Origin of the sequence: Hymenobacter plasmatis (assembly GCF_020711255.1) — a bacterium.
Classification (GTDB): Bacteria; Bacteroidota; Bacteroidia; order Cytophagales; family Hymenobacteraceae; genus Hymenobacter.
This window is the reverse complement of sequence record NZ_JAJFAW010000015.1, coordinates 1-57,671: the sequence shown is the minus strand read 5'-3', so window position 1 is coordinate 57,671 and position 57,671 is coordinate 1. Positions and strand designations below refer to the sequence as shown.

The 57,671-nt window shown below is 55.7% G+C and carries 47 protein-coding genes, 1 tRNA gene and 2 pseudogenes (1 of these 50 running past the window's edge); 32 read left to right on the top strand and 18 right to left on the bottom strand.

Going from position 1 to position 57,671, the window contains the following annotated elements; genetic code table 11:
* The 4 genes from LJ738_RS12180 to LJ738_RS12165 form a co-directional block, all read right to left on the bottom strand.
* Positions 1-1,441 carry the 5' portion of a xanthine dehydrogenase molybdopterin binding subunit gene (locus LJ738_RS12180; RefSeq protein WP_227786584.1) on the bottom strand. 875 nt of this gene lie to the left of the window's left edge, so the window shows 1,441 of its 2,316 coding nt (coding positions 1-1,441); its start codon is at positions 1,439-1,441; its stop codon lies off the left edge, out of view.
* 147 nt (positions 1,442-1,588) lie between these two features.
* Positions 1,589-3,130, bottom strand: coding sequence for an FAD binding domain-containing protein (locus tag LJ738_RS12175; protein WP_227786583.1), 1,542 nt, complete (start codon positions 3,128-3,130; stop codon positions 1,589-1,591).
* Between the two features lie 244 nt (positions 3,131-3,374).
* On the bottom strand, positions 3,375-3,851 hold the full coding sequence (locus tag LJ738_RS12170) for a nucleoside deaminase (RefSeq protein ID WP_227786582.1): 477 nt from the start codon (positions 3,849-3,851) through the stop codon (positions 3,375-3,377).
* Between the two features lie 109 nt (positions 3,852-3,960).
* Positions 3,961-4,890: a hypothetical protein gene (locus LJ738_RS12165; RefSeq protein WP_227786581.1), complete on the bottom strand. Its 930-nt coding sequence runs from the start codon at positions 4,888-4,890 to the stop codon at positions 3,961-3,963.
* A 327-nt stretch (positions 4,891-5,217) separates the two neighbouring features.
* On the opposite strand from LJ738_RS12165, the gene LJ738_RS12160 reads away from it, so the two are divergent.
* From LJ738_RS12160 to LJ738_RS12145, 4 genes are all read left to right on the top strand, one after another.
* Positions 5,218-6,345, top strand: coding sequence for an MJ1255/VC2487 family glycosyltransferase (locus LJ738_RS12160; protein WP_227786580.1), 1,128 nt, complete (start codon positions 5,218-5,220; stop codon positions 6,343-6,345).
* Positions 6,345-8,405 (top strand): peptidylprolyl isomerase, encoded by a 2,061-nt coding sequence (locus tag LJ738_RS12155; protein WP_227786579.1) that lies wholly within the window; start codon positions 6,345-6,347, stop codon positions 8,403-8,405. Before LJ738_RS12160 ends, LJ738_RS12155 begins: the two co-directional genes overlap by 1 nt.
* 108 nt (positions 8,406-8,513) lie before the next feature.
* A complete protein-coding gene (locus LJ738_RS12150; protein ID WP_227786578.1) occupies positions 8,514-9,239 on the top strand; it encodes a hypothetical protein in 726 nt (241 codons plus the stop codon).
* A 42-nt stretch (positions 9,240-9,281) separates the two neighbouring features.
* Positions 9,282-10,097, top strand: a complete 816-nt coding sequence (locus LJ738_RS12145) for a mechanosensitive ion channel family protein (protein ID WP_227786577.1) — start codon at positions 9,282-9,284, stop codon at positions 10,095-10,097.
* A 77-nt stretch (positions 10,098-10,174) separates the two neighbouring features.
* Here LJ738_RS12145 and LJ738_RS12140 read toward each other — a convergent pair whose 3' ends face one another.
* A complete protein-coding gene (locus tag LJ738_RS12140; protein ID WP_227786576.1) occupies positions 10,175-11,155 on the bottom strand; it encodes an aldo/keto reductase in 981 nt (326 codons plus the stop codon).
* Between the two features lie 330 nt (positions 11,156-11,485).
* Positions 11,486-11,827 carry a cupin domain-containing protein gene (locus LJ738_RS12135; protein WP_068188133.1) on the bottom strand — a complete coding sequence of 114 codons (342 nt, stop codon included), beginning with the start codon at positions 11,825-11,827 and terminating at the stop codon, positions 11,486-11,488.
* Positions 11,828-12,005: 178 nt separating this feature from the next.
* Between LJ738_RS12135 and LJ738_RS12130 the strand changes: the two genes are divergently transcribed.
* Both LJ738_RS12130 and cysK read left to right on the top strand, forming a co-directional pair.
* On the top strand, positions 12,006-12,839 hold the full coding sequence (locus tag LJ738_RS12130; protein WP_227786575.1) for a serine O-acetyltransferase: 834 nt from the start codon (positions 12,006-12,008) through the stop codon (positions 12,837-12,839).
* A gap of 108 nt (positions 12,840-12,947) precedes the next feature.
* Entirely contained in the window at positions 12,948-13,871 is a 924-nt protein-coding gene (gene cysK, locus LJ738_RS12125) for a cysteine synthase A (protein WP_227786574.1), read from the top strand.
* 116 nt (positions 13,872-13,987) lie between these two features.
* Here the strand turns inward: cysK and LJ738_RS12120 are convergent.
* The 4 genes from LJ738_RS12120 to LJ738_RS12105 form a co-directional block, all read right to left on the bottom strand.
* Positions 13,988-14,061, bottom strand: a tRNA-Ala gene (locus LJ738_RS12120).
* A gap of 183 nt (positions 14,062-14,244) precedes the next feature.
* Complete coding sequence (locus tag LJ738_RS12115; RefSeq protein ID WP_227786573.1) at positions 14,245-17,715, bottom strand: TonB-dependent receptor; 3,471 nt, start codon at positions 17,713-17,715, stop codon at positions 14,245-14,247.
* 261 nt (positions 17,716-17,976) lie between these two features.
* A complete protein-coding gene (locus tag LJ738_RS12110) occupies positions 17,977-21,252 on the bottom strand; it encodes a TonB-dependent receptor (protein ID WP_227786572.1) in 3,276 nt (1,091 codons plus the stop codon).
* A gap of 145 nt (positions 21,253-21,397) precedes the next feature.
* A complete protein-coding gene (locus LJ738_RS12105; RefSeq protein WP_227786571.1) occupies positions 21,398-22,024 on the bottom strand; it encodes a C40 family peptidase in 627 nt (208 codons plus the stop codon).
* 53 nt (positions 22,025-22,077) lie between these two features.
* Here LJ738_RS12105 and LJ738_RS12100 point away from each other — a divergent pair, with 53 nt between their 5' ends.
* Positions 22,078-23,487 carry an FAD-binding oxidoreductase gene (locus LJ738_RS12100; protein WP_227786570.1) on the top strand — a complete coding sequence of 470 codons (1,410 nt, stop codon included), beginning with the start codon at positions 22,078-22,080 and terminating at the stop codon, positions 23,485-23,487.
* 191 nt (positions 23,488-23,678) lie between these two features.
* Here LJ738_RS12100 and LJ738_RS12095 read toward each other — a convergent pair whose 3' ends face one another.
* Together LJ738_RS12095 and LJ738_RS12090 are read right to left on the bottom strand one after the other, a co-directional pair.
* Complete coding sequence (locus LJ738_RS12095) at positions 23,679-25,343, bottom strand: amidase (protein WP_227786569.1); 1,665 nt, start codon at positions 25,341-25,343, stop codon at positions 23,679-23,681.
* 266 nt (positions 25,344-25,609) lie between these two features.
* Positions 25,610-26,104, bottom strand: a complete 495-nt coding sequence (locus tag LJ738_RS12090; protein WP_227786568.1) for an acyl-CoA-binding protein — start codon at positions 26,102-26,104, stop codon at positions 25,610-25,612.
* A gap of 195 nt (positions 26,105-26,299) precedes the next feature.
* On the opposite strand from LJ738_RS12090, the gene asnB reads away from it, so the two are divergent.
* From asnB to LJ738_RS21620, 5 genes are all read left to right on the top strand, one after another.
* Entirely contained in the window at positions 26,300-28,204 is a 1,905-nt protein-coding gene (gene asnB / locus LJ738_RS12085; protein ID WP_227786567.1) for an asparagine synthase (glutamine-hydrolyzing), read from the top strand.
* Positions 28,205-28,322: 118 nt separating this feature from the next.
* Positions 28,323-29,795 (top strand): glycosyltransferase family 39 protein, encoded by a 1,473-nt coding sequence (locus LJ738_RS12080; protein WP_227786566.1) that lies wholly within the window; start codon positions 28,323-28,325, stop codon positions 29,793-29,795.
* 145 nt (positions 29,796-29,940) lie between these two features.
* The gene (locus LJ738_RS12075) at positions 29,941-31,317 is read left to right on the top strand and encodes a UDP-glucose dehydrogenase family protein (protein ID WP_227786565.1); all 1,377 of its coding nucleotides are present in this window, start codon (positions 29,941-29,943) and stop codon (positions 31,315-31,317) included.
* 63 nt (positions 31,318-31,380) lie between these two features.
* Positions 31,381-32,328 carry a UDP-glucuronic acid decarboxylase family protein gene (locus LJ738_RS12070; RefSeq protein ID WP_227786564.1) on the top strand — a complete coding sequence of 316 codons (948 nt, stop codon included), beginning with the start codon at positions 31,381-31,383 and terminating at the stop codon, positions 32,326-32,328.
* Positions 32,329-33,027: 699 nt separating this feature from the next.
* Positions 33,028-33,222 (top strand): glycosyltransferase, encoded by a 195-nt coding sequence (locus tag LJ738_RS21620; protein WP_368045547.1) that lies wholly within the window; start codon positions 33,028-33,030, stop codon positions 33,220-33,222.
* Between the two features lie 493 nt (positions 33,223-33,715).
* Here the strand turns inward: LJ738_RS21620 and LJ738_RS12065 are convergent, their stop codons facing one another.
* The gene (locus LJ738_RS12065) at positions 33,716-34,240 is read right to left on the bottom strand and encodes a hypothetical protein (protein WP_227786563.1); all 525 of its coding nucleotides are present in this window, start codon (positions 34,238-34,240) and stop codon (positions 33,716-33,718) included.
* Between the two features lie 1,280 nt (positions 34,241-35,520).
* Between LJ738_RS12065 and LJ738_RS12060 the strand changes: the two genes are divergently transcribed.
* The 12 genes from LJ738_RS12060 to LJ738_RS12005 all read left to right on the top strand — a co-directional run bounded on the left by LJ738_RS12060 (position 35,521) and on the right by LJ738_RS12005 (position 47,732).
* Positions 35,521-36,483: an ABC transporter permease gene (locus LJ738_RS12060; protein ID WP_227786562.1), complete on the top strand. Its 963-nt coding sequence runs from the start codon at positions 35,521-35,523 to the stop codon at positions 36,481-36,483.
* A gap of 35 nt (positions 36,484-36,518) precedes the next feature.
* Complete coding sequence (locus LJ738_RS12055; protein ID WP_227786561.1) at positions 36,519-37,811, top strand: ABC transporter ATP-binding protein; 1,293 nt, start codon at positions 36,519-36,521, stop codon at positions 37,809-37,811.
* 13 nt (positions 37,812-37,824) lie between these two features.
* Positions 37,825-38,595, top strand: a complete 771-nt coding sequence (gene rfbF, locus LJ738_RS12050) for a glucose-1-phosphate cytidylyltransferase (protein WP_227786560.1) — start codon at positions 37,825-37,827, stop codon at positions 38,593-38,595.
* Between the two features lie 2 nt (positions 38,596-38,597).
* The gene (rfbG, locus tag LJ738_RS12045; protein ID WP_227786559.1) at positions 38,598-39,677 is read left to right on the top strand and encodes a CDP-glucose 4,6-dehydratase; all 1,080 of its coding nucleotides are present in this window, start codon (positions 38,598-38,600) and stop codon (positions 39,675-39,677) included.
* Entirely contained in the window at positions 39,667-40,200 is a 534-nt protein-coding gene (gene rfbC, locus LJ738_RS12040; RefSeq protein ID WP_227786558.1) for a dTDP-4-dehydrorhamnose 3,5-epimerase, read from the top strand. Before rfbG ends, rfbC begins: the two co-directional genes overlap by 11 nt.
* 5 nt (positions 40,201-40,205) lie before the next feature.
* Positions 40,206-41,084 (top strand): SDR family oxidoreductase, encoded by an 879-nt coding sequence (locus LJ738_RS12035; RefSeq protein WP_227786557.1) that lies wholly within the window; start codon positions 40,206-40,208, stop codon positions 41,082-41,084.
* Complete coding sequence (gene rfbH / locus LJ738_RS12030) at positions 41,077-42,384, top strand: lipopolysaccharide biosynthesis protein RfbH (RefSeq protein WP_227786556.1); 1,308 nt, start codon at positions 41,077-41,079, stop codon at positions 42,382-42,384. Before LJ738_RS12035 ends, rfbH begins: the two co-directional genes overlap by 8 nt.
* Positions 42,385-42,404: 20 nt before the next feature.
* A complete protein-coding gene (locus LJ738_RS12025; protein ID WP_227786555.1) occupies positions 42,405-43,340 on the top strand; it encodes a glycosyltransferase in 936 nt (311 codons plus the stop codon).
* 94 nt (positions 43,341-43,434) lie between these two features.
* Positions 43,435-44,589: a glycosyltransferase family 4 protein gene (locus LJ738_RS12020; RefSeq protein ID WP_227786554.1), complete on the top strand. Its 1,155-nt coding sequence runs from the start codon at positions 43,435-43,437 to the stop codon at positions 44,587-44,589.
* Between the two features lie 42 nt (positions 44,590-44,631).
* Positions 44,632-45,657, top strand: coding sequence for a glycosyltransferase family 2 protein (locus LJ738_RS12015; protein ID WP_227786553.1), 1,026 nt, complete (start codon positions 44,632-44,634; stop codon positions 45,655-45,657).
* A gap of 13 nt (positions 45,658-45,670) precedes the next feature.
* Positions 45,671-46,558, top strand: a complete 888-nt coding sequence (locus LJ738_RS12010) for a glycosyltransferase (RefSeq protein ID WP_227786552.1) — start codon at positions 45,671-45,673, stop codon at positions 46,556-46,558.
* 34 nt (positions 46,559-46,592) lie between these two features.
* On the top strand, positions 46,593-47,732 hold the full coding sequence (locus LJ738_RS12005) for a glycosyltransferase family 4 protein (protein WP_227786551.1): 1,140 nt from the start codon (positions 46,593-46,595) through the stop codon (positions 47,730-47,732).
* 151 nt (positions 47,733-47,883) lie between these two features.
* On the opposite strand, the gene LJ738_RS12000 is transcribed toward LJ738_RS12005, so the two are convergent.
* The 4 genes and pseudogenes from LJ738_RS12000 to LJ738_RS11985 form a co-directional block, all read right to left on the bottom strand.
* Positions 47,884-48,303, bottom strand: coding sequence for a DDE-type integrase/transposase/recombinase (locus tag LJ738_RS12000; RefSeq protein ID WP_227786646.1), 420 nt, complete (start codon positions 48,301-48,303; stop codon positions 47,884-47,886).
* A gap of 108 nt (positions 48,304-48,411) precedes the next feature.
* The gene (locus LJ738_RS11995; protein WP_302717382.1) at positions 48,412-48,888 is read right to left on the bottom strand and encodes a DDE-type integrase/transposase/recombinase; all 477 of its coding nucleotides are present in this window, start codon (positions 48,886-48,888) and stop codon (positions 48,412-48,414) included.
* A 19-nt stretch (positions 48,889-48,907) separates the two neighbouring features.
* Complete coding sequence (locus LJ738_RS11990; RefSeq protein ID WP_227786549.1) at positions 48,908-49,105, bottom strand: hypothetical protein; 198 nt, start codon at positions 49,103-49,105, stop codon at positions 48,908-48,910.
* A gap of 156 nt (positions 49,106-49,261) precedes the next feature.
* A pseudogene (locus LJ738_RS11985) lies at positions 49,262-49,516 on the bottom strand (transposase); the annotation flags it as partial.
* 246 nt (positions 49,517-49,762) lie between these two features.
* Here LJ738_RS11985 and LJ738_RS21305 point away from each other — a divergent pair.
* The 6 genes and pseudogenes from LJ738_RS21305 (at position 49,763) to LJ738_RS11960 (ending at position 54,245) form a co-directional block, all read left to right on the top strand.
* Complete coding sequence (locus LJ738_RS21305) at positions 49,763-50,065, top strand: DegT/DnrJ/EryC1/StrS family aminotransferase (RefSeq protein ID WP_262907667.1); 303 nt, start codon at positions 49,763-49,765, stop codon at positions 50,063-50,065.
* Positions 50,065-50,786 (top strand): annotated as a pseudogene (locus LJ738_RS21295) (DegT/DnrJ/EryC1/StrS family aminotransferase). The gene LJ738_RS21305 and the pseudogene LJ738_RS21295 overlap by 1 nt, the downstream one beginning before the upstream one ends.
* Positions 50,787-50,809: 23 nt before the next feature.
* Complete coding sequence (locus LJ738_RS11975; protein ID WP_227786547.1) at positions 50,810-51,217, top strand: sugar 3,4-ketoisomerase; 408 nt, start codon at positions 50,810-50,812, stop codon at positions 51,215-51,217.
* 203 nt (positions 51,218-51,420) lie between these two features.
* Positions 51,421-52,167, top strand: coding sequence for a GNAT family protein (locus LJ738_RS11970; protein ID WP_227786546.1), 747 nt, complete (start codon positions 51,421-51,423; stop codon positions 52,165-52,167).
* Between the two features lie 63 nt (positions 52,168-52,230).
* Positions 52,231-53,280, top strand: a complete 1,050-nt coding sequence (locus LJ738_RS11965) for a DegT/DnrJ/EryC1/StrS family aminotransferase (RefSeq protein WP_227786545.1) — start codon at positions 52,231-52,233, stop codon at positions 53,278-53,280.
* A gap of 38 nt (positions 53,281-53,318) precedes the next feature.
* The gene (locus LJ738_RS11960; RefSeq protein WP_227786544.1) at positions 53,319-54,245 is read left to right on the top strand and encodes a glycosyltransferase family 2 protein; all 927 of its coding nucleotides are present in this window, start codon (positions 53,319-53,321) and stop codon (positions 54,243-54,245) included.
* Between the two features lie 285 nt (positions 54,246-54,530).
* Here LJ738_RS11960 and LJ738_RS21615 read toward each other — a convergent pair whose 3' ends face one another.
* Positions 54,531-54,794: a transposase gene (locus tag LJ738_RS21615; RefSeq protein ID WP_227786543.1), complete on the bottom strand. Its 264-nt coding sequence runs from the start codon at positions 54,792-54,794 to the stop codon at positions 54,531-54,533.
* Positions 54,795-55,052: 258 nt separating this feature from the next.
* Here LJ738_RS21615 and LJ738_RS11950 point away from each other — a divergent pair, with 258 nt between their 5' ends.
* A complete protein-coding gene (locus tag LJ738_RS11950) occupies positions 55,053-56,207 on the top strand; it encodes a glycosyltransferase family 61 protein (RefSeq protein WP_227786542.1) in 1,155 nt (384 codons plus the stop codon).
* 264 nt (positions 56,208-56,471) lie between these two features.
* Complete coding sequence (locus tag LJ738_RS11945) at positions 56,472-57,485, top strand: glycosyltransferase family 2 protein (protein WP_227786541.1); 1,014 nt, start codon at positions 56,472-56,474, stop codon at positions 57,483-57,485.
* The last annotated feature ends 186 nt before the right edge of the window (positions 57,486-57,671 follow it).

Here is a 57,671-nt window from a genome sequence, read left to right as displayed (position 1 = left end):
AAATGCCCAGCGTACGGGCTGCCACCTGCGCAATCTTGGTGTTCACGCCCTGGCCCATTTCCACCGCGCCCGTGCTGATGCCCACCGACCCATCGGAGTAGATGTGCACCAGCGCACGCGTTTGGTTCATGGGCGTTTTGGTGAACGAGATGCCGAAGCAGATGGGCATCACCGCAAAGCCTTTCTTGAACAGTTTGTTCTGCTGGTTAAACAGCTCAACTTCGGCCCGCAATCCGGCCAGGTTGTACTTCTGGGCGGCTGTATCCCAGGCCTGCTCGGCGTGGCACATTTCAGCCGCCTGGCGGTAAGAAAATAAGTCGCCTTCGTGCAGCAGGTTGCGGCGCTGAATGTCGCAGGCCGGCACGCCCAACTCCTCGGCCGCTTTGGCAATGGCCGACTCTATGACGAACATGCCCTGCGGCCCGCCAAAGCCCCGGAAGGCCGTGTTGGGCGGCAAATTGGTGCGGCAGCTGAAAGCTGTAGCCGTCACGTTGGGCACGAAGTAGGAGTTCGTAGCGTGGAACAGAGTGCGCTCCATCACGGCCGGCGAGAGGTCGGCTGCCGCGCCGGCATTTTGGAAGAACGTGACTTCGTAGGCTACGATTTTCAGGTGCTCATCCAGCCCAATTTTGAAATCGGACGAGTAGGGGTGGCGCTTGCCGGTCATGCGCATATCAGCCATGCGGTCAAGCACCAGCTTCACGGGCTTTTTGGTGCAAAACGCGCCCAGCGCTGCCAGTGCGCCCCAGGGCGTGGCCTGGTCTTCCTTGCCCCCAAAACCGCCACCCAGTCGCGTTACGTCCACTTCCACTTGGTGCATGCCCAGCCCCAGCACGTGCGCGGTGTGGCGCTGCACGGCCGTGGGGCCTTGGGTAGAAGAGATGATGCGCACCCCCCCCATTTCCGTTGGGAAGGCATAGGCGCCCTGTGTTTCGATGTACAAATGCTCCTGCCCGCCGCTCTCGGCCACGCCTTCAAATACGTGCGCGCACGAAGCCCAGGTAGCCGTCGAATCGCCGATTTTGAAAGTGCGCGGTGGTACAATCAGCTCGCCCTGCGCGGCGGCTACGCGCGGGTCGGTGATAATGGGCAGCGGCTCAATTTCTGCCTTGATGAGCCTGAGCGCGGCGTGGGCCTGGTGCTCGGTGCGGGCCAGCACCAGCGCCACCGGTTGGCCCCGGAAATGCACGTGGCCCTCGGCCAGCAGCGGTTCATCGGGCACAATGCCCCCGATTTGGTTATAGCCCGGAATGTCCTGTGCGGTGAGGATGCGCACCACGCCCGGCGCGGCCAGAGCAGCACTCAAATCCAGGTTCAGCAGCTTGCCATGAGCCAGCGGGCTCTCAAATACGGCGGCGTACAGCGTGCCCTGCTGCGTGGGCACGTCGTCGAGGTACTGCGATTCGCCGCGCACGTGGCGCTGAGGGTCGAGGTGATTCATGGGATTCTGAGGCTGAAATGGCCCAAACTTGAACGTCATGCTGAGCGCAGCCGAAGCATCTCGCGTGCTTTAACTAACTCAATCGAAAGGATTACTACCACACGCGAGATGCTTCGGCTGCGCTCAGCATGACGTGCTATTTTATGTTTAAACCAAATCACTCAACTCCATTTTCTCTGGCGCAAACCGCAGGAAATGCGCCAGCAGCAACTGCCGCAGCAATAGCCGCTTGTAGTCAACGGTACCGCGCACATCCGAAATTGGGCTGATTTCCGACTGCATTACTTCATTGGCCGCTGCTACGGTCTCTGCCGAGAGCTCGCGACCTACCAAAAAGGCACTGGTGCGCGCCAGGTACAGCGGCACCGGCCCCACGCCGCCCGCCGATACTCGCGCGGCCTGAATAAGGCCGCCTCCGACTCGCAGCCAGGCGGCGGAGTTCACGCTGGCAATGTCGAGGTGCGTGCGCTTGGAGACCTTTTCGAAGTTGAAAAAGTCACCGGGCAGAGGAGTGGGGAAGCTGATTTCGGTGACTTGCTCGTCGGCAGTTTTCGCCAGCTTTTTGTAGCCCAGGTACAGGTTAGGTAGGGCCAGCTCGCGCGTGGCGCCGGCTGGGTCCGCGAGGGTGATGGAGGCGCCCAGGGCCAGGAACATGATGGTCAAATCGCCAATGGGCGAGCCGTTGATGAAATTGCCGGCCACAGTGCCCATGTTGCGGATAGGCGTGCTAGATACTAGTTTCAGGTATTGTGGCAACTGGGGAATCAGGTTGCGCATTAGCTCCGATTCGAGCAAGTGGCTGGCTGTGGTAGCAGCGCCCAGCACCACGCGGCCCGCGGTTGCCTCCTGGCGGATGCCGCGCCGGCCGGCCTGGTCAAATACCAGGCGCACGGGCTGCTCGCGTAGTTCTTCGAGGCGCTGCACCAGCAAGTCGGTGCCACCGCCCAAGAGTGGATGAGTGACTGAATGACCGAGTGACGGGGCACCGATGTGGCCGTTCTGGCTTTGGGCATGGCCGCTGGGCGAGGTGGATACGGCAGTTGAGCCGTTGTTCTGAGCCGTGGGAGTAGCTGCTTCAGCATCTTTAGCAGCTACAGTTGCGGTGCGCAGCTTGGCCAGCTTGGCGGGCATGCTTTCGAAGTAGGCGGGCACATATTGCTGCTCACTGAGCCAGCCTACCGCGTTTTGAGTGGGGCGGTTGGCCAGTTGGGCCGTGAGGGTGGCCGCGGCGCGCTCCAGCGATTTGTAGCCGGTGCAGCGGCAAATGTTGCCGTCGATGGCGGCGATGGTGCTTTTTTCGGTGGCGGGCTTTTCGCTCAAGCTGTGGCCGGTGAGCGACATCACGAAGCCCACCGTGCAAAAGCCACACTGCGAGCCGCCCTCTTCCACAATGGCCTGCTGCACGGGCGTGAGCTGCCCGGCCGCGGCATTGATGCCCTCAACGGTGACGATATGCTTGCCGTGGGCATTGCCCAGCGGCGTGAGGCAGCTGGTCATGCTCTGGTAGGCAATGGTTTGGCCATCGAGCGCCAGTTCGCCCACCAGCACGGTGCAGGCGCCGCAGTCGCCCTCGCGGCAGCCAATTTTGGTGCCTTTGAGGTGCTCGTGGTAGCGCACAAAGTCAAGCAGCGCGCTGGCCTGCGGCTCGGCGGTGCGAATGGGCTGGTCGTTGAGGTAAAATTCTATCATCTGATAATAAATCTAACTAGAACGTCATGCAGAGCGCGGCCTCTTTACCGCGCCTCTTGTCATGCTTATCTGACGTCCCGAAGGAAGCATCTTATCCCCGTGGAACCAATCGTTGAGCCGTGATAAGATGCTTCGCAAGCTCAGCATGACAGGCGGTTTGCAACGAAGCGGTAAAGATGCTTGGCTACGCCGACCTCCGGTTCGCTGCGTTCAGCATGGCCTAATTGCCGGTGGGCTAGCTAGTTTAATACTCCGTTTTGCCTTCCTTTTGTTCCCAGGCCTGGAAGCTGGCCAGGGCCTCGTCGCGCAGCAGCTGCGTCATGGGCAGCTGGCGGGCGGCCATGGGGCGGTCCAACTCCTCGTAGATGAACTGGTCGTCGAAGCCAATGGCAGCGGCGTCTGCTTTGGTGTTGCCGTAGAACACGCGCTGGGGCCGGGCCCAATAAATGGCGCCCAGGCACATGGGGCAGGGTTCGCAGCTGGTGTAGAGGTCGCAGCCGTCGAGCTGGAAGGTGCCGAGCGCGGCGCAGGCCTTGCGAATGGCATCCACTTCGGCGTGGCAGGTGGGGTCGTGGGTGCTGGTGACTTGGTTGAAGCCGCGGGCAATGATTTTGCCGTCCTTCACCACCACCGCGCCAAAGGGCCCACCGTGCCCGGCCTGCATTTTTTCGATGGACAGGCGAATGGCTTCGCGCATGAATTCGGGGTTGGGAGCTTCCATGAGGCGTTGAGTTCTAGGGTCTGGTATTCCGCTAAAAAAACGGGCTACAAAGAACGTCAAAACGCACGTGGAATTTCACTTGCCCCGCTGCCGCGAAGGGTGTGCCGTGTTATTTGGTCGGAATTCGCAGCTGGAAGCCCAGCGAAGGCACAAACGTGACGCCGCTCAAGGAGGTGCTGGCGCCGTTGAGCAGGGCGTATTCGCCGTAGTTCTGGTAGAAGATGGACACAGCCGGAATCACGTAGACGTAGCGGTAGCCCAATTTCACGTTGAGAAACGCGCCGTAGGAAGAAAAATCGCGGCTTTGGTTGGGCAGCGCCGGGATTTTCTGGGTGTTGAGGTACACGTTGTCGGGCGCAAAGCCATAATTTACCCAGCTGTGGGCGTACACCACGCCGTAGCTGATAGCGCCAATTTCTTCTTCCGGCCCAAACGACTGGCTGAAAATGAGCGGCACCAGCAGGTCGTTGCGGGTGGCTTTAAAATTCAACACCGAATTGATGTCGCCCAGAAAAGGAATGCTGGGCAGCTTGGCGCGCTGGGTGGCAAACTGCAGGCCGATGCTGGCGTAGGTAGTGCCCGAGGCCGCCCCGGCACCCGGGTTTTCGGGCGAGCCCGTGGGGCCCAGCAGCTGGAACTGGGCATCGAATACGTGCGAGCCGAACGCATACTTATAACCGGCATCGAGGCGCGGCAGGATGCCGTAGCGAATGCTCAGGTCGGCGGTGGGCTGCACGGGGTCAAGAATGTAGGCCAGCGCCGCCGCCTGCAGGTTCTTGACGGAGCCGCCATAGCCCACGGTATCCTTGTTGGCCGCGGTGGTGGCGGCATCCCGCACGGCGGCGCCGGCCTTGCTCAGCGGGGCCGTGGCAATGTTGAACCCCTGGTTGTAGCCCACCCGAAATTCTCCTTGCGGCGTGACTTTGCCGGTGGCCACAATGGCCCGGGGGGCCGTGCAGGAAGTGGCCAGCAGGAGCGTGGCAGCGGCCAGTGCGGCGGCCGGCCGCAGGAAGGAGTGCAGCGAGAAAGGGATATTCATAGGTGCAAAGGTTAACAGTACGCGGCTGAAAACGAAAACCGCGCCGAAACCGCCGAAACTCAGGAGTAGAAACCGGCCCTAAACGAGTTGAGCTGATTAATAGTATGCCTTTCTAGATTAGTATATCATAGTTAATGCAATTAATAGTTAGTGGTTTATGTCTTCTTAGCGCCGGGCAAGCTTCTTGGTGAATTCGTCCACTTTCTGAGCTGAATTTGCCCTGGTCTGCCCAATTTCCTTCCCGGGTAAAAAAGCGGCTGACTTGCTGTAGTGTACCGTTGGGATAAGTAGGCTGGGCAATGCCGGCCGCCGCGCATCTTTGCGCCCATGAATATTCTATACGGAGTGCCCGGCGAGGGCCTGGGCCACGCCACCCGCAGCAAAGTTGTTATCGGCCATTTGCTGGCGCAGGGGCATCAGGTGTGTGTAGTGAGCAGCAGCCGGGCCTACCAGATGCTGGCCGCCGCGTTTCCGGGCCGTGTACACGAAATTCGGGGCTTCCACCTGGCCTACAAGGGCCTGGCCGTGAGCAAGGCCCGTACCGCCGTGCTCACCCTGCGCACCGCCCCTGATGACCTGCGCGTCAACTTCGCCAAATACCGCGACCTGCTCTGCGATTTCAAGCCGGAATTAATTATTTCCGATTTTGAATCCTTCAGTTATCTATTTGCTAAAATGCACCGGCTGCCCATTATTAGCATTGATAACATGCAGATTATCAGTCGGGCCAAATTGAACGTGACGGTGCCGAAATCGGAGCGTGGCAATTTTCAGTTGGCGCAAAATATTGTGCGGGCCAAGCTGCCGCGCAGCCGCCACTATTTCGTGACCACCTTCTTCAACTTGCCCCTCAGCAAGCCGGATACCACGCTGGTGCCGCCCATTATTCGACCCGAAATCCTGGCCGCCAAGCCCACCAAAGGCCAGCACGTGCTGGTGTACCAATCGGCCACCAACCAGCAAAATCTGGTGCCCTTGCTCCAGCAACTGCCCGACCAGGAATTCCGCGTTTACGGCTTCAATAAGGAGGAAGACCACGGCAACGTGCAGCTGCGCGCTTTCTCGGAGGCCGGCTTTATTGCCGACCTGGCCAGCAGCCGGGCGGTGGTCACCAACGGCGGCTTCTCGCTGATTTCGGAGGCTGTGTTTCTGCAAAAGCCCATTTGCGCCATTCCCATTCCAGCTCAATTTGAACAGTGGCTCAACGCCGCCGAAGTGGAGCAGATGGGCTACGGCCGGCACTTTGAAACCATCACGGCCGACAACCTGCGTGCTTTCCTGTACGGCCTGGCCGGGTTCGAAACCGCGCTGGCTGGCTATCAGCAGCAGGACAACGAAGAGCTTTTTGCCCGGCTTGATGCGGAGTTGGCGTTATTGTCGGGCAATGCCAGCCCAACGCCGCGCTCCACCAAAGCAAAAGGTTCGGTTCTGCCCTCATTTCCCATGCCTCATTAATGACTCGCTCCCTTCGCCTCTGGCCGCTGCTGCTTTTGCTGGCCGCCTGCGCCCGCACCCCTCGCCCCAGCGCCGACCTGGCCAATAAGTACCACGACGCCACCATTCGGCAAATCGGTACGGCTCAGGATGAGCGCAACACCGCCGCGCTGCTGCCCTTCCTCACCAACGCCAATCCCACCTACCGGCGCGAAGCGGCCCTGGCGTTTGCCTCGGTGCAGGCCCCGGCTGCCGTGCCCGGCCTGATTCCGCTGCTGCGCGACGCCGACCTGAGCGTGCGCCGCGCCGCGGCCTACGCCCTGGGCCAAACCGGCGACAGCACCGCCGTGGACAGCCTGCGCGGGCGCCTGCTGAAGGAGACGGATAATGCAGTGCGCCGCTACGAGCACGAGGCGCTGGGCCGCACCGTCACGCGCAGCAGCCTGCCCGAGTTGTGGCGCGTGGAAGCCCTGACCGACACCGCGCGGGCGTCGGCCCTGGCGCTGGGCCTGAGCCGCGCCGCCCTGCGCGGCCTCATTTCCCCAGAAAGCATTCGCCGCACGGTGCTGGTATTGAACTCGCCCCGATTGCCCGAGCGCGCCCGGTTGGTAGCGATGGTGGGCTTGTCGCGCACCCGCGGCTACGATGCTGATTTGGCGCGTTTGGCCCAGGAAACCCTGCTTCGCGTAGCCCAAAAAGACCGTTCCTACGCTGTGCGCGCGGCGGCAGCTACCACGCTCGGCAAGCTGGCGGCCATCCCCGCTGCTCCAGCCACTGCCTCGACGGTGGCTACTCCGGCCGCGGCTGGTACGGTGGCTGCTCCGGCTACTTCGGGTGGCGTTACGCCGGCCGGAGTGCTGGCGCGACTTGCCACCAAAGACCCCGATTATCGGGTGCGGCTTAGCGCCATTCGCGCCCTGCCTTTTGATGCCGAAACGTATTCTGCCAGCCGCAAGGCCGTCTTTTATGCCCTGAGCCATGACCGGGCTCCCGTGGCTCTCACGGCGGCCGAGTGGCTGCTGGCCCACGCCAAAGGGGAGTCGGGCCCCGCGCTGGCGGCCCTGGCCGACGGCAACAAGCAAGCCTCGCCGCGGGTGCGAGCGGCCCTATTGCAAGCCGCCGTGCGCCACGCCAGCCCGGCGGCCCGCCCCAGCCTCATCGAAACGATTCAGAAACGGTACGCCGCGGCCCCCACTGTGTACGAAAAGAGCTTTTTGCTACAGGCCCTGGCTGAAGACCCGGCTTCGTTTGACCTATTAAAAGCCGAGGCATTTGCGGCTGGCCAAGCGCCCGTGGTAGCGGGCAATGCCCTGGGCGCGCTGCTCACCATGCGCCGCCAGGCCGAATTCCCCGCCGCCCGCCACGCCGATTTTGCCGCCGCCATGCGCCAGGCCCTGGCCAGCGGCGACGTGGCCCAACTCGGTACCGCCGCCGAAGCCCTCACCGACGCCAAGCTCTACCCCCAGGCCCAGCCCGACGACTTGGCCGCCCTGCGCCAAGCCCAGGCCAAGCTGCAGCTGCCCCGCGAAATCGAGGCGTGGCAGGGACTGCAGCAAGCCCTCGATAAGCTGGAAAAAGCCCCCAAACCTACTCCCACGCCAGTAGCCACTGCCCAGCAGCACCCCATCGATTGGGCAGTGGTGCAGGGCGTGCCGCTGGGCCAGCAGGTGCGGCTGCGCACTTCGAAGGGCATTATTCTGCTGGAGCTAAAGCCCAACGAAGCACCCGGCGCAGTAGCCAGCTTCGTCACGCTCATCGGCCAGCATTTCTACGACAACCTGTATTTCCACCGCGTGGTGCCCAATTTCGTGGCCCAGGGCGGTGACCCCCGCGGCGATGGCAACGGCAGCGCGCCCTACAACCTGCGCTCCGAATTCGGCGACCTCCACTACGAAGAAGGCAGTGTAGGTCTGGCCTCGGCCGGCAAGGACACCGAGAGCTGCCAGTTCTTCATTACACACACGCCCACCCCGCACCTCGATGGCCGCTACCCCATCTTCGCCCAGGTAGTTGGCGGCATGGACGTGGTGCACAAGCTCGAAATCGGCGACCAGATTCTTGGAATTGAGCTGGTAAAATAAGCCGTAGATAAAGCATATTTTCCAACGGAGGCCTATTTTTATACGCTAATAAGTACGGATTTATAAGCCACTGCAGCGGGCTGAGAACTTCATATTGCAGTTTGCCAAATGATTGAAGTAGACCTGATTACCAAACACGGAAAAAAGGCCCTGGGCATGGAGGAAGCGCATGAAAAAGATAAGGGCTGGCGGCACCGCCTGCCGGAAATCCTGCTCGAAATCGGCATCATTGTATTTGCCATCACGCTGTCCATTCAGCTCCACGCCTGGCACGAGCATTCGGTGGAGCGCGCCGAAGAGCGCAAATTCCTCACCGGCCTTCGCGCCGACCTGACCAGCGACCTGGCCGAGCTGCACAATGATTCGTTGAGCTACGCGCGGGTGCTGCGAGGCTACCGCTACTTCCGCACCCTGAGTTCGCAAACTGCGGACTCGGACAGCTTGCGCAACTATCAGTGGACGCTACGCAGCGAAACCAACCTGCTGCCTAACTCGTCGCGGTTCGAAGGCCTGAAATCGGCCGGCAAGCTAGGCATCATCGAAAACGACGAACTGCTGAGTGCCATTCTGGAAAATTACCAGGAGAGCATTCCGGGCCTGGTAGGCGAAACACGGTCTTTTTCCCAGTATAAAGCGAGCACCATCCAGAAATACCTCGACGAACACCTGCAGCGCTCGGGCGATAATTTCGCAGCCGTCATGCAGTCCGACCAGATGTATAATTATCTGAGTAAGGATAATGAGATTATGAGCATCATGCAGCGCTATCACGGAGTGCTGCAGGGTACCCGCAAGCTTATTCGCGAAATCGAAGCCCACCAGGCGCACGAGTAACGGTTACGCGACGCTCGCTTCCTACCCCCTTTGTTTTTCCTTATGAAAGAAGTTACTACGTACGCGCAGCAATTTCAAAACCTAGTCGTGCTTTACCTGCCGCGCGTGCTCATGGCGGCCCTGGCGCTGGTGGTGGGCTGGTGGCTGATTAGCTGGGTTACCCGCCTCCTGGCTAAGGGCACCAAGCGGTTTGATGTTTCGCTGAGCACGTTTCTGACCAGCCTGGCCAACATTGTGCTGAAGGTGCTGCTGCTGGTTTCGGTGGCGGGCATGGTGGGCTTCGAAACCACGTCGTTTGTGGCCATTCTGGGGGCGGCGGGCCTGGCGGTGGGCCTGGCCCTGCAGGGCACGCTGGCCAACTTTGCGGGCGGCGTGCTCATCCTCATTTTCAAGCCCTACATCGTCGGCGATACTATCGAGTCGCAGGGGAAATCGGGCGAGGTGCGGGAAATCCAGATTTTCAACACCATCCTCGTCACGCCGCAGGGCGACACCATCATCCTGCCCAACGGAGCCACTTCCAACAACGTCATCGTCAATAAAACAGCCCAGAATAAAGCCCTGGTAGAGGTGCTGGCCGACGTCGACAACAGCACCAGCCTCAACGACCTGCGCAGTTGGGCGGTACCCCTGATGCAGGCCGATGAGCAGGTAATGGAAGAGCCAGCCCCCCAGGTGGTGGTTACCGCGCTCAAGCCAGGGGGCATGACTGTCGCTTTTCGGGCGTACACCCAAGCCGGCCAGAATGCGCCAGCCCAGGCCCGCCTCATCGAGAAGCTGCAGCGCGCCCTCGCGCAGCAGGGCGTAGCCAGCCCCGTGCCCGTGACCCACAGCTACGTGCGAACCCTGCCGGAATAGATTTTAATAGCTGCCTTTGCGAGTTCTGAATAGGGGAGAGGCCTTTAACTAGTAGAAGGCCGGCTTGGGCTGATAGCCTAGCGGTTCACCAGCTTTAAGGCGCCTTCGCCGTAGCGCGCCCCTACTACGGGGTGGGCCGCCAGCAATTCCTGGAGACGCTGGGTATCGGCTGGCGAAAGCTCAACGTCCACAGCGGCGGCGTTTTCTTCCAGATACTTCCGGCGCTTGGTGCCGGGAATAGGGATGATGTGGGCATCCTGCGCCAGCAGCCACGCCAAGGCCAGCTGCGCGGTGCTGATGCCTTTTTCGGTAGCCAACTGGTGGAGGCCGGCCACCAACGGCGCGTTGGCATCGCCCACTTCCTCGCCAAACCGGGGCATGCTGCGCCGCAAATCCTTTTCGGCCAGTTGCGGGCCGGGGTTGGTGAGCAGCCCGCGGCCCAGCGGTGAGAACGGCACAAGGCTCACACCCAACTCGCGGCAAGTGGGCAGGATTTCTGCCTCCACGTCGCGGGTAAACATCGAATACTCCGATTGCAGCGCCGCAATGGGGTGGGTAGCCGCCGCCCGCCGCAGCGAGGCTGCCGAAGCTTCCGATAGCCCTAAAAACCGCACTTTCCCAGCCTGCACCAGCGCTGCCATGGCGCCCACCATTTCTTCCACCGGCACGGCCGGGTCGATGCGGTGGGCGTAGTACAAGTCAATGGTATCGATGCCCAGGCGCTGCAGGCTGGCATCGCAGGCAGCAGCAATGCGCTCGGGGCGCACATCTACCACCGAACCGCCTTTGCCATCGGCCACGAACCCAAATTTGGTGGCGAGAAACACCTGCGTCCGATTGGGCACCAGCACCTGCCGCAACAGCTCTTCATTGGCCCCGAAACCATAGATGTCGGCCGTGTCCCAAAGAGTCACGCCCAGCTCCAGCGCGCGGTGCAGGGTGGCCACGGCTTCCCGCTCATCGCTGGGGCCATAGGCGTAATCAGAAGCCATGGACATGCAGCCCAATCCGAGCGCAGAAACTTGTTGGCCGGTACGGCCGAGTTCACGGGTTTTCATGGAGAGTTGGAAAGGGTAGAAGGAGTGAAGGCTAGCTAAAATAGCGCTGCAACAAGCAGTCGTGGTTAAAAAAGGAACGTCAGCGGAAATGAACGTCATGCTGAGCTTGTTGAACCAGAGGTCGGCTTAGCCAAGCATCTCTACCTCAATAGTAAACCCAATCGCCTGTCATGCAGAGCGCAGCATCTTCTCACGTTCGAACGATTTGTTCCGCGGCGATAAGATGCTTCGCTGCGCTCTGCTTGACAAACGGTTGAATTGGTTGAGCAGTAAAGATGCTTCCTTCGTCAGCATGACGTTGTATCACCTCAACAAGGCATTATTAAATTGCTACTTGCCCTCACGTCCGTGCACTTGCGCGGGCGGCGAAGTAGCTTCCACAGCCGAGAAGCTCTCCAGAATTTTATATGTGTGCTCGGCGCCTTGGGGTACCACCCAGGAGTTGCCGGGCTCCAGTACCACGACTTGGCCGGCCAGGTGCAACTCGGCGCGGCCGCTCAGCACGAAGCCCACGGTTTCGTACGCCCGGGATGCGGGGGCTTTGGGCTCGCCGGGCTGTTCGTTTTCCCACATGCGCATGGCCACGTGCTTGCCCGAGGCCAAGTATTTTTCGCCATCTGCGCCCTTGGGCGAATAGCGCGAATCGATTTTGGTGATGGTCGTGTCAGACATAGTGCTTGGAAAAAGAAGGTTAAGGAGTATCTTTTGATTGGCCCGGGCCCGGCGATAAGGCAGGGCCGGAGCGTAAACTAAACGGCCAACATGATGAAGCCGTTGTCTGGCCGCACCGAAACCTTCGGTTATCCGATTGGTTGAATCCCTCGTTCTTACTACACTTTTTTCTGTTGCCGTGCTTCCTCGCTCATTCTCTGCCGAACTGGCCAAAGCCCACGCCTCCGTGCCCGACGCCCTGCCCGGGGCTGCCTTCTGTGCCTTAGCCGATGGGCTGCTGGCGCTGCTCTTCCCGCAGCGGGCCGACCAGCCCCTGCCCAGCGCCGACGCCGTAGACGCTGAGCTCTACCACTTCCGGTCCGAGCTGGCCGTGCTGCTGGCCAAGGTGCCGTCCTTGCCAGCGCCGGCTTCCGAGTTGGCCGATGAATTTACAGCCCAACTGCCCGCGCTGCGTACCGCGCTGCTGCGCGATGCCAGCGCCATCCTGGCCAGCGACCCCGCTGCCCGGGGGCTGGCCGAAATTATTAGCTCGTACCCCGGCTTCTATGCCACCGCCCTGCACCGGCTGGCGCATGCGCTGCACCAGCGTGGGCTGCCGCGCCTGCCGCGCCTGCTCAGCGAGTACGCCCACCAGCGCACCGGTATTGACATTCACCCTGGGGCGCACATCGGCCAGTCCTTTTGCATCGACCACGGCACGGGCCTCGTTATCGGCGAAACGGCCATCATCGGCGCCAACGTGCAGATTTACCAGGGCGTCACGCTGGGCGCCCTCAGCGTGACCAAAGGGCTGCAGGGCACCAAGCGGCATCCCACCATCGAAGACCATGTGGTAATATATGCCGGAGCTACTATATTGGGTGGCAGCACGGTAGTTGGCGCCCATAGCATCATTGGCGGCAACGTGTGGCTCACCGAAAGCGTACCCTCGCACTCGCGGGTATACCACCGGGCACATATTCAGATATCCCGCAGCGAAGACCCAGCCGCCGAGCTGGTATTTTCCATTTGACATTACACCACTGCGCAACGCGGCAAAGTGGGGCCGGCCAGACCCTGGTCCCACTGCCGCGTTGCGGTTTCACTGCCCTGCTCCATCACCCTTTCACCAAAGCACCCCATGAAAGCCAATAATATCCTCGAGACCATCGGCAACACGCCGCTCGTGCGCCTCAACCGCCTTTTTGCCACCGTCCGCCCCGACGTGGAAGTGTGGGTAAAGATGGAACGCGCGAACCCCGGTGGCTCCATCAAGGACCGTATTGCGCTGTCGATGATTACGCAGGCCGAGAAAGATGGCATTCTCAACAAGGACAGCCTCATTGTGGAGCCCACCTCCGGCAATACCGGCGTGGGCCTGGCCCTGGTAGCCGCCGTGAAGGGCTATAAGCTCACGCTGGTGATGCCCGAGAGCATGAGCATCGAGCGCCGCCGCCTCATGGCCGCTTACGGCGCCACCCTCGAACTCACTCCCCGCGAAAAGGGCATGAAAGGCGCCATTGAACGGGCCCAGGACATTGTGGCCAGCACCCCGGGCGCCTGGATGCCAATGCAGTTTTCCAACCCCGCCAACCTGCAAATTCACGCCGAAACCACGGCTCAGGAAATTTTGCGTGATGCGCCGGAGGGCTTCGACTTTCACATTACCGGCGTGGGCACCGGTGGGCACATCACCGCCGTCACGGAAGTGCTCAAGCCGTTATTCCCGAACATGAAAACTTTCGCCGTGGAGCCGGAAGCTTCGCCGGTTATCAGTGGCGGGGCCCCGGGGCCGCACCCCATTCAAGGCATCGGCGCCGGCTTCATTCCCGAAAACCTGCACACCAACGTCCTCGACGGCACCATCCAGGTGTCGCACCAGGAAGCGTACGAAATGACCCGCAGGGCGGCGCGCGAAGAGGGCATGTTCGTGGGCGTGTCGTCGGGCGCATCGCTGGCGGCCGTGGCCAAGAAGCTGGTCGATGTGCCCCAGGGCGGCCGCGTCCTCACCTTCTGCTACGATACCGGCGAACGGTATCTGTCGGTAGATGGCCTATTTGTTTAGGTTTAGGTCAGGAAGCCGCGAAGCCTACCAAAGCTCCGCGTTTAGCTCAATTCCGGATAAACAAAAAGCCCGACCAGTTTCCTGGTCGGGCTTTTTGTCTTCATTCACATCTTCAGTGGAGAATATCGGAGTCGAACCGATGACCTCTTGCATGCCATGCAAGCGCTCTAGCCAGCTGAGCTAATCCCCCGAGTTTGTGGTTACCGCCGTGCCAATTGCGCTTTGGTTCGACAAAAGTACAGCTCGTTTGCGGTTTGGCAAGGCCGGGGCCCGCTTTTTTTAGCAGAATGGCGCAAGCATCAAACAATCAGCCACAAAAAAGAGGGCCGGAATTGCTTCCGGCCCTCTCTTGAGCTACGCTAAGCCAGCAGGCTTAGTTGAAAATGTAGCGGACGCCCACCTGGGCCTGCCAGCGCGAACCGAGGCCACCCGTGTCTTTGCGGAAGGTTTCGGTGAGCGGTACGCCAGGCGCAACTACCGCCGGGGTGGTGCCACTGGCCGGAGTAACGATGCTGGGGTTGGTCAGGTAAGGGTAGGTGAAGGCGGGCTGGCCCTGGGCCGTGTAGCCGGCAAACGAGAGCAGGCCTGTGCGGTTGGCCGTCTGGAAAGTGCCCCAATTGGAGTTGAGCAGGTTACCGATGTTGAAGATGTCCAGGCTCAGCTGCAGGCTGTTGCGGTTTTCACCCACGTTGGTGAAGATGTCCTGCAGCAAGCGGAAGTCCAGGCGGTTCTGCCAGGGGCGCACGGCTCCGTTGCGCTCGGCGTAATCGCCGCGGCGGTTCTTCAGGTAGCTGTCTTGCGAGATGTACTTGTCGAGGTCGGCCCACTGCTGAGCTGCCGTGTACGTGCCACCGCCCTGCGTAGCAGGAATGGCAATGTCGCGCAGGATAATCTCGCTCTGGTTGCGGGGCACGTAAATCAGGTCGTTGCTCTGGCTGTCGCCGTTCATGTCGCCGCCGTAGAGGTAGCTGAAGCGGCCAGCCGGCGAAGCTTCGTAGAACAAGGACAGCGTAGTGCCCAGGTGGCCGAGGTATTCGCGCTTGTATGACGCCGAGGCAATGACGCGGTGCTGAATCAGGAACTGCGAATAGCTCAACACGTTGGCGTTGGTCTCGCCCGACACGCTGCGGTCACGCCAGATGCTCTGGGCAATGGAGCCGCCGTCGTTCACCGAGCGCGAATCCGAGTAGGTGTAGGCCGCGTTCAGGTACAGGCCGCCGCTGAATGACTTCTGCAGCTGGCCCGTGATGGAGTAGGAGTAGCCCTTGCTGGTGTTGGTCATCAGAATGGCGTCCGAGATGTTCGGGTTGGTGGTCGAGGCACCGCCCTGGCCGCCGTAGATGCGGTTGTTGGCCGTGGTAGCCGCGAGGCCGTTGGAACCAGCCGCGCCGATGGAGTAGTAAATCGGGCGCATGTCTGGCCCGGCAGCATTGCGTGTGGGGTTGGGCAGGTTCACGTTCTGGTGGTACACGGCATTCACGTCCTTGGTGTACAGGGCTTCGAGGGTGGCAATAACGCCACCGGCAATCTCCTGGTCCACGGCTACGTTGGTACGCCACACTTGCGGAAACTTAAAGTTCGGGTCGGTTACGGCCAGGTTGTAGCTGGTGTTGGCCAGCGGCACGGGGCCGTTGGGGTCGGGGCGGTACTTGTCAACGTCGGGGCTGAAGGGGTTCACCGCCGCCGCGGCGCCCGAGCGGCTAAACGAGCCGAACTGCACGCCGTTGTTGCTGGCCTGGTTGGAAATCCAGACGAAGGGCACGCGGCCGGTGAAGATGCCGGTACCACCGCGCACCTGCGTTTTGCGGTCGTCGTTCACGTCCCAGTTCACGCCGATGCGGGGCGACATGAGCAGGCGCGACTTGGGCAGGCGGTCGGTTTCGATGCGCACGCCGTCGCGGAAGGTCAGGCCGGGGTAGGTGGTGCCGTTGATGGTGCCGCCGCCCACGTAGATGTTGCGCTCAATGTCGGAGAAAATTACCGGCACGTCGCCGCGCAGGCCGATGGTTACTTTCAGGTTGTTGCGGGGCGACCATTCATCCTGGGCGTACAAGCCAAATTGAGCTGCTTTGGTCACGCCGAAGGGGAAGCCGCCGGGCAGGGCCGAATACTGCAGCTGGTAGCGGTTGGGCAAGCCGGGCTGGTTGGTAGCCGAAGCGGGCACCGGGTTGCGGTTGGCGTCCAGCACGTAGCCGTTAGGCGCTTCCGTAGTACGAGCCGAAGCGTAGAAGTCGTCGAGGCTGTTGAAGGCGTAGCCGCCGTAGTAGTTCGGGGCAAAGCCGTTGGAGAACTTGTACAGCTCGTTGTAGGTACCCACCGTAACGTTGTGCTTGCCGAGGTAAGCCGTGAGGTTGTCGCCAATCTGGTAAACGTCCGAGTTCAGGATGTTGAACGCCGAGAAAGGCTCGTAGCCAAAAGAAGTAAGGGTGTTAGCGGCCGTAGGGCCAGCGTTGGCAGCCGAACGGCCCGTGGCGTCGCCGATGTCAACCAACGGGAAGTTGCCTCCACCGGGGCTTTCGCGGAAGTCGCGGAAAGCCGACAGACCCGCGGTCAGGTTGTTGGAAAAGCGCGTGCCGAAGGTGCTGTTCAATTCGGCAATCACCGAATTCAGGTTGTTGTTGATGGTGTAGTAGGACGAGAAGAAGGGCAGGCCGAACTGGGTCTGGTTGCGGTTGGCGCTGTTGCTGATGGAGCCCGAGCTGGAGGGCGGCACGTCGCGGTACGACTTCAGGTAGTTGTACTTCACGCTCAAGCGGTGGTTCGCGTTGATGTTCCAGTCCAGCTTGGCCGTGGCCTTGCGGCTGAACGAGCGCAGCTCAAAGTTCTCAAACGGGCCGGCGTTGTAGCCGTACTTGCTCTGCAGGAAGTTGCCCAGGTTGGTGAGGTCGGTGTAGGAAGCACGCGAAACCGTGGAGTTGGCTGCCGGCGCCGTCGTCGAACGGTTGGCCGTGAAGTTGCCCGTGGGCGGGTCTACGCGTCTTTCTTCTTCGGCATTGAGGAAGAAGAACAGCTTGTCCTTAATGATGGGGCCACCTACGCGGAAGCCGTAGTTCTTCAGGTTAAACGTGGGGTAGTCCGACTTGATGTCGGCCACTTTGCTGCCCACGAAGTCCTGGTTGCGGTAGAAGCCGTACAGCGAGCCGGTGAATTTATTCGAGCCGCTACGAGTCACGGCGTTGATGCCGGCGCCGGTGAACGAGCCCTGACGCACGTCGTAGGGCGCAATGCTTACCTGGATTTGCTCGATGGCGTCCAGCGAAATGGGCTGGGCGTTGGCCTGGCCACCCACCGTCGACGACAGGCCGAACGAATTGTTGAAGATGGCTCCGTCGATGGTTACGTTGTTGAAGCCGCCGTTGCGGCCGGCAAAGCCGCCGCTGGCGCTGGCCTGGGGCGTCAGACGCGTAAAGTCGTCGAACGAGCGGTTCAGCGTGGGCAGGCGCTCGATGGTTTCGCGCTGGATGGTGGTGCTCGCGCCGGTGTGGTCGGCGTTCATAATCGGGTCGCGGCGGCCGCTCACGGTTACTTCGTTCAACTCCGTATTCGCATCGGTCAGCTTCTGGTCGAAACGCAGGTTCTGGCCCAGCGTCAGGTTGACGTCGTCGCGCGTCACGTCCTTATAGCCCACGAAGGTCACCTTCACGGAATAAGGTCCCACCCGCATGTTCTGGATGTTAAAACGGCCCTCGGCGTTGGTCGGGGTCACGTACTGGGTGTTCGTCGGGGTGTGAACCGCGATAACGGTGGCGCCGGGAAGGCCCGCGCCGTTTTTGTCGGTGATAACCCCGCTCATGGCCGCCGTGGTGGCACCCTGGCTCCAGCCTAAGCGGGAAAAGAGGAGCATCAACGCTAGTAAGAACAAGTAGCGTAAACGTAAATTATTCATACGAAAAAAGGTTGGTGAAAAAAGTGAGCGTGAGGAAACTCGAGACAAATGTAATGCTTGGTAGCGATGAGCTGTATTACAGGTGATTTACTATTTGTCGGGCTTAACATTTCCTTAATACGCCCGGATTTTTTGCAATCCTTGCTTGGCAGGCACAAAAAAGGGGCAGGGAAAAATCCCTGCCCCTTTAATATGGCTTTTAGCTGGTTGGCTAGGCTACTAGTTGAAGCTGTAGCGGACGCCCAGCTGGCCCTGCCAGCGCGAGAAGAAGGGCGAGTAGTCGTATGACCGGTTGGTGGTAGCGAACGCAGCCGGGAACGAGAAGGTCGGCTGTACGCCAGGACCGGTCGACTCCACGCGGAGCAGTTCTACGGCGTTGTTGGCTACCGAGTACTGACGGCCCCAATCGTTGTTGAGCAGGTTGCCCACGTTCTGAACGTCGAACGTTACCTGGAAGCTGTTCTTCTTGCCACCGGCCATGAAGTTGAAATCCTGAGCTACACGCACGTCAATCTGGTGCGTCCAGGGCAGACGGGCTGCAAAACGCTCAGCAATCTGGCCGCGGTGGGTGCGCAGGTAGGGGTCGTTCTCGATGAAGGCATCGAACTGGTCCTGAATCTGAGCTACCGTACGGGTGTCAGTCGTGCCGCTCGGAACGAGTTTGATTTGGTTGGCATCGCGCACGTTGGTCGGGATGTAGAGCAGGTCGTTGCCGGTGTTGCCGTCACGGTTCAGGTCAGAGTTCTGGCCGGAAATGTAGGTGAGGGGCTGGCCCGACAGGCCTTCGTAGAACAGGGTGAAGGTGGTAGCCAAGGCGTCGTTGGCATAGCGGAAGGTGTAGCCGGCGCTGCCGATTACGCGGTGACGCTGGTCGTTGCGCGAGTAGCCCAACTCAGGGTTGTTGGGATCATACATCACCTGGTTGAAGCCGTAGTTCGACGAAGCCGTGCTGCTCGAGCCGCTGTTGATTTCCTTCGAAACACCGTAGGTGTAAGCAACCGTAGAGTTCAGGCCGTTGGTGAAGCGCTTCTGCAACTGGAAGGTTGCGTTGTAGCGGTAGCCCTTGCTGGTGTTGTCGAGCAGGTAAACGTTGGTGAAACGGGGATCGATGCGGCGTGCTGCCGTCGAAGCACCGTATACCGGGCGTTGGTCGGGGCCGGCCAGGCGGCCAACCGGGTCGGTCAGGTTGATGTCTTTGTAGTAGATGTCGTTGAGCGTCTTCGAGTAGATGCCTTCCACGGTAGCCACTACGTCGCCGGGCAGGCGGAAGTCAACGGCCAAGTTCGAGCGCCAAACCTGGGGCAGCTTGAAGTCGTTGCGGGTCAGGTTAATCTGGCTGGTCGCTACGGGGTTGTATTTGGTAGCAATATCGTTTTGAGCCAGGTAGATGGTGGGCAGTACGGCCGAAGCCGGGGTGGTGCCGCTGGCAGTCGTGCCGGTCTGGTCTACCGAACCCTGAATCAGGCCGCTGTTGGTGTAGCTGTTCGAAATCCACACGAAGGGAACGCGGCCCGAGAAGATGCCCGTACCACCGCGCAGCTGCACTTTGGTGTCGTTGTTTACGTCCCAGTTGAAACCGAGGCGGGGCGAGAACAGCAACTGGCCGTTGGGCGTGTTGTTGGTTTTGTAACCTTCGCCGAAGCGGCCCGAAACGGCGGTGTTATCGCCGGGCTTGTCAATGAACAGGGGCACATCCAGGCGCACACCGTAGGTCAGGCGCAGGCTTTCGATGGGCGAGTACACGTCCTGAACGTAGAAGCCGAGCTGAGCAGCTTTGAATTTGGCTTCGCCGTTGTTGGCGGTAGGGTAGCTGGCCTGAATCCGGGTCGAGCGGCCCAGTTCAAAGTTCTGAATGCCGGTGTAGGCAGGGATAGCGGGGTTGGAGCCCGAAGCCGCTACGGCACTGGTGGCGCCGAAGAGGTAGTAGCCCGAACCGTTGTTCAGGAACAGGTTACGGAACTTGAAGCCTTCGTTGTGCGTGCCCAGGGTAATGGTGTGCTTGCCGAAAGACTTGGTCAGGTTGTCGGTGATTTCCACGATGTCCTGGTCGAGCTGGTTGGCTACCGAGCTACGCTCTGCGCCCAGGGTGTAGGTGTTGCCGTTGTCGCTGATTTGGTAAGACGGACCGGGGTTGCCGAGCACATCGCGCGAGTCGCGGATGGCGGTATAGGTCAGAATCAGCTTATTAGAGAAGCCGCCCGAAAAACGGGAGTTCAATTCGGCAACGGTGCTGTTGGTGGTGTTGTTGAACTTGTACGCGTTGTTGCTGAAGCGGACGTTGTTCGAAGCACGGGTGATGTTGTCGTCAAACGCCTTTACGAAGTTGTGACGCAGCGTCAGGGTGTTGTTCTCCGAGATGTTGAAGTCCAGGCGAGCAAAAATCTTGTTGCTCTCGGTGCGACGGGTGAGGTCGCCGTAGCTGCCCGGGTCGTAGCCACCGTAGATGAGCTGGCCAGCGCGGGGGCCGGAAGTGTAAACGGCGTTGAGGGAGGCCGTACGGATGCGCTCCAGGTCGGCCGTGGTTACTTTCGAATCGGCGGTGCCGGGCAGGAAGGCCAGGGGCTCGTTACGACGAGCGATTTCACCGTTGAGGAAGAAGAACACCTTGTCTTTCACGATGGCACCACCCACGCGGAAGCCGGTCTGATAGTTAGAAAAATCAGCCGCCTTGGTGCGGGGCTCGGTTACGCTCTTACCAATGGTGTTCTGGTTGCGGCCGAAACCATAGATGGAAGCCGACAGGTCGTTGGAGCCCGAGCGGGTAACGGCGTTTACGCCAGCGCCGGTGAAGTTGCCCAGCGTTACGTCGTAAGGGGCCAGTACTACCTGAATCTGGTCGATGGCGTCGAGGGCGATGGGGTTGGTACCCGCCTGGCCGCCGGGGGTGCCCGAGCCGGCAAGACCGAATACGTCGTTGTTCACGGCACCGTCGATGGTGATGTTGTTGTAGCGGTTGTTGGCACCGCCAAACGACGAGCTGCCTGCGCCACCAGCCTGCGGGGTGAGGCGGGTGAAGTCGTTCAGCGAACGGTTCAGGGTGGGCAGCTGGTTAATCTGCTCGCGGCTCACGTTGGTCTCGGCGCCGGTGCGGCTGGCGTTGATAACGTTGTCGCGGCGGCCGCTCACCTGTACTTCGGCCAGCTCAGTGGTCGAGGTGCTCAGCGGTACGTCGAGGCGGAGGTTCTGGCCCAGCGACAGGTTGATGTCGTTGCGCGTCACGTCCTGGTAGCCCACGAAGGTTACGCGGACGGTGTAAGGACCACCAACACGCATGCCCTGAATGTTGAAACGGCCGTCGGAGTTGGTAGGCGCTACGTACTGCGTGTTCGTGGGGGTGTGAACTGCAATAACCGTGGCCCCCGGCAGCGCCGAACCATCTTTGTCGGTGATGATGCCGCTCATGGCCGCGGTGGTGGCGCCTTGGCTCCAACCTAAACGGGCTGTGAAGAGCATCAACGCCAGCAAGAATAAGTGGCGTAAACGTAAATTATTCATACAAAAAGGGTTGGTGGAAATATTAAAGGTGAGGGAAATGGAGACAAAGGTAATGCTAGGTAAAGCAGCGCTTGATTACGGCAATTTTACTATTCATTAAAATCACACACTTGACCGTTAACGCCGCAAAGGTAGCAGGTGAAATTTACAGTTGAGGCCGCACCGCACGAATAAAGCGACTCAAGTAATAGTCAGATTCCAAGCTGTTTTCAACAACTCCCAGGGAAGTAGACGCATGGATAAAGTCCACACCTTCCTCGTCAACTACCGTCACCAGGCCCACGTGGGTAATGGTGCGGCTGCCCGGCGCGGCTCCGAAAAACACCAAATCCCCGGGCTGTAATTCAGTGGTTCTTACGGGCGTGCCCCACACTGCCTGCTCGTTTGAGGACCGCGGAATGTTCACACCGGCTTGGCCAAATGAGAGTTGCAGCAGGCCTGAGCAGTCGAGGCCCAGGCGCGTGGTGCCACCGTAGAGGTAGGGTGTGCCCTGGTAGGAGCGGGCCGCTTCTATCACCGAAGCCAGGGTGCCGGTGGCGCTGCCCACGCGCATGGGGCGCTTGGTGACCACCTTGGTGCGGGCGCCGCTGGGCGTGGTGCGGATGGTCTTGGTTTTGTCCGTCGGGCGGGAGTTGGCGTAGCGGCCGGCCTTTTTCAGGCGGACCATTTCGCGGGCCGAACGGTACTGCCCGTCGCGGTAATTGAGCTTGCGGTGGCAACCTGCCAGCAAGAGCAAAGCCAGCAGCAGTACCGGTAGTATCTTCGTTGTCACCCTCCCCATTGGCTGCAAATATAGTTTGTGCGGCCTGTCCAGTTTATCCGCTGATGCAATTCAACGCCCTGACCCCCGAATTAATTGTCGAGTTTGAGGCCATTGTCGGCCCGGCGCACGTCCTCACCGCCCAGCGCGTGGAGGCCGACGCGTACGCCGATTACGGCCGTGACCATACCGAGGACCTGCATTTTGCGCCCGATGTAGTGCTGCGCCCCGCCAACGCCGAAGAAATTAGCCAAATCATGCGCCTGTGCCACGAGCACCGCATCCCCGTCACGCCCCGTGGCGCCGGCACAGGCCTTAGCGGTGGGGCCTTGCCCATCCACAACGGCGTGGTGCTGAGCACCGAGCGGCTTAATAAAATTGTGCAGATAGACGAGCGCAACCTGCAGGCCACCGTGGAGCCAGGCGTGGTGAACGAAGCCTTTCAGAATGCGGTGAAGGAAGTTGGGCTGTTTTACCCGCCCGACCCCGCCAGCAAGGGCAGCTGTTTCTTGGGCGGCAACCTGGCCCACAGCAGCGGCGGCCCCAAAGCGGTGAAATACGGTACCACCCGGGACTACGTGCTCAACTTGCAGGTGGTGCTGCCTACCGGCGAAATAATCTGGACCGCGGCCAACACCCTCAAAAACTCCACCGGCTACAACCTCACCCAGCTCATGGTGGGCTCCGAGGGCACGCTGGGCATTATCACCAAAGTGGTGTTTCGGCTGTTGCCCTTTCCCCAGCAAAATATCCTGATGCTGGTGCCCTTCCGGCAGGAGGAGCAGGCGGCCGATGCGGTATCGGCCGTGTTCCGGGCGGGCATCATCCCCTCGGGCATGGAGTTTATGGAGCGCGAGGCAATTGCCTGGTCTTCCGATTACCTGAACATCCCGCTCACGTTGCCCGAAGACATCAAGGCCCATCTGCTTATTGAGCTGGATGGCCAGGATTTGGACCAGCTCTATAAAGAAGCTGAGCAGGTGTATGGGGTGCTCGAGAAGTACGATGTGGGCGAAATCCTGCTCGCCGACAACGCCACCCAGAAGGATGAGCTCTGGAAAATTCGCCGCAACATCGGCAATTCGGTGCGCTACAACTCGGTGTATAAGGAAGAAGACACCGTGGTGCCCCGCGCCGAACTGCCCACCCTGCTGAAAGGCGTGAAGGAAATCGGTGCCCGCTACGGCTTCAAAAGCGTGTGCTACGGCCACGCCGGCGATGGCAACCTGCACGTCAACATCATCCGCGGCGACCTCGACGACGAAATGTGGAACGTGGGCCTGCGCCAGCCCATTACCGAAATATTTGAACTGTGCGTGAAACTCGGCGGCACCATTTCCGGTGAACACGGCATTGGGCTAGTGCAAAAAGGCTATATCGGCATCGCCCTGGCCGAAGCCAACCTCAACCTGATGCGCGGCATTAAGGGAGTATTCGACCCGCACGGTATCCTGAATCCGGGGAAGATATTTTAGAGGCAAACCTCACCCCCGGCCCCTCTCCAAAAGAGAGGGGAGCCACGTCACCAGGTTTAGCTCAATTTCTAAAAAAAACAAAAAGCCCCAGCTCAATATTGAGCTGGGGCTTTTTTTCATTGGATTAGCGTTAGACTCCCCTCTCTTTTGGAGAGGGGCCGGGGGTGAGGTGCCAGGGGGTGCTCCCAGACTTAAACCACCGTGCGCAGCATTTTGGGCACAGCGCGCTTGTGCGAGGCCTGCTCATAGGCAAATCCAAGCGCCAGCAGCTGGCCTTCGTGATAGGCTGGTCCAACGAAGGACAAACCTACCGGCAGGCCCCGAACCTGCCCCATGGGCACGGTGAGGTGGGGGTAGCCGGCCATTGCCGCCGGCGACGAAAAATCGACTCCAGTGGAATAGTCCCCGTTCACCCAATCGATGCAGCAGGCGGGCCCGGTAGTCACCCCGATAATGGCGGTAAGCTGATTGTCGTGCAGCACGCCATCGAGCGCCTTGCGCGATTCCGTTACCGTTTTGTGCACGGCGGCTTTGTATTTGGCGCTGTTCAGGCCATCGGTTTTTTCGGAGGCAATCAGCGTTTCCTGCTTGAAGATGGGCATGGCCTCCGCCGCGTGTGCGTTGTTGAAGGCAATGACATCGGCCAGGTTGTGCACGGCGGCCCCGGCGCCGGCCAGGTATTTATTCACGCCGTCTTTAAACTCATAGAGGAGCACGTCAAATTCGGCGTCGTTGAGCGGGTTGGTTTTCTTTACCAGCTCAACTTCCACAATGGTGGCGCCTTTTGCCTTCAGCACGGCAATGGCGTCTTTCAGGAGTGCCGCCACGGCGGGTGGCCCGTTGAGGTGGGCTTTCTCGACCCCCAGGCGCTGGCCGGTGAGGGCATCGGCTTTGAGGAACGTGGTATAGTCGGCCGGAATTGGAGTGGGGCTGGGCAGTTTGGCGGGGTCGGCGGGGTCGGGGCCAGCGAGGGCGCCGAGGAGAATGGCGGCATCGCGCACGGTGCGGGTCATGGGGCCGGCAGTGTCCTGGGTGCTGGAAATGGGAATGATGCCGCTGCGGCTGAGCAAGCCCACCGTAGGCTTGAGGCCCACGAGGCCGTTGCAGGACGAAGGCGAGACCACCGAGCCGTCGGTTTCGGTGCCGATGGCCACGGCGCATAAGTTGGCCGCCACCGCCGCGCCCGAGCCAGAACTGGAGCCACTGGTGGAGCGGTCGAGCACGTAGGGATTGCGGGTTTGGAGTCCGCGGCTGCTCCAGCCGCTCACCGAGTGCGAGGACCGGAAGTTGGCCCATTCGCTCAGGTTGGTTTTGCCCAGCAGCACCGCGCCGGCAGTGCGCAGCTTCTGTACAATAAAGGCATCCTGCTTGGCCTTGTGCCCGGCCAGGGCCGTGGCGCCGGCCGTGGTCATCATTTGGTCGCCGCTGTCGATGTTGTCCTTAATTAACACCGGAATGCCGTGGAGCGGCCCGCGGACTTTGCCGGCTTTGCGCTCCTTGTCGAGGCCATCGGCAATGGTAAGGGCGTCCGGGTTGGTTTCGATAACGGCGCGCAGCATCGGTCCTTGCTCGTTCAAGGCCTTGATGCGGCTCAGGTATTTCTCGCACAGGCTGCGGGCGGTTTCGGTGCCTTTGGCCATGCGGTCCTGTAGGTCAGCCACGGTGGCTTCCTGCAGGTCAAATGCCTCATTGGCTGGGGTCTCAGCCGAATTTGTTTCGGCAGTAGGCGGGCCTGCGGTATCGGCCGCGGTCTCCGTCATCTTCTTGTCGGTGGTGGTTTGGCAGGCCACGGCCGGCAGCAGCGCGGCGGTGAGAGCGGCACGGGTGCCGTGATTCAAAAAGATACGACGGTTCATAAAAGCTAAGAAGCCAACAATATGGGGAGGAGTGGAGCTATTGTTCCGATTGGCAATTATACTGCGCAATTGGCTCCGGCAACTGTCGCCGGGGCTTCTGCTGGATTTTGGGTAATGGCCATGCCTCCTCAACTATTCTTGAGCTGAATCTATACTGCCTTCAAACCGGGTGAGAAACTGCGTTCAGGCGATAAACACAAAGCCGGCCCTGAGGGGAGCCGGCTTTGTGTTCAAGATAAAAATATTGGGCAAGTAGCGAGGCTTCCTTACTTCGACTGTTGGCCTTTTAGCAGGTCTTCGCCGCCGTAGGGAGCCCCCAGAGTGATGTCGCCTTGCAAGCCACCCGTGGTGCTTTGGCCGGGCCCTTGGTTGGGCTGGCGCGTGGTGGTATTATCAGTGAGGCTATCGGAATCTCCGGCCGGGGCATTGGTGGCGGCGTCGGTGGGAACGGTATTGGTGGGGGCGCCCGCATCGTTGCTGTCGGCGATTTCTGCGGCCCGGGCTATGTAGCGCCGCTTGGCTTCCTCCTCGGGAATGCCTTTAAAATGATTCCACGAGTCCCATTGGGCTTGCGAGAGGCCCGCCTGGCCGTCGGGCTGGTCGGCGGCGTTGGGGTCTACCTCGCCGGCTTTCATGTTTACGTCGCCTTGGGTGGCCTGTTTGTAGAGGCCGTAGAGCTCCGTCATGTAAGCCGCGGCTATATTGGGAGGCAGGTTGTTAATTTTTTCGGCAGCAGCCTGGAATTGTTCGTCGATGTTCATGGCAGGGAAGAAAAAGAAGGGATGTGACTGAAGAAGTGGGCAGGCTGCGCGGCCAAGCTGGGCCAAAGTCAGGTCAGCCGTGCCGAATGGAAATGCGTAAACGCGGCAATTGAAGAGAATTGGCGGCTATTTGCGCTGCTGACAATACCCCGTGGCTGTGCTTTAGGTTGCGGGGGCGTACTTTTGCGAGCTACTATGTGCGGAATAACTGGAGTATTTGCCTTTACGGAAACAGGTCGTCAGTCATTGGCCAACCTGCAAGCGTCTACCGACGCCATCATTCGCCGCGGTCCCGATTCGGAGGGCCACTTCGTGTACGACCAGTGCGGACTGGGCTTTCGGCGGCTGGCCATCCTCGACCTTTCGGCCGATGGCAACCAGCCCATGTCCGATGCCGCCGGCCGGTACACGATTGTCTTCAACGGCGAGATTTTCAACTTTCGGGAGCTCCGCGAGAAGCTGGTTAAGCGCGGCTGTCAGTTCCACTCGCAGACCGATACCGAGGTCATTCTGCAATTGTACATCACCGAAGGACGCGGGTTTATCAAAAAGCTGAACGGCTTTTTTGCCCTCGCCATCTTCGATAAGGAGGAAAATTCCCTCTTCATTGCCCGCGACCGGTACGGCGTAAAGCCGCTGCTCATCTACCGCGACGAAGACAAGCTGTTTTTCGCTTCGGAAATGAAGTCGATGATGGCGCTGGGCGTGCCCCGCAAGCTCGATTACGTGGCCCTGAGCCAGTATTTGCAGCTCAACTACATCCCCGGCCCGGCCAGCATTTTTAAGGGCGTGAAGAAAATGCTGCCCGGCCACTACCTCTACATCAAAGACAACAAGGTGGTGGGCAAGGCGTGGTATAAAATCCCTTACGACCCAAAAAAGGTTGCCAAAAACAAGCTCAGCTACGAGCAGCAGCAGAAAAAGCTGGTTGAGCTGATGGACGGCGCCGTGCAGCGCCGCCTGGTGGCCGATGTGCCCCTAGGCGCTTTCCTGAGCGGTGGCATCGACTCGAGCGTGATTACGGCCCTGGCCGCCCGCCACACGCCCCACCTCAACACGTTCAGCATCGGCTTCAAAGACGAGCCATTCTTCGACGAAACCAAGTACGCCAACCTGGTAGCGGCCCGCCACAACACCAACCACACGGTGTTTTCGTTGACTAATAACGACCTCTACGAGCACATCCACGACATGCTGTCGTACCTCGATGAGCCGTTTGCCGATTCCTCGGCCCTAGCCGTGTACATCCTCAGCCAGCGCACCCGCCAAAAGGTGACCGTGGCCCTGAGCGGCGACGGCGCCGACGAAATGTTTGGCGGCTACAACAAGCACATGGGCGAGTTTAAAGTGCGGCAGGGCGGCTTCAAGGCTGAAGCTGTAACCGGGCTCAATTTCCTGTGGGATATGCTGCCCAAGTCGCGCAACTCCTTTCTGGGCAACCGGGTGCGGCAGCTGCAGCGCTTCTCGCGCGGCATGCTGGCCGGCGTGAAAGACCGTTACTGGGATTGGGCTTCCTTCGCCTCGGCTACCGATGCCCGCAACCTGCTCAGCGCCGAAAGCCGCCGCAAAGTGGGCAAGAAAGCCCTGGTCAAGCGCCGCAAGGACATTCTGGAGCACCTGCACGCCGATGGCGACCTCAACGAGGTACTGCTCACCGACATGACGCTGGTGCTGCCCTACGACATGCTCACCAAAGTGGACATGATGAGCATGGCCAACTCGCTGGAAGTGCGCACGCCCTTCTTGGATTACAAGGTGGTCAACTTCGCCTTCTCCCTGCCCGTGAGCAGCAAAGTGGATGCCACGATGAAAAAGAAAATCGTGCAGGATGCCTTCCGTTCCGAGCTCCCCGCCGAGCTCTACGACCGGCCCAAGCACGGCTTCGAGGTGCCGTTGCTCAAGTGGATGCGCGGCGAACTGCGCTCTCTGATTGAGAATGACCTGCTGCGTGACGAGTTCATCGAAAGCCAGGGCATCTTCGACGTCACTGCGGTTCGCGCGCTCAAAACCCAGCTGTTTTCACGCAGCCCAGGAGACGTGCACGCCCGTATCTGGGGCCTCATCGTGTTCCAGACCTGGTGGAAACAGTACATGGCCTAAGGTCGTGCTGAGGCGCGGGCTGCTCTGGTGGCAGCAATTGAGCCGGCTCCAGCAGCTTGGGCTATTGGCGGGCGTGGTGGTCACCGTGGTAAGGCTCAGTTTAATCGGCAAGGGCACCATGGCCTTTGTCGACGAGCGGCGTTACGTCACCGCCATGTTGGGCCTGCGTGCACTCAGCGAAGGCCACGTCCGGGAGTTCCTGCAAGCCATCAACTCCATGGGCGCCCGCCCCGGCGACGGCCTGTGGCGGGTCATTCCCGGCCTGGGGCAGGCAGCGCTTCTCGTGCTTTTCCAGCTCAATCCCAACACACCGCCCTCCTTGCAGGTGCCGCAGGCGTTCAACGTGCTCATTATGAGCCTGAACATGCTGCTGCTGTACCAGATTTATCGTCGGTTCTTCCCGGTAAGCTTTGCATTGCTGGGTGTAGCCCTGTATTCAAGCCTAGTCAACACCAATCTGTACCTGCGCCACATCCTGCCCTACGACCACTCCCTCTTTTTCTTCCTTTTGGCATTATGGCTCCTGCTGTCACCCGCCGAGAAAAAACCCATTAGCCGATATTGGTGGGTTGGGCTGATTTCGGGGATTAGCTATGCAGTGTACCCAGGTTATTTTATGGGCCCGGCAGTCCTTCTGGCGCTCACTGCGTGGATGGCTATGGCCCCAAGAGTTAAAATTGGACATGCCAACAAACCCGTTTCCTTTGGACCATTAGGCGCGCAGCTGGCTGGACTAGTAGCAGTGCTCGTGCTCTTTGAAGCCTTAGCCCAACTCTCAGATACTTCCTACCTGGCAAGCAGCCGCTATATAGCCACCACCGTAACCCAAGGCAGCTTTGAAGAAGGGTTTAGCTTCATTGGCCACTATTTCTGGGAGGTAGAAGGATTGTTAGGGGTGGGGCTACTAGTGCTTTTTGGGGCAGGACTTCTGCTAAGTATCCGCCACTTGCACGCAGCCCATGCTCACCAGTTCCTGAGTAAAGATTCTTTGCTTTTAATCTGTGCTTTAATGACTATCAGTTTCGTAGCCTGGTTTGGCTATGCAGCGGCCGTTCAGTTTGCACATAAACTGGTATTCTACGGCCGAATCCTGCATTTCTTCGTTCCAATCATCCTTCTGGGCGCTTTGGTGGCCTTGCATAGTGCCGCCTGCCACTGGCAACAGAGCAAAACCACTCTGGTGATGAGCGGCTGGGCTCTTGCGCTATGGCATTTCGGTGCGTTCGAAAGAGCCTACCGCACCGTAACCTACCCCTGTGATGTTGCCTATGACTGTGGCATCCAAGATGCTCGACAGATAGCCAGCATCGATATCACTGGATGTGACAAAGGAGTTGTGTATTACCGCTTGTTTGGGCCTCGTATCCGCGACCAACGCACATCTTCTTCTCCCAAGTACCAATTCGTAAATTTTGCGTACCTCTATCCCATAAGCTGTTATCAAGCCCCGCCAGCTACTCTAGGAAAGGTGGCAGCTTCAGTACCTTATTTTATGAAGTATACGCCGTACCAGTTTGAAGGGCACAATCCAAAGCAGCGTGCCCTCCTGCAAAAGCACGACTATGATTTCCGGATTCTTAGTGTTGAGTAATAGCTGTAGTGGGCTCAAGACCAGACTATTCGTAACAGTAGTGCCAGCAAGAATAATGAAGCTGACAAGAAGGGTTTAGCCCGAATGGGCATTGAAAGACTAAATTTGCGCCATTGAATCATTGACTTACCGGTTTGGATAACTTATGAAAATAGCAATTGTAGGCACCGGCTATGTCGGTCTGGTAACCGGTACGTGCTTTGCGGAAGTAGGCATCGACGTCACCTGCATCGATATCGACCAAAAAAAGATTGACAACCTGCACCAGGGTATTCTTCCTATTTATGAACCCGGCTTGGAAGAGATGGTGAGCCGCAACGTCGAAAAAGGGCGCCTGAACTTCTCGACTAACTTGGCCGAAGCCATCCAGAATTGCGACGTGGCCTTTATTGCCGTAGGCACTCCTCCCGGCGAGGACGGCTCGGCTGACTTGAAATATGTGCTGGCCGTAGCCCGTGGCATTGGTGAAAACATGAACAGCTACGGTGTCATTGTCACCAAAAGCACGGTGCCAGTAGGGACAGCGGCTAAAGTGCGCACTGAAATTGAGCAGGCTCTAGCCAAGCGTGGAGCTGACATTGAGTTCGATGTGGCTTCCAACCCCGAATTCCTGAAGGAAGGTGCCGCCATCGACGACTTCCTCAAGCCCGACCGCATAGTGGTGGGTGTGGCGTCTGAGCGAGCCGAAGAGGTGATGCGCCGGCTGTATAAGCCTTTTCTGCTCAACGGTCATCCCATCATCTTCATGGATATTCCCTCGGCTGAGATGACTAAATACGCGGCTAACTCTATGTTGGCCACGAAAATCAGCTTCATGAACGACGTTGCCAACCTGTGCGAAATCATGGGCGCCGACGTGAACAAGGTGCGCCAGGGCATAGGCTCCGACGCCCGCATCGGCACCAAGTTCATTTACCCCGGCATTGGCTATGGCGGCTCCTGCTTCCCAAAGGACGTGAAGGCACTGATCAAAACAGCTCAGGAGAACGGCTATGAAATGCAGGTATTGCAGGCCGTGGAAAGCGTAAACGAGCAGCAGAAATCGGTACTGTTTGATAAAGTGAGCCGGCACTTCGGCGGCGAGCTCCGTGGCCTGAAAATGGCCGTATGGGGCCTGTCCTTCAAGCCGAAAACTGATGATATGCGCGAAGCCCCTTCTTTGGTAATCATCGAGAAGCTGCTGGCGGCAGGCTGTACCGTTACCGCCTACGACCCGGTTGCAATGCCCGAAGCACGCCATTCTCTCGGCGACTCCATCGTCTATGCAAAAGACGAGTTTGCCGCATTGATTGACGCCGATGCCCTGCTGGTGGTGACCGAATGGCCGGATTTCCGCGCTCCAAATTTTGAAGTGGTAGCCCGCCTGATGAAGCAAAAAGTCGTTTTCGACGGCCGGAATATCTACGAAGCCAGTGAGCTGAAAAGTCTGGGTTTTGCCTACCATTGCATCGGCGTAAAAACGGACCATCGCGAGCCGATAGCCTCAACCGCTTCTGCCAAAAAGGTGTCAGCGGCTAGCTAGTACCGCAGTCAACGTAATTCATTTAAGTTTGCTGCTGACCATCTGCGGCCTGAATTTTCTATAATGTCAGAAGAAAAAAAACGCGTCCTTATTACTGGCGGAGCTGGTTTCCTAGGCTCCCATCTCTGCGACCGGTTCCTGGCCGAGGGCTACCACGTCATCGCCATGGACAACCTGATTACGGGTTCACTCCAGAATATTGAACATTTGTTTGGTAGCAAGGATTTTGAATTTCATCAAGCCGATGTGAGCAAGTTTGTATTCGTGCCCGGTAAGCTCGATTACATCCTACACTTTGCCTCGCCAGCTTCGCCGATTGACTATCTCAAGATTCCGATTCAGACCCTGAAGGTGGGCTCGCTCGGCACGCACAACCTGTTGGGCCTTGCCCGCGTGAAAGGTGCCCGTATGCTGATTGCCAGCACCTCGGAAGTGTACGGCGACCCGGAAATCCACCCGCAGGTGGAGGAGTACTTCGGCAACGTGAACCCCGTGGGCCCGCGTGGCTGCTACGACGAAGCCAAGCGCTTCCAAGAGGCCATTACCATGGCCTACCACAACCACCACGGCCTGGAAACGCGCATTATTCGCATCTTCAACACCTATGGCCCACGCATGCGCCTCGATGACGGCCGCGTACTGCCGGCGTTCCTCTCGCAAGCTCTGCGTGGCGAGAACCTAACCGTATTCGGCGATGGCTCCCAGACCCGCTCATTCTGCTACGTCGACGACTTGGTAGAAGGCATTTATCTGTTGCTGCTCAGCGACTACCACTTGCCGGTAAACATTGGTAACCCCTCGGAAATAACCATTAAGGAGTTCGGCGAAGAAATTGCCCGCCTCACCGGCGTCGAGTTCAAGCCCACCTACCAGGCCCTGCCCGAAAACGACCCCATGAAGCGCCGGCCCGATATTACCAAGGCCAAGGAAATCTTGGGCTGGGAGCCTAAGGTTGACCGCGCCGAAGGACTTCGCCGCACGCTGGAGTACTTCAAGGAGCATGTGAAATAAGGGCCATAACTCGATATAAGCCTCAACAGTAGCCCCTCTTAAATTCATGGCAAAGTGGTTTTCGGATATTTCGGATATAGGGACGCAACATATTGCGTCCCTATATCCGAAATATCCGAAAACCACTTTTTGGCGAGTATAATACGCAAGGTTGCCGAGAACCAAGCAAGCCTTGCGGCATGTGGCAGCATAGTTGCTACATTTGCAGCGGAGCACTGCCAGGGCTGCTGCAGGATAGACCAAACGAAAAAAGCGACGGAACGGTAAAATCATAGATTTTTGCCAACCCGCCACTTACTTTATTTCAGAATAAAAACTAGACTAGGTAACTGAAGTTGCGCATACAACAACTACGGTCGAAACTGGCTTCGATTACGGTCCAGCTACGGTGGAGCCACAGCGCAGCCAATTAGGACTCTACAACTACGCGGCGGGTTCGGACGCACAGGTGATCTGTTTGAAAAATCCAAAAACTCGACTTGACTATGTGGCTGGGCAGAACTGAGGCACATGTGGCCGCCATCGCCGTTATTCGGATCTTTTAATTGCCGCCGGACGCTCAACTACGTGTGTGCATCCATACCTAAACAAACCGATTCCTAAGCTCTCCGTCATTGTCTCCTGCTATCTCAACGAGGATAACGTACCGGAGATAGGCCGTAAGCTGGTAGCGAAGAAGATAAATTTCCAGTCAAAGTTATGTTTGAGTACGTCTTCGTGAACGACGGCTCTGGTGACGACACGTTTGGGGTGCTGTGCTTGGCGCTAAACGTGTGTCACAGCCATATTCGCGACGTGGATCTGGCAGGTAACTTGGGTTCCTATAACGCCATCATAGCGGGTATGGCCTACGCTACGGGCGACTGCCTCTCCGCTGTCACGCTGTCACGCTGACTTGCAGGACCCGCTGGAAGTTGATGGCTTAGATGTGTGCGCACCGGCAGCAGGTGCATAACACCTGCCAACCGCACAGTTCATATAGAAGATAACGCCAAATGAAGTAGGGCCACCGATAAGGTTGAGCCGCACAATGCCTGATGTTCTACTTCTAGCTGGCCCAGTAAATGGAGAAGTCAATCAGGCTAAGATGGAGGCGGCGCTGGTTTATGTGGCCTCCCGAACTGGCGCAAGGTTAGCGCAATGTAACCCGTTCCGAACATACAGGAAAGGCTGTGACTCGCACTGAAAGGGCTTGCGGTAGCACCTATCGACGGCGCGGCTGACCATTGCCGCTACTCATCATAAGAAGAGCAGCCCTACCTCTTGCCTGGTCACGAGTTCCACTAAGGCAAACTTGTGACCAGGCAAGAGGTGGGGCTGATTCGAATTATTAGTTATGAAAGTTACCCTTACAACTAACAGTTTTAGTCATTTGGATTCGTTTTGACTACTTTTTCAAATTGAGAGTAACCTTCATAGTTATGTTGCCATTCATATCAATGGTTGTTACACACCGTTGATTTACCGATTGTGGAACAGTGCTAGTCGTGTTCGTAGCAGGGTCATAAGGGTAGAAAATATTATCTGTATAATCAATAATATTCTGTTTGCCGTATGAAGAGGTGTAAAGGACGGGGGCACTATTCCCCCATTGGATGGGTGTATCAGTTACATAGGTGTCGGTTTCACCAACGCCAGTGCCCTGAGCACTAATTAATCGCATAGGAATTGATGTCGGATTACCAGCATTATCGTATATCCCAGTAGCTGGTGTGCCCTGTAACCAAATGTCACCAACTGCGCAGGGAGCTATTCCTTTGTAAAAACCGTTTTTAATAACAGGACTGACATCTTCTGTCTTAGAGGCAGCTAAGGTCGAAGGGGCAATCGAATTCGACTCTTTCTCGCATGACGAGGCGAGGAAGGTAAGGGCCGCCAACGCAGCCAAGGGGACGGTAGTAAACTTTTTCATGAGTAATAGGGTTTTTTTATGAGTGATTATTATGTCAAATATAAATCCTTCTCTTTCAATTTACAAAAATTATCAAAAACTTTATAGTATAAAACCTATTTTTGACTTATTTCATAAAAAATTGACAATTATCATGGTTCAGCTTGTCTCGATTTAACCATCGTTACATGGCTGAGGTAAGCCTAGAGTCATTCCCCGAGCGCCATCCATTCGCCAAGTTGGCTACCCTTTACCAGTGGGGTACAGCCTCAATAACCCTTAGAAAATTGCGGTTGCGCCAGCCAACGGCCCCGGGTGTATAACAAAGCACCCGCTCCCGTCCCAGTGATGCTCAACTTATAGTCCTCGTGCGCAGCCATTGATTGCTGGTAATGGAAAACATGCTGCAAAAAAAGCTGGAGCCATACTCGGCAACTCAGTAGCGCGCCTTGGCACCGGGCCCGTACCCTGCCGGCAGTTTTATGCAGGCCCGCTGCCAGGCCCTGAGGTTAGCCCTCAGTAGCTTCCTTTGCCAGCCCCGCGGGGAAAGCGCCAATAACCCGGTACTGATGCGGATGCTTGACGAGGAATTCACTCAACACAGTTTCAAAGGCTTGCGGGGCCTATACGACCACCTACGCCTGGCCAGCCACACCGTCAACGAAAAGCAGGTACTCCGCTTGGTGCTCCTCGTGAGCCACGAGCTGGACAGGGCGAAACATCGCTTGCTGTTGTAGGGGCAGGGCGTCACCGCCTATTCTTACCTGCTACCCAAGCGCCTAGTCACTGACCGCGATGAGGTATGGCACCTTGACATTATCTATGTGCCAATGGCCAGGGCATCTGTACTCGACCGCCACTCTCGACCAGCACTCGCGATACGTGCCCAGCTGGCAACCCTCTGATTCGCTAGGTGTGAGCTTTTGACTTCCAGGTTGCGGCTGTCTTCCACACTGCCCGCCTCGGCCACGACTCGGGTCTGTTGGCAGCGGCAGAGCAGTTTGGGATTGATGCACTAACGGATACTGCCCAATTGCCGGTCCGCGGCATAGGCGCTACGTCTTTCAGTCGCTAGTGGCAAAGGACTCGTCGTATTTACGCCGTTTGCGGGCGATGCCCCGCTTGATTTTGCTGCCATAACAGAAGAAATATACGTCCTTCTCATGTCCATCATGCCTAGACCACCTCATCTCGACAAGTTTCAGGTATTATTCAAGTGCATGGTTTAGCGTCCCCCTTCGGTCCGTATTGGTTACCTTTGCAGCTAATTGTGTCATGCAGAAGGTCCAGTATGTGGCCTTATGCAATGGACTGAGGTTATTGCCACTTCCTATACTCAGCGGCAGGAAAAACAGGTGCTCGTGCAAATAGCAGAAGAAAAACGATTAACCAGCCCTCCGACTACATCTCTTGATGATAGCACGCAGGAGTGGACCGAGGTCATTGAACCACGCACCCACCTACTTGACCTGCGCCTCGGCGACGTGTGGCGCTACCGCGACCTGGTGATGATGTTTGTGCGGCGCGACTTCGTGTCGACGTACAAACAGACCATTCTCGGGCCTATCTGGTTTTTTGTGCAACCCCTGCTTACCACGCTCACGTTCATCATCGTGTTCGGGCGGGTAGCCAAGCTATCCACCGATGGGCTGCCCCAAGTGGTGTTCTATCTGGCCGGCGTCACGGTGTGGAACTATTTCTCCCAAACGCTGATGGCTACCTCCACCGTATTTATTGCAAACGCGGCTATATTCGGGAAGGTCTACTTTCCGAGGCTGACTATGCCGGTGTCCATCGTTGTTTCCAACATTGTCCGGTTTCTCATCCAGTTTGGCTTGTTCCTAGCGGTCTGGCTATACTATCTAATGCGGGGCGGATCCACCATTCAACCCAACTGGCTGATGCTGCTTACGCCTGTTTTGCTGGTTGTCATGGGCCTGTTATCGCTGGGGCTGGGAATGATATTCAGCTCCCTCACCACCAAGTACCGGGACTTGGCCATGCTGCTCACCTTCGGGGTACAGCTGCTGATGTATGCCACGCCGGTTATTTATCCCTTATCGAGTATTCCGACGCAGTACAAGTGGCTCATTCTGGCCAACCCCATGAGTGCCATCGTGGAAACGTTCCGCTATGCTTTTCTGGGCTCCGGCTCGTTTCAGTGGGCGCATCTGACCTATAGTGTGGTATTTACTGCCGTTATTCTGTTTGTCGGCACCATCATTTTCAATAAGGTCGAGAAGAGCTTTACCGATACGGTGTAAGCGCGTTGGTCGGATTAGAGCTGCTAAATAGATACATGAACAACATTGCCATACGAGTAGAAGACCTTGGGAAGCAGTACCGGCTTGGCGAAATAGGGACGGGCACGCTGAGCCACGACTTAAACCGCTGGTGGTCGCGCATTCGGGGCAAAGAAGACCCGTTTGCAAAAATTGGCGAAGCCAACGACCGCACCAAAAAGGGCAACAGCGAATACGTGTGGGCCCTGAAAGATGTAAACTTTGAGGTGAAGAAAGGAGAGGTGCTCGGCATTATCGGGCGCAACGGTGCCGGCAAGTCCACGCTACTCAAAATCCTCTCCAAGGTAACGGCCCCTACCACCGGCCGCATCAAAGTGCAGGGCCGCATTGCCTCGCTGCTGGAAGTGGGCACTGGTTTCCACCCCGACCTGACGGGCCGCGAAAATGTCTACCTCAATGGGGCCATCCTGGGCATGACGAAGGGCGAGATAAATCGCAAGTTCGATGAGATTGTGGACTTCTCTGGCGTCGAGCGGTACATCGATACGCCCGTGAAGCGCTACTCCTCCGGCATGTACGTGCGATTGGCATTTGCCGTATCTGCCTTCCTGGAGCCTGAAATTCTGATTGTAGACGAGGTGCTGGCCGTGGGCGACGCCGAATTTCAGAAGAAGTGTCTGGGCCGGATGAAGGACGTAAGCCGAAATGAAGGGCGTACCATTCTTTTTGTAAGCCATAGTATGGCGGCAGTTAAAAATATCTGTACCACGGGCATTTTAATGAAAAATGGTGAACTAGCGTTTGCAGGAACCGCAGATGATATTGTGGATTACTACATAGCAAACTTTTCGGAATTTAATCCGATGAGTAAGGTATACATCGAAGCGAAACACCGGCCCTATTATGCCAATAGGTCAATCAAATACGAATCCATAGAATTTATTAATCCCAGCGAGAATAATTATTTTTCTACTAAAGGGGCTATTGCTATTCTGCTAAAGCTTAGTAGTATAATAAACTGTGATGCCTTTCGCGTAGCGTTTTCTGTTAATAAAATAGACGAGTCGCCCGTAGGTACTTTCTTCTCTGAGGAAATCTTCTCTATAAGAAATGGAGAAACAAAAGACATCATGTTATCACTCAAAGACCACCAGCTAGCAAAGGGTCAGTATTACCTAAGCTTCTCAGTTGGGGTAGGCAATGAGATAACAGGGATAACAGACTATGATACTGTTATCCAAACCTTGTTTTTTGAAATTGCTTACAATGATGTCGCGAATGAGAGAATGATTACGCTTTGGAATTCTGAATGGGGAAGTATGAATTTTCAAAACGTTGAATTGAGATAGATTTAATTCCCATATGAAAGTTGTAATTCTTGCAGGTGGACTGGGTACACGCCTTTCCGAAGAGACTGTGCTAAAACCTAAGCCCATGGTGGAAATTGGTGATATGCCCATTCTGTGGCACATCATGAAAATCTACTCTTCCCATGGATTTAATGACTTTATTATTTGCTTGGGGTATAAGGGTTATGTTATTAAGGAATATTTTGCAAATTACTTCCTGCACAAATCGGATGTCACCATCAATTTAAAAGAAAATAAACTCCAGGTGCACGATAGTTTCGCGGAGCCTTGGAACATTACCCTCGTAGATACCGGCCTTAATACCATGACGGGCGGGCGTATCAAACGCGTGAAGCAACACATCGGTAATCAAACCTTTATGCTAACCTACGGGGACGGGGTAGCTGATGTGAACATTAGGGAAACATTGGATTACCATAAGCAAAGTGGCAAGCTCTGCACTGTCACGGCAGTGCAGCCCAGTGGCCGCTTTGGGGCGCTCAATTTTAGTGAGCAAGAGCAAGTTACTTCCTTCACTGAAAAGCCCAAAGGGGATGGTGCCTGGATTAACGGCGGCTTCTTTGTGTGTGAGCCGGGAGTGATTGATTTTATTGAAGACGATGCTACTATCTGGGAACGGGAGCCACTGGAGCATATAGCCCTGGCCGGCCAAATGCAGGCATATAAACATAATGGCTTTTGGAAGCCAATGGATACGCTACGGGATAAATTTGAATTAGAGGGGGAATGGCAGCGTGGGGCAGCTAAATGGAAAACCTGGTAAGCATGGATTTTCAATCTATATACCATGGGAAAAAGGTTTTTTTAACCGGTCACACTGGGTTTAAAGGAGCGTGGCTGCTACAGTGGCTGCACCTGTTGGGTGCCGAAGTGAAAGGCTACGCACTGGCGCCCGATACCGAAGAGGCACTTTACTCTCTGATTGCGGGCGACGCATTGTGCGAATCCGTAATTGCCGATTTGCGCGACGCTCCCCGACTGGAAAGAGAGCTGTTGTCTTTTCAACCCGATTTTGTGTTTCACTTGGCGGCTCAGCCATTGGTAAGGCTTTCGTATGAAATGCCGGCTGAAACATTCTCGGTGAATGCAATCGGCACTGCCTATGTGCTCGAAGCGGTGCGTAAGCTAGCCAAGCCCTGCACTGTGGTGTTAATAACCACCGACAAGGTGTACGAGAACAAAGAGTGGCTGTATCCCTACCGCGAAACCGACCGGCTGGGCGGCTATGACCCTTATAGTGCCAGCAAGGCCTGTGCCGAGCTAGTCATTCACTCTTATACCCAGTCGTTCTTCAATCCGGCCGTGGTTGCGCAGCACCAGAAAGGCATTGCCAGCGCTCGGGCTGGCAATGTAATTGGGGGTGGCGATTGGGCCAAAGACCGGATAATTCCGGACATCGTACGCGCCCTACGCGCCGAGCGGCCCGTTACTGTGCGCAACCCGTTGGCGGTGCGTCCCTGGCAGCACGTGCTGGAACCACTAAAAGGCTATCTGCTGCTGGGGGCGAAGCTGGCGGCTAATCCTGTGCAATACGGGGGCAGCTGGAATTTTGGCCCCTATGCGGATGACAACAAGATAGTGGAAGAACTGGTGCAGGCAGCGTTAAAAATCTGGGGCAGCGGCACGTACGAAAAGCCTGTGCAAATTGGGCAGCCGCACGAAGCCGGCTTGTTGAAGCTGGATATCAGCAAGGCCGTGAGTGAGCTGGCTTGGAAACCTCAACATTCCGCTGATAAAGCCATTGCCAAAACACTGCAGTGGTACAAAGCCTACCATGAGCAGCCCGAGGGAATCAAGCAGTTCACTGTGCAACAAATTAATGCTTTTGCCTCACATGATAGTTAAGCCGACTGCGCTGGCAGATGTGATGCTGCTGGAAAATTTCGTCAGCCATGACAAGCGCGGCATCTTTGTGAAGACATTTCACGCAGGTGCCTTCCGTGAACATGGCCTGGCCGTTGATTTCCGGGAAAGCTATTATTCTGTTTCGCACAAGGACGTTGTCCGGGGAATGCATTTTCAGCTGCCACCTTACGAGCACGACAAGCTGGTATATGTGACGCAGGGCCGGATTTTAGATGTGATAGTGGACTTGCGAAGCAGTTCGCCATTCTATCTTCAATTTGCGGCCATTGAGCTAAAAGAGCATGTCAACGCGGTATATATTCCGCGGGGTTTTGCCCATGGCTTCCTGACGCTGAGCAACACCGCTACGGTGGTGTATAACGTAAATAGTGTATACGAGGCTACGGCCGATAGCGGCATCCGGTGGGATACAATTGGATTTAGCTGGCCTGTGAGGACACCCGTTGTATCTGACCGTGATGCTGCTTTCGGAAGCATGGCCGACCTTCAATCAACTTTCTAATTTCAATGAATATTCTGATTGTAGGGGCATCAGGCCTAGTAGGAAGTAATTGCCAGGCTTATTTAAGCCAGTTCGATGAGTTTGCGGTGTTGGGCACTCACTTATCATTTGAGACGACCAACAGCGTTTATTTCAACTCTTGCGACTTAGCAGACACCCAGAATGCGTCGTTGGATGAGTTTGGGCCTGAGGTTATCGTGCACTGCGGTGCGCTTACGTTTGTGGACTACTGCGAGAGCCACCCAGAAGAAAGCCATTTGAAAACAGTGGTTTCAACTCAGAATCTACTCGCAGCGGCGCGCCGGCATAACTCTAAATTTATATTCATATCCACTGATTATGTGTTCGATGGCGAGCAGGGGCCTTATGCTGAAGGACACCCAGTAAACCCCATTTGTGTATATGGTGCTCACAAGCTGGCAGCAGAACAATTAGTGGTCAACAGCGGTTTGGCCTACCTAATTCTGCGTATTACCAATGTTTATGGAGACGAGTTGCGTGGAAAAAACTTCATCGCTCGCATGCTCAATCAGATTGCAGCCAGCGAGCCAATTGCTTTGACGCTTCCACACGACCAGTACGCTACTCCCATCAATGCCCGCGATGTTGCCAAAGCTATTAAGGTGCTATTAAATGGCAAAAAACAAGGCCTTTATCATTTAGGGAGTACTGATTACATGAACCGCTTTCAATTAGCGGAACGGGTGATACACAAATTTGCTTACGAGAAAGCAGCGTTAACACTTACCAACACCCAAGCCTTGGCTCAAGCGGCGGCTCGTCCACTTAATGGGGGGTTGCTGGCTCGAAAATTTTTGAGCGAATTTCCTGATTTTCGCTTTACTAACGTTGACGACTACCTAACTACCAAGTTACATGCTTAAGAATATCACAGAAGAGAATGGCTTGTTGGGCGCATTGACTCAGGTTGCACATAAAAATGTTACCAAGTCTATTAAACCCGGTGTAGATTACATCCCTGTGACGGGCAAAGTACTTGATGCCGATGACCTGCTTTATGGGGTGGAAGCCACTCTGGATGGTTGGCTCACTACCGGCCGCTTCGGTCCTAAGTTCGAGCAAAAGCTGGCCAAGTGGTTTGGCTGCAAGTCGGCACTAGTGGTAAACTCGGGTTCTTCGGCTAATCTTGTGGCCTTCTATACCCTGACTTCGCCCAAGCTTGGCGACCGTGCCATCAAGCCCGGCGATGAAGTGATTACGGTGGCCGCAGGTTTTCCCACCACCGTCAACCCAATTATACAATTCGGCTGCGTGCCGGTGTTTATCGACGTTGATATTCCCACCTACAACATCAAAGTTGAACTGCTGGAGCAGGCCATAACGCCCAAAACCAAGGCCATCATGATGGCTCACACCCTGGGCAACCCCTTCAACCTGGCCGAGGTGATGCGCGTGGCCCAGAAGTACAATCTCTGGGTAATTGAAGACGACTGCGACTCGCTGGGGGCCACATACAACGGTCAGAAAACGGGCACCTTCGGCGACCTCGCCACGCTTTCCTTCTACCCGGCCCACCACATCACCATGGGGGAGGGCGGCGCCGTGCTCATCAATAACATCCGGCTTAAGAAGATAGCCGAAAGCTTCCGCGACTGGGGCCGCGACTGCTACTGCGAACCCGGCAAAGACAATACCTGCAACAAACGCTTCTGCTGGCAGCTGGGCGAGCTGCCCTACGGCTACGACCACAAATACACGTACTCGCACATCGGCTTCAACTTGAAGGTGACCGACATGCAGGCCGCCATTGGCCTAAGTCAGCTCAACAAGGCTGATTTCTTTGTGCAGCGCCGCCGCGAGAACCACGCGATGCTGCTCGCCAAAATGAAGCAGTTTGAAGAACATTTCATTCTCCCTGAGCCCACGCCAGGCTCCGAGCCCAGTTGGTTTGGCTTCCTGCTCACCCTGCGCGACGACAGCCGCATAAACCGACAGGAACTGGTGCAGCATCTGGAAGACCATAAAATTGGTACGCGCCTGCTGTTTGCCGGCAACCTACTACGTCAGCCGGCTTACGTTGGTATTGAACACCGCGTGGTCGGTAACCTGACGAATACCGATACCATCATGAACCGTTCGTTCTGGTTGGGTGTGTGGCCTGGGTTGCAAGAAGAGCATTATGATTACATAGTAGATGTAGTCAATAAGTTTCTAGGTAAATAATATGCTATCTTTAATTTCAGTTGTTTGATCCAACGTATAAAAAAATGAAGGTTCTTGATAATCCTATTTGGTCTGTTATGATACCGGCTTATAATGCTAGTCGGTATTTAGCCGAGACACTGAATAGTGTGATTATGCAGAATTATAGTGAAGAGGAGATGGAAATAGTGGTAGTGGATAATTGCTCCACTGATAATACGATAGACATAGTTAAATCAGTAGGTAAAGGGCGTGTGCAGTGGGCGCAAAATAAGTCTAATATTGGAATGATTAATAATTTTAACCAGTGTGTTAAATTATCAAAAGGCAAATACATCCATATTTTAAACGCAGACGATTTAGTAAATGAGGATTTTTATAAGGTAATGGGTTCAAAGTTGGACTCTCATCCAGATGTCGGGCTGATAAGCTGCACAGCAGAGGTTATCAATGAATCAAGCCAAGTTATTTATAGAATGGAACCTAGTAAGCAATTGTTGGCGCCTACAAATAATATAGAGGAATTGATGTACGATAATCCCTTACGTACTCCGGCAGTAGTGGTTCGTCGCCAATCTTATACCAATTTAGGTTTGTTTGATACAAACATGAGTTTTGTTTTTGATTGGGAAATGTGGGTAAGAATTATATACAAGTGCAAGGGTTTACAAATTAATGATTATTTATGTGGATACCGTGACCATTCAAGCAGCGAAACCTCTCGGGTTGTGAATAATGGTGAATATATTAAAAATATTAATACTCTAATGAATAGGTTTGCGGCGCTTGGTTATCCAATCGACAAGGGAGAGATATCGAAAAAGATGAAGCTAATGTTTGAGGGATTTGTTAACAACACACCCGGTTTAAATAAGTCTGTGTACAAAGCGCTATGTTACGACTGCTTTGGTTTAGAGTATTATTTGAAACGTTTCTACTTCTCTCCTGTATTAAATAGAGTAAAAAAAATATTTTAAATTAAAAAGCACAGTACAACTTGCTCAAAGACTTTATCTGGCAAAAAGCGGGTTCGCTACCAAATCGGTTTTTAATCTATTGAATCCTAGCTTTATGAAAAAGATTTTATTTATTTCTCATGAAGCGACAAGGACAGGAGCTCCAATTGTATTGTTGCACTTGATCAGGTGGTTAAAAGAACAAACAGATTTGGAGCCATCCGTCCTAATTCTAAAAGGGGGTGGCGATATGCAAGTTGATTTTGAACAAATTGCGAATACATTCGTCTGGAGGAAGAACCCGCCAATGTCAAGGTGGAAACGCAATATTAAGCGGTTATTGAATGAGAGAATCGATGATTATCGTGACGTAAAAAATGAGTTAAGGGATTTAGCCCCAAATTTGATTTATGCAAACACAATAGTGACTTTAGAACTAGCAACAGAGCTTAGTGATATTTTGCGTTGTCCAGTTATGTGTCACGTACATGAACTTCAACTGATTATCCAGGAATCTATTGGTAATGATAAATTCACAAAATTAGCAAAGCGTGTAAATTTTTTTATAGCTGCTTCTGAAGCAGTATCTATTAATCTAATTAAGGCACATAATGTGTCAGAAGATAAAGTTGCAAAAGTCCACGAGTTTATTCCAGTGCTTGAATCTGCTCAATTTGAAATGAGCCGTCAAAATATACGTAATGAACTCTGCATTCCAGAAAATGCCTTATTAGTAATGGCATCAGGTACAATTGAGTGGCGCAAATCACCAGATTTGTTTATTCAAGTAGCGCAGCAAGTGCAAGAAATAGAAGGGCAGACGACTTATTTCATCTGGGTCGGTGGGGGGCTAGATTCTTATACTGGAGTAAGAGGGCAGTACGATTTGGCTCGAGCAGGATTGAATGACAAAGTGAAATTTATAGGGCAGAAGACAAATATTCATGAGTATATGTCAGGATCTGACATATTCTTATTGACTTCACGCGAAGATGCCTATCCCTTAGTTTGTTTAGAAGCGGCTTCCCTTGGAAAGCCTATTATTTGTTTCAAGGATTCAGGAGGAATGCCTGAATTTGTTGAAACAGATTGTGGCATTGTAGTGCCCTACCTACGTACAGATATAATGGCACAGGCAGTTGTTAGGTTAAGCAATGATAAGACTGAGCGTTTGAGGTTGGGTACTAATGGTGCTCGCAAAATGCGAGCAAGGCATACCGTTGATATATCTGCTAATGAAATAGTTAGTCTTATAAGAAAATTCTTGTAAGATAAGACCTCTCTTGATTTGATCTAATAATTACTTTCGTACATGACTTCAATGGTTACAGTTATTATTCCCAATTTCAATCACGCTAAATATTTGCCAAGGCGAATTGAAAGTGTCTTGCAACAGACGTATCCCAACTTGGAGATAATTCTGATGGATGATTGTTCGACTGATAACAGCCGGGAAATCATTGCCCATTATGCAAGCAAAGATTCTCGCATTAAAGTCGTTCTTAACGATAGAAACGGTGGCAATACGTTCAAGCAGTGGAATAAGGGCATTACACTAGCGACAGGCGCATACATCTGGATTGCTGAGAGTGATGACGCCGCCGAGCCTACCTTAGTGGAAACCCTGATGTCATACTTAGAAGCTAACCCTGAAGTGGTATTGGCCTATTGTGACTCTTATAATATGGATGAACACGACAAGGTATCGGGCACTTGGCAATGGTTTATGGCACAGCTTGACCCTGAATTGTTCACTCAAGATTTTGTAATGGATGGACATAAGCTTATTCAGCGCTTTATGTCCTACCGTAACATTATACCTAACGCCAGCGCCGTGCTGCTACGTAGGAGTACTCTCTTGGAAGCAGGGGAAGCAGCAGTAAGCATGAAAGTGTGCGGCGATTGGCTATACTGGGCTCGCATTCTATCACGCGGCAAAGCAGCGTTTGTGTCGCGCCAACTGAATTATTTCCGCACTCATAGTAACAACGTCCGCAGCCGCAATGACCTAAATGGCACTTCGCTACTCGAATCGGTGCAGATATTATCGGCTATGCGAGCTTATGGTCCGGCTGATGCCACTGCTTACGCGAAGGCCTTGCGTTATCTGCTTGATTTATGGTTTTATTCGTTCGTATACAAGAAAGTCCCGATAAGCCGGCATCGGCAGATTTACAGAGCATTTAAAGATATTGAACCATCATTCCCGCAGCAATTTCGCGCCGAACTGCAGCATTACCTGCTGAGCAACGGCATGAGTGGACTTCGCATGATGCTAGGCGACGGATTTTTATTTAAGATTACGGGTAAGCTGAAGAGAAATACACAGGTATCTTAAAGCGTAGCCGGCTGTGTTATCACTCGTAATATGCTCCCGTAAAGCGGTTGATTTAGCTGCTGTCAGCGAAAATGTAAAGAAGACCATTGGTGTGCCGTACGAGCTATTGGCAATTGATAACAGTACGGGTAAGTATGGCATCTGCGAGGCGTATAATCTAGGGGCATCGCAGGCACAATATCCCTTGCTATGCTTTATGCACGAAGACATTCGCTTTCGTACGGAAGGGTGGGGGAGTGTAGTGGTTGATACATTGGCTGACCAAACCATAGGCGCTATTGGAGTAGTCGGAGGAATGTTTCAACTGGCTGCACCCGCGGCGTGGTGGGGCTGCGGGCCCGAACTATACCGCGAAAACGTGATGAATGTGTTTGCGGACGGAAGCAGCCGCATGGATTTGTGTAACCCGGAAGCAGCTGCGCTCACCGATGTCGCTGTAGTCGATGGTTTGTGGATGTGCTCCCGCCGGGAAGTGTGGGAGCAACACCCCTTCGACTCGGCCACCTTTACAGACTTTCATTTCTACGACATTGACTATTGCACCGAGTTGTTCCGTCAGGGGATGCGGGTGTGTGTTACCTTTGGCCTGGTGCTGGAGCACCATTCCCGCGGCTCCGTCAATAGTGCGTGGCTGCTGAATGCCCTGAAGTACCAAAAGAAGCGCCGCGGGCAGCTGCCGTTTGGGGTGGCACAACCTACCCCAAGCCAACGAGCGGCTATGGAGCTTAAGGCCTTGCAAGAGTTTACGGGCCGCCTCATAAGAGCCCGCTTTCCAAGTAGCTTAATTTTACAATACTTGGCGCGGTGCTTATGCCACAATCCGTTTGACCGCGACAGTCTCTGGCTAGCCAAGCTGTGGCTGCGGGGAGGCGCACGCAAAAAAGACAACACCGAGAGCTGAACACGGCAAAAGCATGAGAATAGCATTTATAACGTTGCTCTACGACACTCCCGAGGGAGGAAGTGAGGTGCTTTGGGCCCGCACAGCCGCCCGGGCGCTGGCTGAAGGGCACAAGGTCATGGTATCGGCTTACGCCTGGCCGGAACTGCCCGGCACCTACCAACAGCTGGGGCAAGCAGGCGCCACTTTATTTTTTCGTTCGCGGTACGAGGGAAGCCTGCGCTACCGTGCACTGAGTTGGTTGCGACGCTTGCCTAGGGGAGGCGTGTTGCCCGAAGTACGGGCGTTGGCAGAATTCAACCCCGATGTGGTGGTAGTTAGCCAGGGGGGATGGATAGACCTCTATTACCACAACCAGCTTGCCGAATGGCTGCGGAAAGTTCCGTTTGTGCTGGTGTGCCACAACTATAACGACCCCGCCCGGCAGCGCGACTTCTCCCGCAGCAAAGTAGTGACACTTTTCGGCCATGCTAAGGAGGTTCTTATGATATCGGATAAACAGCTACGCACCATTCAGCGACAGCTAGTTGACCCCATTGCCAATGCCAGGGTTATTCAAAACCCTTTGAACCTACCCGCTACCTACCCACTGATACATACTCCAGCTACTGATGGTATAGCGCGCCTGTCGGTAGTGGCCAGCTTTGATGTAGACCGCAAGGGGCATGACGTGCTGCTGGAAGCATTGACTGCTCCCCAGTGGGCCCACCGTAGGTTTTGTGTTAATTTTTATGGTCAGGGCCCTGACCGCGAGTACCTGAAGGAACTCATTCGTTTCTACGGCCTCGAAGACCACGTTCAACTCTGCGGCTACTTTGCCGACGCCGCCTCTCTGTGGCAGAACACGGACTTAGTGGTTATTCCGTCCCGTATTGAATCGGGGCCTATGGTACTGCAAGAAGCCATGCTCTGCGGCCTGCCCGTTGTGGCAGCCGACGTAGGGATTGTGCGCGATTGGTTGGATGACGAAGAAACCGGCTTCATTGCCGATACCGCTTCGGCCATATCGCTAAATAAAGCACTTGACCGCGCTTGGTCCCGCCGGGCAGAGTGGTCTGATATGGGGGCATTGGCAGCTACTCGAACGCTTCCCCGCTTGGAAATCGACCCAGTTGGAAGCCTGTTGAAGCGGCTAATATCAATTGGTAACACTTCTGTCGCACCTACAGCGTAGTTGGGTGTAGACTGAGGTGGTCCAATTACGCTGGACAGTTTAGGGTGTTAGGTTGAAGAAGTTGTTTGTTAGTATGATAGGGTATCTGATAGTCGATGCTGGAGTGCAGGCGCTCGTGGTTGTAGTAGTCAAAATAGTCGGTGACGCTGGCTTAGGCATCGGCCAGGTCGGCAAAAACGGGCCGCTCGCGTAGTTCGAGCACCTCTGTTTTGAGCCGGGATAAGAGGCTTTCGGCCTGCCCATTGTCGTAGCAGTCGCCGCGCCGGCTCTGCGAGCGCACGGCTCCGTGGTCGTGCATCAGCGTTGGGTAGGCGTTGCCGCAATAATGCCCGCCGCGTTCCGAATGCACCAGCAGGCCTGGGGCCGGCGGCTGGGCCCAAAAAGCGCGTTGCAAGGCCCTGGTGACCAATTCTTCCGGCATCGTCGCCCCGACTTGCCAGCCGACCACCTGCTTGCCGGCCAGGTCCTGAAAGGCGCACAGATAGGCCCACTCGCCGTTCGCCAGCGGCAAATACGTGATATCGCTGACCCAGACGCGGTTCGCTTGGGTCGGCTTGGGCTGGTTAAGCAGCCGCTTCGCCGCGCACCGCAGCCCGTGGGTCGAGTCCGTGGTGCGCGGTGTAAAGGCCTTGAGGTACAGCGCGCAGGCTGGGGTGGTCTAGTGGAAACGGACAGTGAGCTAAGGTGGGTTGCTTTTCAAGTTGTGTTCAATTTGGTGGGGCGAGTGGTAGCCCAAGGCGGAATGGCGGCGGTCGAGGTTGAAGTAGGTGTCGAGGTTGTGAGCCACTTTCAGGCGGGCTTCTTCGAGGGAGTCGAATGCAGTGCAGTGGGGTAGCAATTCGGTTTTGAGCGTGCTCCAACCGGATTCTGCCTGGGCGTTGTCGTAGGAATTTTCGGGGCCTGCTGACGCTGGGCGGGGCCCCGGCTTGGGCGACACGGGCCCGGCAAGCGGCGCTGGTGTACTGCTGCTGCGGTCGGCGTGAATAATCAAGCCCGGCGCGGGTTGGCGCAGCGTCAGGGCCTGCTCTAGAGCCAGCAGCACGAGTTCAGTCGGCATCTGCGCGGCCAGGTGCCAGCCGACCACGCGCCGGGAGTAGGCATCGCGCCAGGTGGCCAGGTAACACCAGCGCCCGTCCACCAGGGGCAAGTACGTGATGTCGCCGACTTACACTTGGTCAGGGGCGGTGGGCGCGGGCTGGCCCAGCAAGCAGTATTCGGTGACCACGGCCGCCGGCCGGGTCGGCCACGGTGGTGCGGGGCCGTTGCGGGCGGGTGCTCAGGGCCCGCAGCCAGTGCCGGCGCAGCCACGTGCGCAGCGTGGCCTTTGGTCCGCAATTCGGCCCGCAGCCGCCGGGTACCGTAGCGGCTGGCATGGCACGCAAACGCTTGCTGGGCGGCTCGGTGCCAGGGTGCCTCGGCGGCAGGCCGCCCTCGCCACTGGTAATAGCCGGCCGCGCTCACGGCCAACAAGCGGCAGAGCACCTGCACCGGCCACGGCTCCGTGCAGCCTTGAATAAACGCGTAACGGCTCATGATTGAAGCGGTTGGGAAAAGATGGTCACGACTTTTTTTAAAATGTCGCGCTCCATTTCCACGCGCCGGAGCTCGGCGCGCAGTTGCTTGATTTCCGCACGTTCGGCGCTGCTGGGCACGACCTGTTTAAGCGCCTGGCGCTGCCAGTGGTCCAGCAGCACCGGTGTAATGCCTTTGGCACGGGCCACGTCGCTTTGCCGGGCTCCGGCCGCTACTTGGCGCACCCACTCGGCCTTGAAAGCCGGCGTGTATTTCTTGCGGGTGGAGGGGCCCCTCCAGGATTCTGTTTTTCAGTCATGGGCAGCGGAAGTTAAGACTTCTCGCTGTCCGTTTTTACTGGACCACACCACTTCTTGGATGAACACCCGAACTGATAAGGCTCCATTATCTTTGCTTAGCAGTTTTTTGTGTAACCCTCCTATGGATGAATAATCCATTCCTATCTTTTGCCCAGCAACACAACCCAATTCGCTCTAAAATCCTGGTAGCTATTGCAGATGTATAGAGTATATCTTGGCGAGAAGGTCAAGAATTTTGAAGCTGACTACAGCGTATTCAACCTCGTTGCTCACACTGTGGGCGTCGCCAATGGCCTTGATGCACTGCACTTGGCATTAGAGGCGCTGGAGGTGGAGCCGGGCGACGAAACCATTGTTCCTAGCAACACCTACATTGCTACTTGGCTGGCCATATCCTTCGTGGGTGCTGTGCCGGTCCCTGTCAAGCCAAGTCCTTGCACATACAATATTGACCCTGCTCGCTTGGAAACAGCTCAATCACGACTCGCACCAAAGGAATAATGCCTGTACATCTTTACGGACAAGCCTGCGAGATGGGCTCCATTCTGAAAGTTGCCCGTCGGCACAACTGGTGGGTGGTTGAAGATAACGCCCAGGCTCAGGGAGCCATATGGGAGGAATGACCGTAAGCTTCGGAGCCGTGAACAGCACCAGCTTCTATCCGGCCAAGAACCTGCGCGCGGACGGCGACGCCGGAGCTGTTACAACGAATGATGCTGAACGGGCGCATAAGATTCAGGTATGGCGCAACTACGGCTCTCAGCAGAAATACTACAACGAAGTAATTGGCCATAACTCGCTACTGGATGAGCAATAGGCAGCCGTTTTGCGGGTTAAGCTTAACTATTTGCCGCAATGGTTTTTACAGCGTCAAAATGTTGCTCAGCTCTATAACCAGCAACTTGCCGGGATACCTGACCTGTTACTGCTTGTAACGGACCCCAGTGCCACGCACGTATACCACCTGTACGTGTTTCGAACTACTCAGGGTGCTTCCCTGCAGCAACACCTGACAGAGCAGGGAATGAGTACGCTTATTTACTACACAATTCCGCCCCAGCAGCAGACCTACGCCCACCTGGCCATTCTGCTGGGCACCTATCCTCTGGCGGAGGAGTTGGCCCCGACGTGTTTGAGCTTGCCCATGTGGCCGGGAATGACGCAGGAGCGCATTCTAGCGGTGGCTACGGCTATCCGAAGCTTCTTAGGGGATAGAGGGTAACCTTGCTTTTACACAACAGTCCAATGTTAAACCCGCATTTGATAGAATTTCCTAAATTGGGCAACCCAGAGATTGGTTATATTTCTGTCGTTGAGCAAAATACATTTGTTCCCTTCGACATTCAGCGGATATATTGGACCTACTACACGCCGGAGAGCATAGTACGTGGTCGGCATGCTCATCATGAGACGGAGCAGGTGTTGATTGCCGCTGCTGGACGCATCACCGTTCTCACCGAGCTAGCCGACGGAACGATGCAAACCTTTCGGCTCGACGACCCTAATGTAGGATTGTACGTGCCGCCGCATGCCTGGCACACCATGCAGTACTCACACTCAGCCGTGCAGTTGGTGCTGTCGTCGGTGCTCTACAACGAGGCCGACTATATTCGGGACTACGATGAGTTTAGGCGGGTATGGCAGGCGAAATAATGCCTTCCGTTGATGCGGCTCTGGTAGCGGCTCGGGCCACCGAGCTAGGGCTACATTCCCCCACGCATTTTTTGCGCGAGCTTCCGACAGTGGCTCAGCAGGCGCGCTACGGCACGGGAATGGCTATACGCTTTGGCAGTGGGGTAGGGGAAGAAGTGCTGCCGATGGCACTTGGTGCAGGAGGCCAATGGCTGCTACGACACTTGCCTTGGGATTCGGAGTTTTCCGGCACCACTACCTATCGGCTGTTTACCGGGTTATTTGCTAAGGACACGGACCCACAACTGCTGGCTCAGGCGGCAGCGGACCTGCGTGGCGAACTGGCCAAGCGTGGGCCATACTACGCCTTCAGCGTGGTGCCGGCCGAAGACGTGGCCCTCTTGCAGGCCCTGAGCGGCGGGGGCTGGCGACTGATTGAAACCCGGCTGACTTTTTACCGGTCCACGGCCGAGCCTCTAGCCGTGCCGGTTGTGCCAGTGCGCCTAGCGAGGTTAGATGAAGCCGCGCACATCGGACAGGTAGCGGCCACGGCGCGCAACGCGTATGACCGGTTTCATGCTGACCCTTGGTTTGGAGAATCCCGCGCCGATGCGCTGTTGGCGCGTTACGCCGAAGCGGCCGTAGCCGGCACCTACGCCGCCGACGCCGTGCTCGTGCCCGATGAAGCTGGTTTGCCGGTAGACTCATTTCTGGCCATTGCCGATACAGCCCCAGACCTCGATATCCAGGGCAGCGGGTTGTCGCGGGTGCTGCTGGCTGCCGTTGGCTCGCAAAACCGCGGCTGGCACGTGAAGCTGGTGGCTGAGGCCGTGCGCCGTGCGACGGGACTCGGGATGCCGTATGTGCTCATGACCACGCAAGCAACAAACCGGCCCGTCTTTCGCAGCTGTGAGAAGCTGGGTTTTCGGCTGGGCAGTACGGCCCATGTGCTGGCTTGCTTTTCAGATTAACTTTGCGGCGTGAACGTTCCCTTCCTGTCTTTTGAGCCCCAACATGGGCCGTTACGTGGAGCCATGACGGAAGCCTTCGCCCGCGTTTACGATTCGCACTGGTACGTGCTGGGCCAAGAGGTGAAACGCTTCGAAGAGGAGTATGCTGCCTTCAACCACGTTGAATATGCAGTGGGCGTGGCCAATGGCCTCGATGCACTGACCTTAGCCCTGCGAGTGCTCGGAATAGGTCCTGGTGACGAGGTTATTGTACCATCCAATACGTACATCGCCACCTGGCTGGCCGTGACGCAAGTGGGCGCCACCCCCGTGGCCGTGGAGCCAGACCCCATCACCAGCAACCTTAACCCCAAACTGATTGAGGCTGCTCTCACGACGCGCACCCGTGCCATCATGCCAGTGCATCTCTACGGCCAGGCCTGCCGCATGCGCGAAATTATGGCCATTGCCCACCGCTACGGCCTGCAGGTGGTGGAGGACAATGCACAGGCGCAGGGAGCTGTGTTCGAGGGCCAACTAACCGGCAGTTTTGGGGCCGTAAACGGTACCAGCTTCTACCCCGGCAAAAACCTGGGCGCCCTCGGCGATGCCGGGGCCATAACCACCAACGATGCAGATTTGGCCCAGAAGCTTCAGGTGCTGCGCAATTACGGCTCGCAGCAGAAGTACTATAATTCGGTAGTCGGCTACAACTCCCGCCTTGATGAGTTGCAAGGAGCCTTGCTCCGTGTGAAGCTCCCGCATTTGCCCACCTGGACAGATCTGCGCCAGCAGGTGGCCGCTTGGTATGGGCAACATTTGGCTGGCATCGAAGGGTTACATCTGCCACGCACGGCCCCCGGCGCTACGAATGTCTATCACCTTTACGTGGTGCACCACGGGCGCCGCGATGCCTTGCAGCAGCACTTGGCAGCCGCCGGCATCAGCACCATGATTCACTATCCGGTGCCACCGCACCGACAGCAGGCATATGCCAGCCTGAACCTGCCGGCCGGGCGCTTTCCTATCGCTGAAGAGTTGGCCGCTACCTGCCTGAGTTTGCCCATGTGGCCCGGCATGCAGGAAGCTCATGTGGCCGCCGTGGCCGCTGCCATTCGCAGCCTTCCGCGCTAGTCAATTCACTGCGCGCCAAGTTTTTTTATTTTACCCTTATGCCCAAGCTCTCTGTCATCATTCCCTGCTACTTTAACGAGGATAACGTCCCGGTTACGGCCCGCGAACTGGTGGCGAATGAGACGAATTTCCCGCCCGACGTAACGTTTGAGTATGTGTTCGTGAACGACGGCTCCGGTGACGACACCCTAGGCGCCCTGCGCCGGGTGCAGGGCGAATACCCCGGCTTTATCCGCATCGTGGACCTAGCAAGTAACGTGGGTTCCTACAACGCCATCGTGGCCGGCATGGCGTACGCCACCGGCGACTGCATGGCCGTCATCACCGCCGACCTGCAGGACCCGCCCGAGCTGATAGTTCAGATGTACGCCCACTGGCGACAGGGATACAAACTGGTCATCGGCAACCGCCAGGACCGGGAAGAGGCCGGCCTTGCGGTGGCCATGGCCAAGCTGTTTCATTGGCTGATGAAGAACCTGGCCCTGAGCAATATTCCCGACGGTGGCTTTGATTTCGTGTTCTTTGACCGGCAAGTAGCTACTGAGGTCCTTAAGTTGCACGAGCGGAATTCCAACGTGTTCTACCTTATGGTATGGATGGGTTTTGCCTACGTAAATATCCCGTATACCCGCCGTAAGCGTCAAATCGGCAAATCGCGCTGGACGCTTTCCAAGAAGGTAAAGCTATTCATTGATTCGCTAATGGCTTTCTCCTTTGTGCCCATTCGGGCTATTTCAGTACTGGGTCTTAGCCTTGGTGCTATTGCTTTATTATATGGACTTTACGTCATTGCCCTGAAAATTTCAAGTGCTAACGAGCCTGCAGGATGGACCACGCTGATGGTTGTGCTGCTGTTTGTCTCTGCTTTTCAGATGATAGCGCTGGGAGTAATAGGCGAGTACGTGTGGCGCGGACTTGACGCGGCGCGGCAGCGGCCGCTGTACGTAGTGCGCGACGTTTTTTAAGTAAGAAGAGCGTAGTCCTGATGTAATTCAGTTGGTTGAAAAGTTTTGGTGACTTGGGCCCGATCGGCTAGGGGTCGGTCGCCTTCGCCGGCATCAGCCATCACAAAGCGAAGCTGCTTAAAGCCTTGCTTATGCAGGTATAGAGGGCTGCTTTGTCGCCGACCCAGTCGTTTTCGTGGCCCGACGTAAGTGGCCAGCAGCAAGCCGCCCGTATCAACCACGCGCTCGTATTTGCGACCCTGGATTTTCTTGTGCGCGTCAAAGCCATTGGCTAGCACGCCGCGCTCACTGCATCTGATGGATTGGGCATTGAGCCAGGCCACGCTGTTCGGGCCCGGGAGGCGTAAGGGAGTCGCCCGCTGGCGGTGGCGGAGCGCAAGGAACTACTTGACCCGCCCAGCGGACTTCGGCTTGCCAGCGGCGGAAATAGCAGTAGACCAGCGGAAAGGGTGGGAACTCCTGTGGCAAGAGCCGCAACTGGCAGCGGCTCTTGGACCAGTAGAGCCAAGCGTTGACAATCAGGCGCCGCGAATGAATGTGGCAGCGCATATCGGAAAGGCTACTTGAATAAAATGCCACTGGGAATCAATCAAGTCCGTCTTATACATCTTTGGTAGGATGAAGAAAAGGAATGATTTGACTGATATTTCTGTCTACCAATTACTTGCAGTTCTTGACATGCTCTTTTATAGGCTACATTACAGTGCTGTCCTCCTGAACTGTACCTCCTCAGTTTACTGAGGAGTACTTTTGCTTTTCATTTTGGGAAAATAATTGCCGAACTTTTCTAGTTCATTCAAGATTCAGATGTCCACATCAGTTATTTCTCGCTTTAAACGGGTGCTTATGGACCTTGCGGATAAAGCCGTTGCACTATTGCCCGAATGGACAGACGAGCAATCTGCAAAATTGGCCATGCGGGATGCAATACCTGCTTTTACTGCGACACTACCAGTCAATATGGCCACTATTCCCGCTAGCCATGCAGATAGGTTTCGAGAACCGATATCCTTTTCCCCCAAATACCTCTACACGCTGCGCAACGTGTATGTTTCATACTTAGGAGTTGTATTTCGGAACGGCCGCATCTTTCAGCCAAGTCTGGTGCGTCCCGACAACCCGGCGCATGTGTATAGTTCTTTAGAAGGGCGGCAAAAAAGTGCTTTCTTAGCCCGCCAATGGGGGGCACAGGTACGGCACCCCTTGGCCGATACCCAACTGCCTTTGGTGCTAGCATACGAGAGTTGGTCAGCTCAGAACTACTACCACTGGTTTTGCGATGCCTTGCCCCGCCTTTTGTTGCTGCGCCAGCATTACTCAACATGTACCCTGCTGTTGCCACATGCCTTACCGGCTTTTGCGCGAGAAAGCTTAGCCTACCTCGGTTTCTGTAATCTGCACTTTATTGGAAAACAGGACGTGGTGAAAGTCAACGAATTGATTTTTCCAGAGCCCGTGGCATCCGGGGGATTGCATGACCCTGAACTCATTCAGCAGGTTCGCGATGCTTTGCTGCAACACGCGACGCCGCTAGCTACGCCTCATAAACCAAAGCGCCTCTACGTTTCGCGCGCACGTGCTCATAAACGAAAACCGTGCAATGAGGCGCAAGTGGTAGCCTTGTTACATCAGTACGATTTCGCAGTAGTCTACCTAGAAGACCATAGTTTCGCCGAACAAGTTGAATTGTTGCGCGACTCGGAAATCCTGGTTGGAATGCACGGTGCGGGTCTGACTAATCTTTTATTCTTGCCTACCGGCTCGCATGTAATAGAGTTTATGAATGCTGAGAGCATGAACCTATGCTATTACCACTTAGCATCGGCTATCGGAGTACAGTACAGTTGTCTGCTATGCTCCCCCATCGTACAGACCGGCCTTGACCCTAACCATTCCGACATTTTGGTGGACTTGGTTCAGTTAAAGGAAACCATCACTGGTGTTCTGCAGAAACACAATTGATAATCTTTAAATCAGCTGAGATGAAAGACTAAGAGCCAGTTGAATATTAAAAGTGCTATGTTGCACGAGGATATTTGGTGCATCAAATAGCACCTCTGTAGCAGCAAGCTTACTAAGCTACCTGTGAAAAATGGCTGTTTTTGGCCTCATTAAGCGGCATAAACATTCATAAGCTCTAATTTCTAACAGAGTTTTAGAAATTTACGTCAACAATCAAGGCATTTTGACCCTTATTATTTGTTTAAACCCATAAATGTTTAGTAAATGAAACTTTCGATAATCATAATAAACTATAACACTTATGAGATGACGTGTGATTGTTTGCGCGATATCTATAAAAACACTTGGAATTTTGATTTTGAAGTTATTCTAGTTGATAATGCTTCTGTAGAGCGTGACCCAGAAGACTTTAGAATGGCATTTCCTTTGATAAAGTTGATTAAGAGTGTTGAAAACAGTGGATTTGCTAGAGGAAATAATTTAGGAATTGCTGTATCTAAGGGCGAATACCTTTTGATTTTGAATTCGGATACATTAAATCTAGATCAAGGGATAAACACATGCGTAAGGTATATGGATTTGCATAAGCAAGAGGCTGATTTAGCGGGAGTGGGGTGTAAAATCCTTTCACTCGATGGCAGCAGGCAGAACTCAGCTTGGGATTACCGCATAGGCCTAAAAGCGACCTTGCTCAATAATGCAATTATAAGTTTTGTAGCATCAAAGGTGGGTTATGGCAAATACCGTCAGGAGGAATATGTAGCGTCAATGCACGAGAAGGAGCATGCTGTTCAAGCCATGCTGGGAGCATTTATGGTGGTGCGAAGAGCAGTGGTCGAGAAGGTAAAACCATTTGACCCTGATTTTTTTATGTATGGTGAGGAGACAGAATGGTGCTATCGAATTAATGACAAGGGCTATCGGCTAATGTACACTCCAGACGCTAGTATTACCCACATTGGAGGGGGTACAAGTTCTAGCTTGATTAAAAATGAACAAACGGACCGTCAATTTTACCTATCGATTATGCTACTTGTTTTTAAGCAAAGTGGTTATTTTGGTCTTGTAATTTTCAACATCCTGTTTATTATGAATTATATTACAAATACTCTGCAAATGCCTTTTAGAAGCGCCAAGATTAGAGAGGGTCACAAAAATATGCTCAAAGGCACTTTCTATTCTCTAAGACACCAGAGAACAATGTTGAAGTACTTTAAACCTGCTTTTGCTTCTAGTAAATTCCCATTTAAGTTATCCATTGTGGAGGAATTAGCGTAGCGCCTAATTGCATTCACATATTATGATGGAGAGTGCTTTATTAGTAAACAGTTGCATCGGCAATGCCTTTTCGAACTCGCAATTTGGTGCCTCTCCAGGCGTTTTTATGTAAGAGCGTGTTGGGGATTTTAGCAGGGCAAAAAGAAACGAGTCAGTAAGTTGCAAGGGGAGTTCCTAGGCTCCGCT

Bases quoted from the DNA above. Each gene is read 5' to 3' on its own strand.
- LJ738_RS11960 (WP_227786544.1), top strand. From the start codon at position 53,319: ATGCCCAAGCTCTCTGTCATCATTCCCTGCTACTTTAACGAGGATAAC.
- LJ738_RS12060 (WP_227786562.1), top strand. From the start codon at position 35,521: ATGCAATGGACTGAGGTTATTGCCACTTCCTATACTCAGCGGCAGGAA.
- LJ738_RS12065 (WP_227786563.1), bottom strand. From the start codon at position 34,240: ATGAAAAAGTTTACTACCGTCCCCTTGGCTGCGTTGGCGGCCCTTACC.
- asnB (WP_227786567.1), top strand. From the start codon at position 26,300: ATGTGCGGAATAACTGGAGTATTTGCCTTTACGGAAACAGGTCGTCAG.
- LJ738_RS12135 (WP_068188133.1), bottom strand. From the start codon at position 11,827: ATGTCTGACACGACCATCACCAAAATCGATTCGCGCTATTCGCCCAAG.
- LJ738_RS11975 (WP_227786547.1), top strand. From the start codon at position 50,810: ATGTTAAACCCGCATTTGATAGAATTTCCTAAATTGGGCAACCCAGAG.
- LJ738_RS12075 (WP_227786565.1), top strand. From the start codon at position 29,941: ATGAAAATAGCAATTGTAGGCACCGGCTATGTCGGTCTGGTAACCGGT.
- LJ738_RS12095 (WP_227786569.1), bottom strand. From the start codon at position 25,343: ATGAACCGTCGTATCTTTTTGAATCACGGCACCCGTGCCGCTCTCACC.
- LJ738_RS12115 (WP_227786573.1), bottom strand. From the start codon at position 17,715: ATGCTCCTCTTTTCCCGCTTAGGCTGGAGCCAGGGTGCCACCACGGCG.
- rfbH (WP_227786556.1), top strand. From the start codon at position 41,077: ATGCTTAAGAATATCACAGAAGAGAATGGCTTGTTGGGCGCATTGACT.
- LJ738_RS12110 (WP_227786572.1), bottom strand. From the start codon at position 21,252: ATGAATAATTTACGTTTACGCCACTTATTCTTGCTGGCGTTGATGCTC.
- LJ738_RS11965 (WP_227786545.1), top strand. From the start codon at position 52,231: ATGACGGAAGCCTTCGCCCGCGTTTACGATTCGCACTGGTACGTGCTG.
- LJ738_RS12165 (WP_227786581.1), bottom strand. From the start codon at position 4,890: ATGAATATCCCTTTCTCGCTGCACTCCTTCCTGCGGCCGGCCGCCGCA.
- LJ738_RS12160 (WP_227786580.1), top strand. From the start codon at position 5,218: ATGAATATTCTATACGGAGTGCCCGGCGAGGGCCTGGGCCACGCCACC.
- LJ738_RS11945 (WP_227786541.1), top strand. From the start codon at position 56,472: ATGAAACTTTCGATAATCATAATAAACTATAACACTTATGAGATGACG.
- rfbG (WP_227786559.1), top strand. From the start codon at position 38,598: ATGGATTTTCAATCTATATACCATGGGAAAAAGGTTTTTTTAACCGGT.
- LJ738_RS12080 (WP_227786566.1), top strand. From the start codon at position 28,323: ATGGCCTTTGTCGACGAGCGGCGTTACGTCACCGCCATGTTGGGCCTG.
- LJ738_RS12090 (WP_227786568.1), bottom strand. From the start codon at position 26,104: ATGAACATCGACGAACAATTCCAGGCTGCTGCCGAAAAAATTAACAAC.
- LJ738_RS12175 (WP_227786583.1), bottom strand. From the start codon at position 3,130: ATGATAGAATTTTACCTCAACGACCAGCCCATTCGCACCGCCGAGCCG.
- LJ738_RS12170 (WP_227786582.1), bottom strand. From the start codon at position 3,851: ATGGAAGCTCCCAACCCCGAATTCATGCGCGAAGCCATTCGCCTGTCC.
- LJ738_RS21615 (WP_227786543.1), bottom strand. From the start codon at position 54,794: ATGCGCTGCCACATTCATTCGCGGCGCCTGATTGTCAACGCTTGGCTC.
- cysK (WP_227786574.1), top strand. From the start codon at position 12,948: ATGAAAGCCAATAATATCCTCGAGACCATCGGCAACACGCCGCTCGTG.
- LJ738_RS12055 (WP_227786561.1), top strand. From the start codon at position 36,519: ATGAACAACATTGCCATACGAGTAGAAGACCTTGGGAAGCAGTACCGG.
- LJ738_RS12100 (WP_227786570.1), top strand. From the start codon at position 22,078: ATGCAATTCAACGCCCTGACCCCCGAATTAATTGTCGAGTTTGAGGCC.
- LJ738_RS12035 (WP_227786557.1), top strand. From the start codon at position 40,206: ATGAATATTCTGATTGTAGGGGCATCAGGCCTAGTAGGAAGTAATTGC.
- rfbC (WP_227786558.1), top strand. From the start codon at position 39,667: ATGATAGTTAAGCCGACTGCGCTGGCAGATGTGATGCTGCTGGAAAAT.
- LJ738_RS21305 (WP_262907667.1), top strand. From the start codon at position 49,763: ATGTATAGAGTATATCTTGGCGAGAAGGTCAAGAATTTTGAAGCTGAC.
- LJ738_RS12145 (WP_227786577.1), top strand. From the start codon at position 9,282: ATGAAAGAAGTTACTACGTACGCGCAGCAATTTCAAAACCTAGTCGTG.
- LJ738_RS12155 (WP_227786579.1), top strand. From the start codon at position 6,345: ATGACTCGCTCCCTTCGCCTCTGGCCGCTGCTGCTTTTGCTGGCCGCC.
- LJ738_RS12015 (WP_227786553.1), top strand. From the start codon at position 44,632: ATGACTTCAATGGTTACAGTTATTATTCCCAATTTCAATCACGCTAAA.
- LJ738_RS12070 (WP_227786564.1), top strand. From the start codon at position 31,381: ATGTCAGAAGAAAAAAAACGCGTCCTTATTACTGGCGGAGCTGGTTTC.
- LJ738_RS12150 (WP_227786578.1), top strand. From the start codon at position 8,514: ATGATTGAAGTAGACCTGATTACCAAACACGGAAAAAAGGCCCTGGGC.
- rfbF (WP_227786560.1), top strand. From the start codon at position 37,825: ATGAAAGTTGTAATTCTTGCAGGTGGACTGGGTACACGCCTTTCCGAA.
- LJ738_RS12140 (WP_227786576.1), bottom strand. From the start codon at position 11,155: ATGAAAACCCGTGAACTCGGCCGTACCGGCCAACAAGTTTCTGCGCTC.
- LJ738_RS21620 (WP_368045547.1), top strand. From the start codon at position 33,028: ATGTTTGAGTACGTCTTCGTGAACGACGGCTCTGGTGACGACACGTTT.
- LJ738_RS11950 (WP_227786542.1), top strand. From the start codon at position 55,053: ATGTCCACATCAGTTATTTCTCGCTTTAAACGGGTGCTTATGGACCTT.
- LJ738_RS12020 (WP_227786554.1), top strand. From the start codon at position 43,435: ATGAAAAAGATTTTATTTATTTCTCATGAAGCGACAAGGACAGGAGCT.
- LJ738_RS11990 (WP_227786549.1), bottom strand. From the start codon at position 49,105: ATGCCAGCCGCTACGGTACCCGGCGGCTGCGGGCCGAATTGCGGACCA.